At 52.1% G+C, this 57,671-nt stretch carries 58 protein-coding genes (1 of these 58 running past the window's edge); 11 read left to right on the top strand and 47 right to left on the bottom strand.

Annotation, left to right across the window (positions count from 1 at the left end; genetic code table 11):
- From J2X61_RS17635 to cymR, 13 genes are all read right to left on the bottom strand, one after another.
- On the bottom strand, nt 1-456 hold the beginning of the coding sequence (locus J2X61_RS17635; RefSeq protein ID WP_310189472.1) for a peptidase U32 family protein. 828 nt of this gene lie to the left of the window's left edge; only the first 456 of its 1,284 coding nucleotides appear in the window; its start codon is at nt 454-456; the stop codon falls past the left edge of the window.
- A 26-nt stretch (nt 457-482) separates the two neighbouring features.
- A complete protein-coding gene (locus tag J2X61_RS17630; protein WP_310189471.1) occupies nt 483-1,412 on the bottom strand; it encodes a peptidase U32 family protein in 930 nt (309 codons plus the stop codon).
- A gap of 45 nt (nt 1,413-1,457) precedes the next feature.
- The gene (gene mltG, locus J2X61_RS17625; protein ID WP_274470931.1) at nt 1,458-2,555 is read right to left on the bottom strand and encodes an endolytic transglycosylase MltG; all 1,098 of its coding nucleotides are present in this window, start codon (nt 2,553-2,555) and stop codon (nt 1,458-1,460) included.
- 116 nt (nt 2,556-2,671) lie between these two features.
- Nucleotides 2,672-2,968, bottom strand: coding sequence for a DUF1292 domain-containing protein (locus J2X61_RS17620; protein ID WP_274470631.1), 297 nt, complete (start codon nt 2,966-2,968; stop codon nt 2,672-2,674).
- Complete coding sequence (locus J2X61_RS17615; protein ID WP_274470633.1) at nt 2,965-3,273, bottom strand: DUF1292 domain-containing protein; 309 nt, start codon at nt 3,271-3,273, stop codon at nt 2,965-2,967. The genes J2X61_RS17620 and J2X61_RS17615 overlap by 4 nt, the downstream gene beginning before the upstream one ends.
- Nucleotides 3,274-3,279: 6 nt before the next feature.
- Complete coding sequence (gene ruvX, locus J2X61_RS17610) at nt 3,280-3,696, bottom strand: Holliday junction resolvase RuvX (protein ID WP_274470634.1); 417 nt, start codon at nt 3,694-3,696, stop codon at nt 3,280-3,282.
- 18 nt (nt 3,697-3,714) lie between these two features.
- Nucleotides 3,715-3,975 carry an IreB family regulatory phosphoprotein gene (locus J2X61_RS17605; protein ID WP_028555746.1) on the bottom strand — a complete coding sequence of 87 codons (261 nt, stop codon included), beginning with the start codon at nt 3,973-3,975 and terminating at the stop codon, nt 3,715-3,717.
- Between the two features lie 113 nt (nt 3,976-4,088).
- The gene (alaS, locus tag J2X61_RS17600; RefSeq protein WP_274470635.1) at nt 4,089-6,716 is read right to left on the bottom strand and encodes an alanine--tRNA ligase; all 2,628 of its coding nucleotides are present in this window, start codon (nt 6,714-6,716) and stop codon (nt 4,089-4,091) included.
- 794 nt (nt 6,717-7,510) lie between these two features.
- Nucleotides 7,511-8,581 (bottom strand): AI-2E family transporter, encoded by a 1,071-nt coding sequence (locus J2X61_RS17595; protein ID WP_274470637.1) that lies wholly within the window; start codon nt 8,579-8,581, stop codon nt 7,511-7,513.
- Between the two features lie 152 nt (nt 8,582-8,733).
- Nucleotides 8,734-8,934: a hypothetical protein gene (locus J2X61_RS17590; RefSeq protein WP_238169887.1), complete on the bottom strand. Its 201-nt coding sequence runs from the start codon at nt 8,932-8,934 to the stop codon at nt 8,734-8,736.
- 10 nt (nt 8,935-8,944) lie between these two features.
- Nucleotides 8,945-9,466: a PRC-barrel domain-containing protein gene (locus tag J2X61_RS17585; protein WP_310189463.1), complete on the bottom strand. Its 522-nt coding sequence runs from the start codon at nt 9,464-9,466 to the stop codon at nt 8,945-8,947.
- 28 nt (nt 9,467-9,494) lie between these two features.
- The gene (locus J2X61_RS17580) at nt 9,495-10,643 is read right to left on the bottom strand and encodes a cysteine desulfurase family protein (RefSeq protein WP_274470640.1); all 1,149 of its coding nucleotides are present in this window, start codon (nt 10,641-10,643) and stop codon (nt 9,495-9,497) included.
- 8 nt (nt 10,644-10,651) lie between these two features.
- Complete coding sequence (cymR, locus tag J2X61_RS17575) at nt 10,652-11,071, bottom strand: cysteine metabolism transcriptional regulator CymR (protein ID WP_274470641.1); 420 nt, start codon at nt 11,069-11,071, stop codon at nt 10,652-10,654.
- Nucleotides 11,072-11,383: 312 nt separating this feature from the next.
- Here cymR and mnmA point away from each other — a divergent pair, with 312 nt between their 5' ends.
- The 3 genes from mnmA (at nt 11,384) to J2X61_RS17560 (ending at nt 13,708) form a co-directional block, all read left to right on the top strand.
- On the top strand, nt 11,384-12,472 hold the full coding sequence (gene mnmA / locus J2X61_RS17570; RefSeq protein WP_274470642.1) for a tRNA 2-thiouridine(34) synthase MnmA: 1,089 nt from the start codon (nt 11,384-11,386) through the stop codon (nt 12,470-12,472).
- A gap of 30 nt (nt 12,473-12,502) precedes the next feature.
- Nucleotides 12,503-13,195 carry an AlkZ-related protein gene (locus J2X61_RS17565; protein ID WP_310189460.1) on the top strand — a complete coding sequence of 231 codons (693 nt, stop codon included), beginning with the start codon at nt 12,503-12,505 and terminating at the stop codon, nt 13,193-13,195.
- Nucleotides 13,196-13,327: 132 nt separating this feature from the next.
- Nucleotides 13,328-13,708 (top strand): DUF3889 domain-containing protein, encoded by a 381-nt coding sequence (locus J2X61_RS17560; RefSeq protein ID WP_274470644.1) that lies wholly within the window; start codon nt 13,328-13,330, stop codon nt 13,706-13,708.
- On the opposite strand, the gene J2X61_RS17555 is transcribed toward J2X61_RS17560, so the two are convergent.
- The 7 genes from J2X61_RS17555 to J2X61_RS17525 form a co-directional block, all read right to left on the bottom strand.
- Complete coding sequence (locus J2X61_RS17555) at nt 13,703-15,022, bottom strand: replication-associated recombination protein A (RefSeq protein WP_274470645.1); 1,320 nt, start codon at nt 15,020-15,022, stop codon at nt 13,703-13,705. The two genes, J2X61_RS17560 and J2X61_RS17555, sit on opposite strands and share 6 nt — an antisense overlap.
- Nucleotides 15,023-16,307: 1,285 nt before the next feature.
- A complete protein-coding gene (locus tag J2X61_RS17550) occupies nt 16,308-16,556 on the bottom strand; it encodes a hypothetical protein (RefSeq protein WP_310189458.1) in 249 nt (82 codons plus the stop codon).
- Nucleotides 16,557-16,558: 2 nt separating this feature from the next.
- Nucleotides 16,559-17,311 (bottom strand): tRNA threonylcarbamoyladenosine dehydratase, encoded by a 753-nt coding sequence (locus tag J2X61_RS17545; RefSeq protein WP_274470648.1) that lies wholly within the window; start codon nt 17,309-17,311, stop codon nt 16,559-16,561.
- Nucleotides 17,312-17,337: 26 nt separating this feature from the next.
- On the bottom strand, nt 17,338-19,116 hold the full coding sequence (aspS, locus tag J2X61_RS17540; RefSeq protein WP_274470649.1) for an aspartate--tRNA ligase: 1,779 nt from the start codon (nt 19,114-19,116) through the stop codon (nt 17,338-17,340).
- Between the two features lie 36 nt (nt 19,117-19,152).
- Entirely contained in the window at nt 19,153-20,418 is a 1,266-nt protein-coding gene (gene hisS, locus J2X61_RS17535; RefSeq protein ID WP_274470650.1) for a histidine--tRNA ligase, read from the bottom strand.
- Between the two features lie 116 nt (nt 20,419-20,534).
- A complete protein-coding gene (locus tag J2X61_RS17530) occupies nt 20,535-20,681 on the bottom strand; it encodes a hypothetical protein (protein ID WP_310189456.1) in 147 nt (48 codons plus the stop codon).
- Nucleotides 20,682-20,844: 163 nt separating this feature from the next.
- Nucleotides 20,845-21,150 carry a winged helix-turn-helix transcriptional regulator gene (locus tag J2X61_RS17525; RefSeq protein WP_274470651.1) on the bottom strand — a complete coding sequence of 102 codons (306 nt, stop codon included), beginning with the start codon at nt 21,148-21,150 and terminating at the stop codon, nt 20,845-20,847.
- A 122-nt stretch (nt 21,151-21,272) separates the two neighbouring features.
- Here J2X61_RS17525 and J2X61_RS17520 point away from each other — a divergent pair, with 122 nt between their 5' ends.
- Nucleotides 21,273-21,668, top strand: a complete 396-nt coding sequence (locus tag J2X61_RS17520; RefSeq protein WP_274470652.1) for a DoxX family protein — start codon at nt 21,273-21,275, stop codon at nt 21,666-21,668.
- Between the two features lie 285 nt (nt 21,669-21,953).
- A complete protein-coding gene (locus J2X61_RS17515; protein ID WP_310189454.1) occupies nt 21,954-22,274 on the top strand; it encodes a hypothetical protein in 321 nt (106 codons plus the stop codon).
- Nucleotides 22,275-22,375: 101 nt separating this feature from the next.
- On the opposite strand, the gene J2X61_RS17510 is transcribed toward J2X61_RS17515, so the two are convergent.
- From J2X61_RS17510 to J2X61_RS17465, 10 genes are all read right to left on the bottom strand, one after another.
- Nucleotides 22,376-24,322 carry an FAD-dependent oxidoreductase gene (locus tag J2X61_RS17510; RefSeq protein ID WP_310189452.1) on the bottom strand — a complete coding sequence of 649 codons (1,947 nt, stop codon included), beginning with the start codon at nt 24,320-24,322 and terminating at the stop codon, nt 22,376-22,378.
- Between the two features lie 197 nt (nt 24,323-24,519).
- The gene (locus J2X61_RS17505; RefSeq protein ID WP_274470656.1) at nt 24,520-24,693 is read right to left on the bottom strand and encodes a hypothetical protein; all 174 of its coding nucleotides are present in this window, start codon (nt 24,691-24,693) and stop codon (nt 24,520-24,522) included.
- Between the two features lie 83 nt (nt 24,694-24,776).
- Complete coding sequence (gene dtd / locus J2X61_RS17500; RefSeq protein ID WP_274470657.1) at nt 24,777-25,217, bottom strand: D-aminoacyl-tRNA deacylase; 441 nt, start codon at nt 25,215-25,217, stop codon at nt 24,777-24,779.
- A 41-nt stretch (nt 25,218-25,258) separates the two neighbouring features.
- Nucleotides 25,259-27,442, bottom strand: a complete 2,184-nt coding sequence (locus J2X61_RS17495; protein WP_274470659.1) for a RelA/SpoT family protein — start codon at nt 27,440-27,442, stop codon at nt 25,259-25,261.
- A gap of 259 nt (nt 27,443-27,701) precedes the next feature.
- Entirely contained in the window at nt 27,702-28,214 is a 513-nt protein-coding gene (locus J2X61_RS17490; RefSeq protein ID WP_274470660.1) for an adenine phosphoribosyltransferase, read from the bottom strand.
- Nucleotides 28,211-30,661 carry a single-stranded-DNA-specific exonuclease RecJ gene (gene recJ / locus J2X61_RS17485; RefSeq protein ID WP_274470661.1) on the bottom strand — a complete coding sequence of 817 codons (2,451 nt, stop codon included), beginning with the start codon at nt 30,659-30,661 and terminating at the stop codon, nt 28,211-28,213. The genes J2X61_RS17490 and recJ overlap by 4 nt, the downstream gene beginning before the upstream one ends.
- Before the next feature lie 26 nt (nt 30,662-30,687).
- On the bottom strand, nt 30,688-31,641 hold the full coding sequence (locus tag J2X61_RS17480; RefSeq protein WP_274470662.1) for a cation diffusion facilitator family transporter: 954 nt from the start codon (nt 31,639-31,641) through the stop codon (nt 30,688-30,690).
- A 66-nt stretch (nt 31,642-31,707) separates the two neighbouring features.
- Nucleotides 31,708-32,634, bottom strand: a complete 927-nt coding sequence (secF, locus tag J2X61_RS17475; protein ID WP_274470664.1) for a protein translocase subunit SecF — start codon at nt 32,632-32,634, stop codon at nt 31,708-31,710.
- Nucleotides 32,624-33,856: a protein translocase subunit SecD gene (gene secD, locus J2X61_RS17470; RefSeq protein WP_274470933.1), complete on the bottom strand. Its 1,233-nt coding sequence runs from the start codon at nt 33,854-33,856 to the stop codon at nt 32,624-32,626. The genes secF and secD overlap by 11 nt, the downstream gene beginning before the upstream one ends.
- 101 nt (nt 33,857-33,957) lie before the next feature.
- Nucleotides 33,958-34,308, bottom strand: coding sequence for a post-transcriptional regulator (locus J2X61_RS17465; RefSeq protein ID WP_310189447.1), 351 nt, complete (start codon nt 34,306-34,308; stop codon nt 33,958-33,960).
- 163 nt (nt 34,309-34,471) lie between these two features.
- Between J2X61_RS17465 and spoVB the strand changes: the two genes are divergently transcribed.
- Nucleotides 34,472-36,037, top strand: a complete 1,566-nt coding sequence (gene spoVB, locus J2X61_RS17460; RefSeq protein ID WP_274470665.1) for a stage V sporulation protein B — start codon at nt 34,472-34,474, stop codon at nt 36,035-36,037.
- Nucleotides 36,038-36,054: 17 nt separating this feature from the next.
- Here the strand turns inward: spoVB and J2X61_RS17455 are convergent, their stop codons facing one another.
- Entirely contained in the window at nt 36,055-36,741 is a 687-nt protein-coding gene (locus J2X61_RS17455) for a DUF421 domain-containing protein (RefSeq protein ID WP_310189446.1), read from the bottom strand.
- A 105-nt stretch (nt 36,742-36,846) separates the two neighbouring features.
- A complete protein-coding gene (locus J2X61_RS17450; RefSeq protein ID WP_310189443.1) occupies nt 36,847-38,187 on the bottom strand; it encodes an ArsB/NhaD family transporter in 1,341 nt (446 codons plus the stop codon).
- Between the two features lie 56 nt (nt 38,188-38,243).
- Here J2X61_RS17450 and J2X61_RS17445 point away from each other — a divergent pair, with 56 nt between their 5' ends.
- Both J2X61_RS17445 and J2X61_RS17440 read left to right on the top strand, forming a co-directional pair.
- Entirely contained in the window at nt 38,244-38,678 is a 435-nt protein-coding gene (locus tag J2X61_RS17445; RefSeq protein ID WP_310189441.1) for a TIGR04086 family membrane protein, read from the top strand.
- A 94-nt stretch (nt 38,679-38,772) separates the two neighbouring features.
- The gene (locus J2X61_RS17440) at nt 38,773-39,612 is read left to right on the top strand and encodes a phosphatase PAP2 family protein (protein ID WP_274470668.1); all 840 of its coding nucleotides are present in this window, start codon (nt 38,773-38,775) and stop codon (nt 39,610-39,612) included.
- A gap of 52 nt (nt 39,613-39,664) precedes the next feature.
- Here the strand turns inward: J2X61_RS17440 and yajC are convergent, their stop codons facing one another.
- The 8 genes from yajC to J2X61_RS17400 all read right to left on the bottom strand — a co-directional run bounded on the left by yajC (nt 39,665) and on the right by J2X61_RS17400 (nt 47,616).
- Complete coding sequence (yajC, locus tag J2X61_RS17435) at nt 39,665-39,982, bottom strand: preprotein translocase subunit YajC (protein WP_274470669.1); 318 nt, start codon at nt 39,980-39,982, stop codon at nt 39,665-39,667.
- Between the two features lie 15 nt (nt 39,983-39,997).
- Complete coding sequence (gene tgt, locus J2X61_RS17430) at nt 39,998-41,137, bottom strand: tRNA guanosine(34) transglycosylase Tgt (RefSeq protein ID WP_274470670.1); 1,140 nt, start codon at nt 41,135-41,137, stop codon at nt 39,998-40,000.
- Between the two features lie 17 nt (nt 41,138-41,154).
- Entirely contained in the window at nt 41,155-42,222 is a 1,068-nt protein-coding gene (gene queA / locus J2X61_RS17425; RefSeq protein WP_310189437.1) for a tRNA preQ1(34) S-adenosylmethionine ribosyltransferase-isomerase QueA, read from the bottom strand.
- Nucleotides 42,223-42,232: 10 nt separating this feature from the next.
- Nucleotides 42,233-44,428: a SpoIID/LytB domain-containing protein gene (locus tag J2X61_RS17420; RefSeq protein WP_310189435.1), complete on the bottom strand. Its 2,196-nt coding sequence runs from the start codon at nt 44,426-44,428 to the stop codon at nt 42,233-42,235.
- Nucleotides 44,429-44,572: 144 nt separating this feature from the next.
- Nucleotides 44,573-45,550 carry a Holliday junction branch migration DNA helicase RuvB gene (gene ruvB / locus J2X61_RS17415; RefSeq protein WP_396135465.1) on the bottom strand — a complete coding sequence of 326 codons (978 nt, stop codon included), beginning with the start codon at nt 45,548-45,550 and terminating at the stop codon, nt 44,573-44,575.
- Nucleotides 45,551-45,714: 164 nt separating this feature from the next.
- Nucleotides 45,715-46,347, bottom strand: a complete 633-nt coding sequence (gene ruvA / locus J2X61_RS17410; protein ID WP_274470675.1) for a Holliday junction branch migration protein RuvA — start codon at nt 46,345-46,347, stop codon at nt 45,715-45,717.
- Complete coding sequence (ruvC, locus tag J2X61_RS17405) at nt 46,344-46,847, bottom strand: crossover junction endodeoxyribonuclease RuvC (RefSeq protein ID WP_274470676.1); 504 nt, start codon at nt 46,845-46,847, stop codon at nt 46,344-46,346. The genes ruvA and ruvC overlap by 4 nt, the downstream gene beginning before the upstream one ends.
- A 121-nt stretch (nt 46,848-46,968) precedes the next feature.
- On the bottom strand, nt 46,969-47,616 hold the full coding sequence (locus J2X61_RS17400; RefSeq protein ID WP_310189433.1) for a BofC C-terminal domain-containing protein: 648 nt from the start codon (nt 47,614-47,616) through the stop codon (nt 46,969-46,971).
- A gap of 136 nt (nt 47,617-47,752) precedes the next feature.
- On the opposite strand from J2X61_RS17400, the gene J2X61_RS17395 reads away from it, so the two are divergent.
- A complete protein-coding gene (locus J2X61_RS17395) occupies nt 47,753-47,965 on the top strand; it encodes a hypothetical protein (protein ID WP_274470680.1) in 213 nt (70 codons plus the stop codon).
- 117 nt (nt 47,966-48,082) lie between these two features.
- Nucleotides 48,083-48,694, top strand: coding sequence for an RNA polymerase sigma factor SigW (gene sigW / locus J2X61_RS17390; protein ID WP_274470682.1), 612 nt, complete (start codon nt 48,083-48,085; stop codon nt 48,692-48,694).
- A gap of 69 nt (nt 48,695-48,763) precedes the next feature.
- Here sigW and J2X61_RS17385 read toward each other — a convergent pair whose 3' ends face one another.
- From J2X61_RS17385 to J2X61_RS17365, 5 genes are all read right to left on the bottom strand, one after another.
- Complete coding sequence (locus J2X61_RS17385) at nt 48,764-50,260, bottom strand: LysM peptidoglycan-binding domain-containing protein (protein ID WP_310189430.1); 1,497 nt, start codon at nt 50,258-50,260, stop codon at nt 48,764-48,766.
- 189 nt (nt 50,261-50,449) lie between these two features.
- The gene (gene pheA, locus J2X61_RS17380) at nt 50,450-51,313 is read right to left on the bottom strand and encodes a prephenate dehydratase (protein WP_274470685.1); all 864 of its coding nucleotides are present in this window, start codon (nt 51,311-51,313) and stop codon (nt 50,450-50,452) included.
- Nucleotides 51,310-52,287: a homoserine kinase gene (gene thrB, locus J2X61_RS17375; protein WP_274470686.1), complete on the bottom strand. Its 978-nt coding sequence runs from the start codon at nt 52,285-52,287 to the stop codon at nt 51,310-51,312. The genes pheA and thrB overlap by 4 nt, the downstream gene beginning before the upstream one ends.
- 24 nt (nt 52,288-52,311) lie before the next feature.
- On the bottom strand, nt 52,312-53,598 hold the full coding sequence (locus tag J2X61_RS17370) for a homoserine dehydrogenase (RefSeq protein ID WP_274470688.1): 1,287 nt from the start codon (nt 53,596-53,598) through the stop codon (nt 52,312-52,314).
- A gap of 30 nt (nt 53,599-53,628) precedes the next feature.
- Complete coding sequence (locus J2X61_RS17365) at nt 53,629-54,111, bottom strand: ACT domain-containing protein (RefSeq protein WP_274470689.1); 483 nt, start codon at nt 54,109-54,111, stop codon at nt 53,629-53,631.
- Between the two features lie 181 nt (nt 54,112-54,292).
- On the opposite strand from J2X61_RS17365, the gene J2X61_RS17360 reads away from it, so the two are divergent.
- Complete coding sequence (locus tag J2X61_RS17360; RefSeq protein ID WP_310189428.1) at nt 54,293-54,787, top strand: NUDIX domain-containing protein; 495 nt, start codon at nt 54,293-54,295, stop codon at nt 54,785-54,787.
- A gap of 51 nt (nt 54,788-54,838) precedes the next feature.
- On the opposite strand, the gene J2X61_RS17355 is transcribed toward J2X61_RS17360, so the two are convergent.
- Nucleotides 54,839-55,615: a C40 family peptidase gene (locus J2X61_RS17355; RefSeq protein WP_274470937.1), complete on the bottom strand. Its 777-nt coding sequence runs from the start codon at nt 55,613-55,615 to the stop codon at nt 54,839-54,841.
- 158 nt (nt 55,616-55,773) lie between these two features.
- Nucleotides 55,774-56,847, bottom strand: a complete 1,074-nt coding sequence (locus J2X61_RS17350) for an anthranilate phosphoribosyltransferase (RefSeq protein ID WP_274470691.1) — start codon at nt 56,845-56,847, stop codon at nt 55,774-55,776.
- Nucleotides 56,848-57,671: the final 824 nt, after the last annotated feature.

The following is a 57,671-nucleotide window of genomic DNA, read 5'->3' as shown; positions in this document are numbered from 1 at the left end:
CCGTTCAATCCCTTGATCTTTCCAGAATTTCACGGTCTGCCAGTTCATGACCGATTGCTGCGTGCTGACGTGAACCTCCAGCTTGGGAGCTACGCGGCGGCACGTCTCCATAATGATCGGATCCGCTGCGATGATCGCGGAGATCCCGGCCTCTTGCAGTCCGCGCAAATAATCTTCCAAGCCCTCGATATCTTCATTGTGGGCATAAATGTTCGTAGCGACGAAAACCTTCGCGCCATACCCGTTCGCGAATTCCACCGCCTCGCGCATCTCCTCCAGCGAGAAGTTATCGGCGCTCGAGCGCAAACCGTATTTCTGCCCGCCGATATAGACGGCATCCGCTCCGTAATGGATCGCAAATTTCAACTTCTCCAAATTGCCCGCAGGGGCCAATAGCTCAGGCTTATGCAGCCTTACACGCTTTCCTCTCGCTCGTTGTTCCAACGCTGTCGTCATCTCGAAAACGCACCTTCTTCCATGTATCAATATACCTGTTCTTTATAGAAAAACCCGTAGGATAGTTCGCGCTCAGGATCCTGCAATTCGGCGATAGCGTCCAGCCATTCCTGCTTGAATGTATAGCCGGCCGGATCGGCCGCATACGCGTCAATGGCCGCGCGATAGCTTCTCACAACCGTTTCATTGTAAACGGCAGATTTCAGGAGCCCTTCAATCTTCAAACTGTCGATATTTCCGTCCATCAGCTCAGGCAAATTCTCCAGCATGCAAATATCTTCCGAGCTCATGATATGCGTGCCGTTGCTGTCCTCATACACCGGATAACGCTGGTCCCGGCGTTCATGCTCAATCAGGAATAGTCCGCGCCCGATGGAGCGATCCTCCGCTGCGGCGTCATGGCCCTGATGTTCGATATAATTTTTCACTAGCTCCCGCTTGGAGTGATAAATATTCGTGATGCCGTGAACCTGAACTTCCACGCTCAGTTCCGTATTCGCTTTGAAAGCCAGCACCTGATCCATGTTCAGCTCTCTGGCCAGCACGACGCGCGATGCGCCCTGCCTGCCCCAATAATTCGCCGTCGCATAGTTGGTGGAGGTCATCTCCGCATTCCAATGCAGGGCGAACCCCTGCGGCAAGGTGCGCGCAGCCATCAGCACCGCAGGATCGCCGAAAATGACCCCGTCAGCACCAAAGGCTTGCAGCCGGCTCAAATATTCGTCAAGCCCTTCTAGCGAGGCGTTATCGAATATTTTGTTAACCGACACATAGACCTTCGCCTGCTTCTCGTGCGCCCAAGCGACGGCCTCTGCGATCTCCTCCGGCTTCATATTCCCCGGAAGGCGCATGGCGTAGCGCTCTTCGCCGACTATAACGGCATCTGCGCCCGCTTCGATTAATCGTTTCACATCTGCGATCGAGCCGCAGCTTACTACGAGTTCTGGTTTTTTCACTTGCTTACCCTACCTTCTGTCAGCTTCCTGTCCATCTTCCATCTTCTAATTCGCGGCTTTTTTGCTTTCCGCAATATTTTTCTTATGTTCCTCGAACGTCTCGGCGAACAAATGCCCTTTCGTTCCATCCTTCTTCGTTACATAGAACAAATATTTCGTCTCTTCCGGGTAGATTGCGGCTTTCATCGAAGCCAGACTGGGACTGGCGATCGGCCCCGGCGGCAAGCCCGTGTTCAAATACGTATTGTAAGGGCTTTGAATCTGCAAATCCTTCTCCAGCAATCGCTCTTTGGATTTATCGAATAAATATTGCACCGTGGCATCGATTTGCAGCGGCATGTTCTTCTTCAGCCTGTTTTGGATCACGCCGGATACGAGAGCCCGCTCTTCATCCTGCACGACCTCCCGCTCAATGAGCGAAGCGATCGTCAGCATCTGATGCACGGTCAGTCCGCGCTCCTTCAGCTTGTCCTTCCAGTCGGGAGGCAGCGTAGCCAGCTTCTTGTCCAGCTCTTGCAAGGTGCGCTCAATGAATTCCTGTTCCGTCGAACCCTTCTTGAATTCATAGGTTTCCGGGAACAAGTAGCCCTCCAGCTTGTGCTTCAGGTTTTTGTTATCGGGGATGGCTAAAGCCGTCTCGCTCTTCAAATCCGCAGGAGCATTCGCCATCTGCAGGAATACATCCTTGCTCCATGGCGTCCCCTCGCTCAATTTAGCAGCGATCTGTTCGATGGTATACCCCTCGGGAATCGTAACGCGGATAACCTCTTCCTTTACGGTTTCTCCTTTATTGAGCTTGTCAATCACCTGATCGAACGTAATCCCCGGCTTCATGCCGTACTCGCCGGCTTGAAATCTGGAGCCTTGCTTCTTCAGTTTGAGATAGTACGTAAAAATGGATGAGTTCTTAATAAGACCTTTGGCCTCAAGCTCTTTGGCAATTTGGACGGATCCGGCACCTTGCGGAATGGATACCCTCACCTCTTGCTCGGATGCTGCAACCGGCTGCATCGCATTCACGATGAACAGTCCGATCCCAGCGGCCGTCCCCACAAGAAGAAGCAGGATCAGACCTATCACGATCAGGACGATTCTGCGCGTCCTCTTCCTGGGTTCATTGCCTTCACTGCCATGATCAAGCATGTTGTTCACTATAAACCTCCTAAGTGCATAACGGCTTGCTTGCCGCGCAGCCCCTCTGCGCTAGCTCTCCAAGCAAACAAAAACGAGCGGATGCGCTCCGCTCGGTTGTTTGCTTCTTACAAGTCATCCCCATCCGGAAAAACCATCTCGTCGTAGAGCTCCGAAACGGTTTCCCATTCATCGTCGTCCTCGATGGTTTCCAGCTCGTATTGCCCGTCCGCATCCGTCGTTACCCGGAAAACCGCAACCTCGTCTTCCTTCTTCAACTGATCCGATTGCAAAACGGCATAGGTTTGACCCTCATATACGAATTCTTTAAGAAGATGATAGACCGTCGATTCGTTTTGCTCATCAAACAAAATGATATCATCCCCGTAAGCTTTACGCAATACGTCGGAAGGCGTCGTACTCATGCTTCGTCTTCCTCATCGAATTCCGCCATCAACGTGTTGAAGGTTTCTTCCACGATGTTCCATTCTTCCTCATCCTCGATCGTGAACAGCTTCAAATCTTCGCCGTCGTCATCCTCTTCGTAACGGAAGGCGTACACTTCGTCGGATTCTTCGTCTCCTCCGTCCGTAGGCACAACCATCATGTACTTCTTGTCAGAACCGTCCACTTCGAATTTCATGATAACCTCGAACTCTTCTTCGTTGCCTTCATCGTCCGGGATGTAAATGATTTCTGGTTCCTCTTCACGCAATTCTTCTTTGGACATGTCCATTCACCTCTTCATATTGGCATCCATGTACCCCTGCAGGATGATTTGCGCCGCCATTTTATCGATCACAGCCTTCCGTTTCTTACGGCTCACATCCGCTTCAAGCAGAGTGCGAGTGGCTGCTACGGTTGTCAAACGCTCATCCCACAAATGTACCGGTACACTTAGTTTTTGTTCTAATTCTTTCGAGAAAGCAATGGCCAGCTCGCCTCGAGGACCAATCGTGTTGTTCATATTCTTGGGTAGACCTACAACGATCTTGGATACATCGTACTGCTTGACGATGGCCTCCAGCCGCTCAATGTCTTCCCCAGGCTTACGCCGGTGTATGACTTCAAGCGCTTGGGCCGTCCAGCCCAATTCGTCGCTTATCGCTACGCCGATCGTTTTATCCCCATAATCCAAGCCAATCCATCTCATGCCGGTACCCATTTCCTTCTATTTGTGTTGACCCAGGTAAGCGCGAACCAATTCCTCGATCAGCTCGTCGCGTTCCCGTTTGCGAATGAGGCTCCGCGCATTATTATGCCGTGGAATATAAGCAGGATCTCCGGAAAGCAAGTACCCGACAATCTGGTTAATCGGATTATACCCTTTTTCCTGAAGAGCATCGTACACCGCCAGTAGCACATCTTTGGGGGAAGTTTCGATTTCTTCTGCTTTCACGTTGAACTTCATCGTTTTATCCATGGAACTCATCAGGAGCACCTCACTTTCCTTGTGAAACCATTTGTAAAAAATTTGAAAATTGTTCGTGTATACTGGTTTATATTCTCTATGGGTTTAAAAATTCCTGTCCCACAAAAAAATAATTATGCAAATTGGGAAAGAAGTCCTTCTACACCGGACAATGCCGCTTGCAATTTGGAAGGATCTTTGCCGCCTGCTTGCGCCATATCCGGACGGCCTCCGCCGCTTCCGCCTACGGCAGCCGCCACTTCTTTGATGATCTTGCCGGCATGGAAGCCCTTAGCCACAAGATCCGGGGTAACCGCTGCAACCAGGTTCACTTTATCGTCAGCAACTGCGCCGAGCACGATAACGGCTGAGCCCAGCTTCACTTTCATCTCATCGACGATATTGCGAAGGGAGTCCATATCCGCCGCACTCACTTGAGCGGCTAGTACCGATACGCCGGCAGCTTGCTTCACCTGATCGGCCAGCGAACCCGCTTCAATGCGGTCTAGCTTGCCGCGCAGCGACTCGTTCTCACGCGACAACTCTTTAATTTGCGACAGCGCCGCTTCCACCCGTTTCGGCACATCCTGGATGTTCGACTTCAACAAGCCGGCCGATTCCTTCAGCAGTTGCAGCTGCTGGTCCAAATACTCGTACGCGCTGCGGCCGGATACCGCTTCGATCCGGCGTACGCCTGATCCGATACCGGATTCGCTGACGATTTTGAACAGACCGATCTGCCCTGTGTTCTGAACGTGGCAGCCGCCGCAAAGCTCCAAGCTGTAATCGCCGACTTGTACAACACGAACGATATCGCCGTATTTCTCGCCGAACAGCGCCATGGCGCCCATCGCTTTCGCTTCCGCGATCGGTTTCAAGGAAATGTCCACATTCGTGTTATTCCAAATTTGACGGTTGACACGCTGCTCCACATCCTGCAATTCTTCGGCGCTGATGCTTCCGAAGTGCGAGAAGTCGAAGCGCAGCCGGTCCGGTTCGACAAGAGACCCTGCCTGGTTAACGTGAGTGCCGAGCACTTCCTTCAGCGCTTTGTGCAGCAGATGCGTCGCCGTGTGGTTCTTGATAATATCTCCGCGCTCCGCACTCGAAACGATTGCTTCTACGGTATCCCCTTTGCGGAGCACGCCGGACTCGACGACTACCTTATGAACATGCTGACCGTGAGGAGCTTTGATCACGTCTTCCACTTTCAGCGTCACTTGCTTGTTCTTGATCGTTCCGAAGTCGCTCACCTGACCGCCGCTCTCCGCATAGAAAGGTGTGCGGTCAAGAATCACTTGGCAGGTCTCGCCGACGCCGACAATGTCCACAAGCTCGTTCTCATGAACGATCGCTTCGATTTTAGCAGTAACTACCAATTCATTATAACCAACAAATTCGCTTTTAACCGTCAATTCGGACAGCGGGCCGCCCTGTACCTTCATCCCGCCTTCTTTCTGGCTGGCTGCGCGAGCACGGTCGCGCTGCTCCTGCATCGCCGCATCGAAGCCTTCGCGGTCAACGCTCAAGCCTTGCTCGGAAGCGAAATCCTCTGTCAGGTCGAACGGGAAGCCGTACGTGTCGTACAATTTGAAAGCGTCAGGTCCGCTGATTTGATTCAAGCCTGCTTGACGCGTCTTCTCCACCATTTCACCAAGAATAACCAATCCGTCGCTCAGCGTTTCGTGGAATCGCTCTTCTTCCGTACGAATCACCTTCTCGATGAATTCGCGTTTGTCCACAACTTCCGTGTAGTACACGCCCATGATTTCGCCGACGGTAGCGACCAGTTTATACAGGAACGGTTTGTCTTGGCCAAGCACCTTGCCGTAGCGTACGGCACGGCGCAGCAGACGGCGGATGACATAGCCGCGGCCTTCGTTGGAAGGCAGGACGCCATCGCCTACGGAGAAAGCAACCGTACGGATGTGATCGGCAATCACTTTGAACGCTACATCGTGTTCGTCATTCGTATGGTAGGTTACGCCGGTAAGCTCACTAGTTTTGTCAATGATCGGTTTGAACAGGTCCGTATCGAAGTTGGAATCCACGTCCTGCAGAATGGAAGCAAAGCGCTCCAAGCCTGCGCCCGTATCGATGTTTTTGTTCGGAAGCGGCGTGTAGCTGCCGTCCTTATTGTGGTTGAACTGTGTGAATACGAGGTTCCATACTTCCAAGAAACGCTCGTTCTCCCCGCCGGGCCAGCACTCCGGATCGGAAAGATCGCCGTATTTGTCCCCGCGGTCATAAAAGATTTCCGTACACGGACCGCAAGGGCCTTCCCCGATGTCCCAGAAATTGTCTTCTTTGAGCTTGTAAATACGCTCTTCCGGGATGCCGATCTGCTTATTCCATATCTCAAAAGCTTCTTCGTCGTCTTCATGCACAGTGACCGAAATCCGGTTCGGATCGAATCCGATCCACTGCGGGTCCGTCAGGAACTCCCATGCCCATGGAATAACTTCTTTCTTGAAATAATCACCGATGGAGAAGTTACCTAACATTTCGAAGAACGTATGGTGACGGCGCGTTTTGCCGACGTTCTCGATATCGTTGGTCCGAATACATTTCTGAGCGTTCGTAATCCGCGGATTCTCCGGGATTTCACGTCCATCCAAATAAGGCTTCAGAGGCGCAATCCCCGCATTAATCCAGAGCAGCGACGGATCGTTATGAGGGACGAGCGAGGAGCTCGGCTCTACCTTATGCCCCTTACTTGCGAAGAACTGCAACCATTTGGAACGAATTTCACTTGCTTTCATCTCTCTCAAGCCTCCAAGTTTCCTTATTAATGTTTGATTAACAAACAAAAAACGCCCCTGCTTGAACAGGGACGAATCATCGCGGTACCACCCTGGTTATCGCATTCGCCTCCGCGCAGCTTAAGCAGCGGAAACAAAGCAATCTCCTTGTGCGGATCTGTAACGGGTCCAACCGGTGGAGTTCATCCACACTCCGAAATCAGCGTTCAGCCATCCTAGCACCGAGAGGTCCTCTCAGCCGGAACGAGGAGCTGCTGCTCACCCGAATCGGAACCTCATCTCTGACAGTGGACTATGGCTTACTTCAATTTCATCAACGATTTCTGAAATAGATCTAGATAAGGCAAATTATAACTATATGCCGCAGCGGTGTCAATATTCACAACTGTCATGGAACCATTGCCGATGGGGAAACGTAAGAACATTACATTCTTCTACCGAAGGGCGGGAATCGGGCATGGATGTCTCCACGCTTACATTGTTAGGACTGATTGCTCCCGTTTTCGTACTAATTATCTATATCATGACCAAAACGCTCATTAAGAAAGAGATCCCGGTTTAAAAACCTAGTTGACAATCGTTCTCAGTCAGAGTATACTAAACTCATTGATAATGATTTTCATTATCGTATGTCGCTTAAAGCGAACCTTGTATACTTACTCCGTAGCCCACTCGATGGTTTACGTATGCCACACCCTTTAATATCCTCAACCCTCGTACAGAACCCCTGTAACCATGATCCCGCAAGTCATGGCTTACAGGGGTTTTGTGCGTCTTCCAGCTGCTTCGTCAGGTCACGTAGGCTGCTTATGAACATAATGCAGGAAGATATGCTGAATAATGACTTTCATGACGGCGAAGAAAGGCACGGCTAAGATCAAACCGACGATCCCCGCGACTTCTCCTCCCACCAGCAAGGCGAATATGATCACAAGCGGGTGCATATGCAGCTTTCTGCCGACAACCTGCGGTGAAATCACATTGCCCTCGAGAATTTGCACGGTCATGTTGACGAGCGCCACGAACAGCACCATTCTGAGCGAAATGGTTGAAGCCATAATAATCGCGGGCGCTGCCCCGAAGAACGGTCCCAGGTATGGGATAATGTTGAAGATCGCCACTACGCTGGCCAACAGCAGCGGGTACGGCATATCAATCAGCCAGTACCCCAAATAGGCCAGCCCGCCGATAATGACACAGACCAACAGTTGACCGCGGATATAATTGCCGAGCGCCGTATCGATGTCAAGGAGCAGCTTGACCGTTCTCTTCCGGTGCTCCTTCGGTACGATCGCCAGAGCTGTTTTCTCGATAATTTGAAAATCCTTGAGAATATAGAACGCAACGAACGGCACGATGAACGCCACGAACAGCATGGAGATCGTTGCGCCGATCTGATTCATATAGTTGGAGATCGCCATCGAAATACTGTTTTCCAGCTTCGTCAAGGAATTGTTGAACCCCGTACGGACACTATCCGGCAGCAGCTTATTTTGATTAAAACCGTCTACAAGCGACTGCGCCTTCACCGCCATCTGCGGCATGTGTTCATTTAACTCCGCAATTTGCGTCATGAACATCGGTGTCATATTCATAATGATGACTGTGAGCGATGAAATAAAGACGCTGTAAATAAGCAGCACCGCAATCGTCCTGGGAACCTTCCGTTGGTTCAACATATTGACGACCGGATTCAAAATGTACGAAATAATCACGGCGATGAAGAATGGCATCAGGATGGCTTTCAAGAACGTAAACAAGCTCAGCAGAATCGGCTTGATTTGCAGCAGCATATACAGGCAGGCCAGAGCAAGCAGCAAATAAATGAGCCCAACAAACCAGCGGTTTCTCCAAAAACGTTCCACCTGTGTTCACCTCGGTCATTCAAATAATGTTAATGCCCATACAGTATATGTACATGCTGGTCAAATTAACCTCGGTGGCGATGAAAACGGCAAAAAACGTTACCTCTCCGGCACGGCCGCGCTGGAAAAGTAACGTTTTTGGTGTATTATGGTTAATTGGCGTGTTCTTGGACCAGAGGCATTTCTTCTTCAAAAAACAAATCATCCAGAGAACTTAGCGTACCGTCTTCCTCTACTTGGTAGACGGACATCTTCTCTCCGTTCACGCTGAGTTCGATAAAGCAACCCCAGCAGTAAAATTGGTGGGAACCGATTTTTCCAATGTCTTTGGAATTACAGTTTGGACAACGCATCTTGCTCACCCTATTCTTCTTTGGATACGAAGAGTTCTTCAACTTCCTGAGCGCAATGTACGGGCACGATGATGGCATCGTCTCCCTTCGTCGCCGTCTCCGGCATCGGGAGCCATCTTCGCCCTTCTTTTAAATCAGAAATAAACCCTTCGGACAATTCATAACCTACTATTTGTTTACCCCAATCCTGGGTTAAATAAACATCTTCTACCATGCCTAATTTGTCTCCACCGACTGTGACGACAGGAAGTCCCTTGATTCGCCGGCTTCCTTCCAGAAGAGCATGACACTCTCCCGTATGCTCGAATTCGATAATGACATGTTCGTTCGGTATGGTAACGGCATCTTCTCCGGCAGCAACGACGCCATCCCACGGTACATACCGTAAGGAGGAAAACCACATCTTCGCTTCCAGGATGATCCCTCGTATATTCCACTCAGGGTCAATCAGCAAATCTTTAACTTGACCTATCTGCTTGCCGGATTCTACCGTCAGAACGGGAAGTCCGATCAAATCGTGCGCTTTGCGCAAGGTGTTTTCCCCCTAGAACCACCCGGTACTAATTAGTACGCAGCCGTTTGACAATGGTTGCAATTTTCTGGGCAGCTGTTTCAATTTGATCTTTAGAATTCCCCATTCCAAAGCTAAATCGAACGGCTGAGGAGGTAACATTTTCTGGCAGTTTCATCGCTTGCAGCACATGGGATACTTCCAGCGAGCCTGACGTACAAGCCGAGCCGCTTGCCGCGGCCACGTCCTCCAGATCAAGATTCATCAGCATCGTTTCGGTCGAGACGCCCGGGAAGCTGATATTCACAATGTGCGGAACGCGCTGCTCCGGATGCCCGTTGATGACGAAAGCCTCGCGGCCCAATTGCTGCTCCAGGGAGGCAATCAAGCTGCGGTTAAGTTTCGCGGCTTGCTCATAGAAGCTGTCCGTCATTGGCAGTATCCGCTCTACAGCCTTGGCGAAGCCGGCTATTGCCGCCACATTCTCTGTTCCCGCCCGGCGCTTGCGCTCCTGCGAGCCGCCATAGACATGCGGGACAAGCTTGGTGTTCTTGGACACGTATAAAGCGCCAATTCCGTTAGGTCCGTATATTTTGTGAGCCGATAAGCTTAGCATATCGACGGGAAGATCATGCAGATGAATGGGCAGCTTACCTAACGCCTGCACGGCATCTACATGGAAGGGGATATTCCGGCTGCGGGCCAGACGCCCGATCTGTTCAATCGGCTGAATGGTGCCGACCTCATTATTCACATACATGATGGAGATTAGAGCCGTGTCGGGACGAATAGCGGACTCAACATCTTCCATTTGAATAAGACCAGTCGGACCTACTGGCAGGTAAGTCACCTCATAACCGAGGCTCTCCAACCGTTCGCATGGATGCAGAACAGCGTGATGCTCAATGGATGAAGTGATGATGTGCTTCTTGCCTTCTCCACCTGCCTGGATGATCCCGAAGATGGCCATGTTATTGCTCTCCGTTCCACCGCTCGTGAAGATGAGCTCGGCAGGCAGACAGCCCAAGGACTTCGCCATCGCGTCACGAAACCTGTTAAGTGCTGTTCTTGTCGCTCTGCCGAAGCTATGGGTGCTGGAAGGATTGCCAAAATACGTTGTATAGTAAGGAAGCATCGCTTCCATGACTTCGGGATGCACCGGCGTCGTTGCCGCGTGATCAAGATAAATTGGATTCATAATCACCTTTAGATATAGAACATGTAGTTATCGTGCTTGCCTTGATCCTCGAAGGAGATCAAGTTCGCGAGCGTTGTTGAATCCAGCACTTCCGCAATGCTGTCGCGAATCCGGATCCAGAGATCACGCTTGGCCGGATCGTCTTCTTCCGTGAAATCGACCGGAGAGATCGGCCCTTCCAGAACGCGAATCACTTCGCCTGCTGTTACTTGATCGGCGGATTTCGAAAGGATATACCCGCCGTACGCTCCGCGAATACTCTTGACCAATCCCGCGTTACGCAATGGTGCGACCAGCTGTTCCAGATAGTGCTCGGACAGTTGATGCTTTTCCGCAATGCTTTTGAGTGAAGTAGGACCTTCACCGACTCGATTGGCCAGCTCCATCATAATAGTTAAACCATAGCGGCCTTTTGTGGAAATTTTCAAAAATTACACCTCATTTAATAACATATATGCCATCCAAGGGGCTAATTGATATGACGAAAAATTATGACGCTTACCAATGGCTATGCCCGCATTAAGACTAAGGCTCGTCCCTGTCTTGGTAAACAGCGTTTCCATTTTTAGCAAAAACATTCCTAAACATCCGTATATCATATACATGGTATCATAGATTCCTTCTTCTGTGGGGGAAAACAATGACATTCTCATGAAATATTTTAATTTTCAAGGGTTGAGATGTATAATAGTTTGTGTTTACAAAAATGTCTTACAAGATGGAAAAGAGGAACAGGAGCGATGAACAAGAAAACACGCGTTATTCTCGGCATGTCCGGGGGTGTCGACTCGTCCGTAGCCGCTTTGCTGCTGAAGGAGCAGGGCTATGAAGTGATCGGCATTTTCATGAAAAATTGGGACGATACCGACGAATTTGGCCATTGCACAGCCGAAGAAGATGCAGAGGATGTCCGCAGAGTGTGCGACCAGCTCGGCATCCCTTTCTATACAGTGAATTTCGAGAAACAATATTACGACAAGGTATTCGCCTACTTCTTGGACGAGTATACCAAAGGCCGTACGCCGAATCCGGATGTGATGTGCAACCGGGAAATCAAATTCGGGGAGCTTCTCCAGAAGGTCTTGGACCTGGGCGGCGATTATATTGCGACAGGCCACTATGCGCAGGTGAAAGAAGAGAATGGGGAGTACAAGCTTCTTCGGGGCAACGATCCCGGTAAGGATCAGACGTATTTCCTGAATGTACTGACACAGCATCAGCTGTCCAAGGCGATGTTCCCGATCGGCCATCTGCCGAAGCCGGAAGTCCGCAAGATTGCCGAGGCCGCTGGTCTCGCGACAGCCAAGAAGAAAGACAGCACCGGCATCTGCTTTATCGGCGAACGGGACTTCAAAGAATTCCTCAGCCAGTATTTACCCGCCAAACCTGGCAACATGGTCGATATTCGCAACGGCGATATCAAAGGCCGCCATGACGGCCTCATGTACTATACGCTCGGCCAAAGACAAGGGCTTGGCATCGGCGGTTCCGGCTCAGGCGAGCCATGGTTTGTCGTCGACAAAAATTTGGAAACGAACGAGCTGCTCGTCGTTCAAGGCGAACAGTATCCCGGCCTCTACTCCAAGGGATTAACGGCCACCGACGTGAACTGGATTTCACCTGTTAAGCCGCAAGGGGCCTTCACCTGTACGGCCAAATTCCGTTACCGCCAGCCCGATCAAGGCGTGACGCTTACATTTGCAGAGAACGGAACCGTGGAAGTCGTTTTCGATTCGCCGCAGAAGGCCGTTACTCCCGGACAAGCCGTCGTGTTCTATGACGGGGACGTTTGCTTGGGCGGCGGCGTCATTGATCAAGTTCACAAATAAGCACAAGGAACGCGAGGAAGGATGATTGCAATGCCCAAAGTGAATGAAGTCTCGCTGCGCGCTAACACTTACGAGGATGTTAAAGCTATCGTGAAAGAGGTTGGTATTCTGCCTCTCTCCTCTTTCATCCCCGATCATCCCTCTCTTGAATCCGTAACGACGCACGATCAGTGGCACACCGGACTCGAGACGGATCCTTGGCTATGGCGGGATCGGCTGCCAGGCGACGGACTTGCCGCTTACGGAAGGTTCTTCGCGAAGAAGCCTTTGTTGATTTCGGCCGACCTCTTTCCACTGGTCAAGAACCTGCTGGAAGACCCGTACTCCGTTGAAGAACGGTATGAGGACGGGCAGCTTCCCAAGTCGGCCGTCCAACTGTTCCAAGCCGTAGAAGCGAACGAAGGCATCGATGTTAAGGAACTGCGGGCTGTGACCGGCATGAAGGCTAAGGAGTCCAAAGCCGAATTCGACCGGGCGCTCATTGAACTGCAAAGCACAACGGATCTTGTTATTGCGGGAATCAGCGAGCGATTGAATGCCAACGGAACCAAAAACGGCTGGAATAGCGCTTGCTACATGACGGCGCTGCATTGGATGGAGCTTCACCGTTTGAAGCCGAATACGGAGCCAACGCCGGAGGCAAGAAGCCGGTTCAGAGCTTATGTGCAGGAACGATACAGTCAAGCCGCCGCTGCGTATTTAGGGAAGATATTCAAGTTATAAGGATGAAGCCTGTTCCAGGTTGGAGGAACAGGCTTTTTTATTTGAGTCCTGCGATGTGGCCAAATTTACCGTTAGCCCCGCCGTATGTCGCCAACTTACAGAGCGAACCCTATTGGCGAAAGGTGTGAGCGAATGAGTACACTCTCAACCGTATTTCTCCTTATCGGGCTAGGCTGCTGCGATGCTTCACAGGCTCAGCCAGGCATGCTGACAGGCCCCCAGCAAACCATAGCCATTCATGCCGCCAACTACCAAGAACCCGATCCCTCTTATGCCAAATGGAGCCGTCTTGCTTTCAGGGAAGCCGGCAAAGTATATACCCTGCTCGATTACAAGTACATGGGCCATTCCCATGTTGCGGCTGGCGTGGATCAACAGCAGTTCCGATTCTGGGTCAGACATCAAGGCAAGGAATTTCCGCTGATTGTTTCGATTCGGTATAACCCTGTTACAGAGAAGCTTTACAGCATTGATATGGAACAAGAAAAAAGAGGGAACCTGCCGATCCTATAGATCCGCAGGCTTCCCTCTTCTTTTGAGCTGGTTCTGCCGCATTTTCTCTTCCGTCCCTTGTTCGCTGGCGGCGAAGATGATTTCATGCTTGATTTCATCCGGCAAATACTGCTGCTGAACGAAGTGGCCGGGGTAATCATGCGGATACATATATCCTTTGTGCCCGAGCTTCTCGGCACCTTTGTAATGGGTATCCCGCAGATGAAGCGGCACATCGGCGGATCTCACACGCTCCATCAGCTGCTCCGCGCGGGAAATCGCGATCGGGATGGAATTCGACTTCGGACTTTCTACGGCGAACAAAATTGCCTGGGAAATGATGTACTTCGATTCCGGCCAGCCAATCTTATGATAAGCGTCCATGGCTGTCACGGACTGGATCATCGCCTGAGGGTTCGCCAGGCCGATGTCTTCGCTGCAGCAGACGATCAGGCGCCGCAGGAACGTCATGGGATCCATGCCGAGCTTCTCGACGGCATAGAAGAACCAGAACAGCGCGGCGTCGCTGGAGCCGCGTAAGCTCTTGTGGAAAGCGGACAAGACGTCGTATTGCGTCGACTCGTCCGCTTTCACGATCGGGCGGCGGATCGACTCCTCCGCCACCTCGAGCGTGATCCGAACCGTGCCGTCCGGTTCGGGGGAAGTCGTCAGCGCTGCCAGCTCCAGCGCGTTCAGGGAGCGGCGGATGTCGCCGACGGCCATCCGCGCGATGTGCTCCAGCGCCTCCTCGTCCACTTGGAGGCGCATGAAGCCGAGCCCCTTGACGGGGTCGGCGATGGCTCTGCGCATGGCGATCAGCGCATGCTCCGCCGTGAGGGGCTCGAGCTGAAACAGCGTCGAGCGCGACAGCAGAGCCCCGTTCACATGGTGGAACGGGTTCTCTGTGGTCGCCCCGATGAAGATGAGGATGCCCTGCTCCACGGCAGGCAGCAGCGCATCCTGCCGCGAGGTGTTGAAGCGGTGCACCTCGTCAAGGAACAAGATCGTCTTGCGGCCGTACATCGCTTTGTTGTTTTTGGCCAGCTCGATGATCTCGCGCACGTCTTTGACCGAAGCATCGACCGCATTCAGCTTCATGAACTCGCCTTGCGTGCGGTTCGCGATGATGCCGGCTAAGGTCGTTTTGCCGGTCCCCGGCGGGCCGTAGAGCAGAATCGAGCTGACTTGATCGGCTTCGATGGCTCTGCGCAGCAGCTTGCCTTTGCCGACAATCTGCTCCTGGCCGATATATTCGTCCAGCGTTGTCGGGCGCATCCGGTCTGCCAGCAGCTTCCCGGCCGGTTCTTGTGATGCGGCATATGTAAACAGGTCCATGTTGACTATCCTTTGCTTTGTAATGAAGTGATGATCGAACTTGTACCATTATAACCTGCGGGAGCTGAGCCTGTCATGTCTTACGTAGGGTCAAACCGCTTATTGCGGGGCGTGCAGGTACTGATGCGTGTCGGAAAAGTAGCTTACTGGTAATAGATTAGCGTGCAGCTATTGTGTGAGTATTAGGGTGATTGGATTGTGTAGGGTGCTATGGGGAGTAGCTATAGTGTTTCTTGCGGGAGCTGCCTTTGGCGATTAGCGTGTTTCTTGTGGGGAGCTGATAGGTTAGTGTAACTCGTAAGGCATGTGTAGATCGGTGCGACAAAGTGTTTGAGCTGACCAGAGCCGCCTTCTAACGGACACACAAGACGCTATTTTGCGTTTCTAGCCCTATTGGAAATCTAACGGACAGGAGAGCCGCTATTCGGCTGTTTTTGGAGGTTTTCGGGGCATTTTAGGCCAAATAACGGCTTCCCAGTCCGTTAGAATTTAGATTAGCCCTAAAACAGGGAAATAGCGTCCCCTGTGTCCGTTAGAACCCGTGCTCGCCCGCCTGCTTGCCACACTGCCACTCCGCCATTCTGCCATTCTGCCATTTAACCGCTTATTGCGGGGCGTGCAGGTACTGATGCGTGTCGGAAAAGTAGCTTACTGGTAATAGATTAGCGCGCAGCTATTGTGTGAGTTTTGGCGTGATTTGGATTGTGTAGGGTGCTATGGGGAGTAGCTATAGTGTTTCTTGCGGGAGCTGCCTTTGGCGATTAGTGTTTCTTGTGGGGAGCTGATAGGTTAGTGTAACTCGTAAGGCATGTGTAGATCGGTGTGACAAAGTGTTTGAGCTGTTCGTAACCAGAACCGCCTTCTAACGGACACACAAGACGCAATTTTGTGTTTCTAGCCCAATTGGAAATCTAACGGACAGGAGAGCCGCTATTCGGCTGTTTTTGGAGGTTTTCGGGGCATTTTAGGCCAAATAACGGTTTCCCAGTCCGTTAGAATTTAGATTAGCCCTAAAACAGGGAAATAGTGTCCCCTGTGTCCGTTAGAACCCGTGGCTAGCCCGCCTGCTTGCCATTCTGCCATTCAGCCACTCCGCCATTCTACCATTCTACCATTCCCTCATTCCGCCATTCTGCCATTCACCATTCTGTCCTCCCTCATTCTGCCACTCTGCCATTCACCATTCTGTCCTCCCTCATTCTGCCACTCCGTCACTCTACCATTCCGCATTCTAGCCCCCCGCATTCTGCCACCCCTGCCCTCCGCCGTTCCTTCGTTCTGTCAGTCATCTGTCTTCCTGTCTTCCTGTCTTCCTGTCTTCCTGTTTCTTCTTTCCTGCTTTCCTGCCTACCTGACTTCCTATCTTCCTGTCTTCCTGTTTCTTCTTTCCTGCTTTCCTGCCTACCTGTCTTCCTGCCTTCCTGCCTTCCTGTCTTCCTGTCTTCCTGTCTTCCTGCCTCCCTGCCCCGCCCGCATAAAGCAAAAAAAAACGGATGCCCAAGGGCATCCGCTCAGGGCATCCGTTCATCTTCAAACCTACTTCTTCAAGCCGCTCTCCAGCAAATCCTTCACAGCTTCGCTCACCATAATGAGTCCGGCTACTGGAGGAACGAACGCATTGCTCGCCGGAGGCTGCTTCGCTTTGCGAATCTCCGGGGCATTCGCCGGCACGATTTGCTGCGTGACGTCCTCACGCGGCTTCATCGGCTCCTCGGTCGAGAATACGACCTTAACGCCTTTCTTGATGCCCTCTTTGCGCAGCTTCTGCCGCACCACGCGGGCGATCGGGTCCATGCTCGTTTTGGAAATATCCGCAACTTTGAACTGCGAGGGGTCCATCTTGTTGGCGGCTCCCATGCTGGAGATGATCGGAATCTTCCGCTCCAAGCATTGTTTGATCAGATGAATTTTGTACGAAATCGTATCGCTCGCATCAAGCACATAATCGATATGATGCGCGAATACTTCCTCATACGTCTCCTCCGTATAAAACATCCGCAGCGAGATGACGTCGCATTCCGGATTAATCAGCTTGATGCGGTCGCGCATCAAATCCGCTTTCGGCTGACCGACCGTCGTCATCAGCGCATGAATCTGGCGGTTGATATTCGTGATATCAACCACGTCTTTATCGATCAGAATCAAGCGGCCGACACCGGTCCGCGCCAGCGCTTCGGCAGCGATGGAGCCGACACCGCCGATACCGAGTACCGCGACGGTGCTGTTCTTCATCACTTCCAGGCCCTCAGGGCCGATGGCAAGTTCTGTCCGAGAAAATTGATGAAGCATGGTAACACTTCCTCTTAATATGGTTCTTAGGCTTTGGCAGGCTGCTTAAGCGCTAAGCGAATCGACAGCTGCTCGAGCTGCTTGTCGTCGACAGTTCCCGGCGCATCCATCAGCAGGTCTGTCGCGCTCGCCGTTTTCGGGAATGCGATCGTTTCTCTCAAGTTGTTGCGGCCTGTAATCAGCATGACCAAACGGTCGAAACCGAAAGCGAAACCGCCGTGCGGAGGCGTTCCATATTCGAACGCTTCCAGCAAGAAGCCGAATTTCTCCCATGCTTCCTCATTGGAGAAGCCAAGCGCTGCGAACATTTTCTCTTGAACCTCACGCTTATAAATACGCATCGAACCGCCGCCCACTTCGTACCCGTTCAAGACAAGGTCGTAAGCTTGAGCGCGGATTTGGCCCGGATCCGTATCGAAGAGATGAATGTCCTCTTCGTTCGGACGCGTGAACGGATGGTGTTCCGCTACATAGCGTTTGGCTTCTTCGTCGTATCCAAGCAGCGGGAAATCAACAACCCATGCGTATTTGAATTGCGTATCGTCGATCAAACCGAGGTCGCGGCCGATTTTCAAACGCAGGTTACCGAGTACGTCCGCTACAACTTTCTTCTTGTCTGCGGAGAAGAGCAGCAAGTCGCCTTCCTCAGCGCCCAGACGCTCTGTCAAAGCGGCAATCTCCGCTTCGCTGAAAAATTTCACGATCGGCCCTTTGAACTCGCCGTCTTTCACTTGAATCCACGCCAAGCCTTTGGCCCCGTAACGCGCCGCGAATGGCAGCAGGTCGTCGATCTCTTTACGGCTCCAAGTACCGCAGCCTTTGGCGTTCAGCGCCTTCACTTGGCCCCCGCCTTTGACTACATTCGCAAATACTTGAACGCCGGAAGCTTCAACGATATCCGACACATCTTGAAGCTCCAGTCCGAAACGCAGGTCCGGCTTGTCGGAGCCGTACTTCGCCATAGCATCGGCATGCGTGATGCGTTGGAAAGGACGAGGAATTTCCACTTGCGCAGTTTCTCTCATCAAGTTAACGACAAGCTCCTCCAGAATGTCCAGAAGCTGATCCTGGGACAGGAAGGAAGTCTCGATGTCGACTTGTGTAAATTCCGGTTGGCGGTCTGCGCGAAGATCCTCATCACGGAAACAGCGTGCGATTTGGTAGTAGCGTTCAAGACCACTCACCATTAACAGCTGCTTGAAAATTTGCGGAGACTGCGGCAGCGCGAAAAACTCGCCTGGATGCACACGGCTCGGCACCAAGTAATCGCGTGCGCCTTCCGGCGTGCTTTTCGTCAAAATCGGCGTTTCGACTTCAATGAATCCTTGATCGTCCAAGAAATTACGGAACACTTTGGACGCTTTGGAGCGCAGCATCAACGTTTTTTGCATTTCCGGACGGCGCAGGTCCAGATAACGGTATTTCAAACGAACGGCCTCATCCACTTCAACACCGTCTTCAATGAAGAACGGAGGCGTTTTGGCAGCGTTCATGATTTCAATTTCAGTTACTTGCACTTCGATTTCGCCTGTAGGAATGTTTTTGTTCACTGTTTCCAGATCGCGTTCTACAACTTTCCCTTTCACGGCGAGCACATATTCATTGCGTGCACGGTCGGCAATCGCCAGTGCATCTCCAGAGAAATCAGGGTTAAAAACAATTTGGACAAGTCCGCTGCGGTCGCGAAGATCGATGAATAGAACGCCCCCTAGGTCGCGTCTTCTTTGCACCCACCCGTTTAGTGTTACAGTCTGTCCTACTTGGGCTTTCGTCAGCTGCCCGCAATGATGTGTTTTGAGCATCATAATAGTATTGCCTCCTCATAAGTAGTTATACAACATTTATTCGAATAGTGTTTTTGCGGCATTCGAGCCCAGGTCCACTAAACTCACCGTAACTTGCGAACCGGTTTCCATCTGCTTCAGCGTAATTTCGCCGCGAGCCAATTCATCGTCCCCGAGAATCGCCACATATTTCGCTTGGAGACGGTCCGCGGATTTCATTTGCGCCTTCATTTTGCGGCCTTGGTAATCTTTCTCCGCCTTAAGCCCTTGGATACGCAGCTGCTGCAGCAGCTTCGTCACTTCTTTCTCCGCCGCAGCGCCAAGTCCAATCAAGTAAACATCCAGCGGCTCCGGCTTCGGAATTTCCACGCCCTGCGCTTGGAGCACGAGAAGAATGCGCTCAAGGCCCAAGCCTAAGCCGACACCCGGTTGATCGGTCCCATGGCCGCCGATTTGTTCCACGAGGCCGTTGTAGCGTCCGCCTCCGCCAATCGTATCGATGGCGCCAATGCCGGCGGCTTTGTACTCAAACGCGGTGTGCGTGTAATAATCAAGACCGCGAACGAGACGGGGATTCACCCGGTATGGAATTTCCATTGCAGACAAATGTTCTTTCACTTGAGCGAAGTGTGTGGAACATTCTTCATCCAGGTAATCCAGAATCTCAGGTGCGCCTTCGCCGTACTTTTGATCGATTTTGCAATCAAGAATACGCATAGGGTTTCTGTCGTAACGGGACTGGCAGTCCTTGCAAAGCTTATCTTTCACCGGTGCGAAAAACTCCTGCAATTTCTCGCGGTAAACCGTTCTTACCGAAGGCGTACCGACGGAATTAATTTCGACCGTGACGTCTTTGAGACCGATTTCTTTATAGAACGTATAACCAAGAGCGATCACTTCGGCGTCCATGCTGGGATCGACGGATCCGAAAGCTTCGATGCCGAACTGGTGGAATTGGCGATATCTTCCGGCCTGCGGCTGCTCATAGCGGAACATCGGACCTACGTAATACAGCTTGGTAACATCCGGTACCCCGTAGAGCTTATTCTCGACATAAGCCCGCACGACACCTGCCGTACCTTCAGGACGCAACGAAATGCTGCGGTCTCCCTTATCCATGAAGGTATACATTTCTTTCTCCACGATGTCGGTCGTTTCGCCAACCCCTCTTGAAAACAGTTCCGTGCTTTCGAAGATCGGTGTCCGAATTTCTTTGTAATTAAATCTTTGACACAAGTCTCTCGCTTTGTTCTCCAGGTACTGCCACTTCTCGACTTCACCGGGCAGAAGGTCCTGTGTGCCTTTCGGCTTCTGAATGCTCATGTGTTCAACCTCCCTTTATCTCATCAATAACAAAAAAATCCCCCGCCCCTGACATTCGCCAGGGACGAGAGATTTGATTAACAAATTCACCCGTGGTACCACCCACATTCAGCCAATTATGCGCTCCTGCTCACAGCATGGAGGGACACAATCTGCACTTTACGGTTAACGCCCGCGAAACGCATTGCCGCTACTAGACCGATCGACGGAAGCCGATCTGCCGTTCCCAGCAAGTCCTCGGGGAGGTCTTTTCGTTCGCTCATCATTGGAAGCTCGCAGCCTGGACTTCCTTCTCTGATAATGTGGGGGCGACATACTTTATCCCTTCAACGGATCACAAAGGTATTGAATTATTGTTTATTGTAAACATTGCCAGAAGCAAAGTCAAGCATTATGCGCCTATTCGACAATTGTCTCTTGATTCATTTAATGAGAATCCGCCCATTTTTGCAACTCGTCCATCACGGGCTTAAGACCTCTTCCTTTGGCAGTCAGTTCATATTCGATACGAACCGGGGTTTCCGGGTACACATGTCGGACAATGATCTCTGCAGCCTCGAGTTCCTTGAATCTCTCTGAAAGCATCCGGTCGCTCATGCTCGGGATCAGAACGGAAATGTCTTTAAACCGCTTCGGGCCGGTCATCAAGACATGAACGATAAGTCCTGTCCATCGTTTTCCCAGAAGTTCAAAAGCATTCTCGAATTTAGGGCACAGTTGATAGTGTTCCATATAAATCATCTCCTTATAAACAATTTTAACATAGTCGCTTGACAAAAGTAAGTATTGCGTAATAATATACTAACATAAAGTAAGTAATTAAATAAAATTTATTTTAAGAGGAGTTGTTAGTGATGGCTTTAGGTCTTCTTATTATTCGTTTGGTGTTAGGTTTAACATTTGCGGCGCACGGTACGCAGAAAGTATTTGGTTGGTTCGGGGGCTACGGTCCCAAGGGCACGGGCGGCTTCTTCGAATCGATCGGCATTAAGCCCGGTGTGACGATGGCCGTTCTTGCGGGACTCGCGGAAATTGCCGGTGGCTTGCTCTTCGCCGCAGGCCTTTGGACACCGCTCGGCGCTGCCCTTATTATACTTACTATGCTGGTCGCGATCGTGAAGGTACACGGCAAAAGCTATTGGGCTTCTTCCAACGGTTATGAGTACAATTTGCTCTTGATCGCCGTTGCCCTTGGCGTAGCGCTGATTGGTGCCGGTGACTACTCCCTGGACGCTCTAATGTCAAAATAAATCGATAACCGCCGCTGATTAGCGGCGGTTTTGCTATGCAAAGAAAATAGCCTGCAGCACGTGGCGGCAGGCCTCTAGACAATATATAAATTAAAGGGGGTCGACTTTTATTATATCCCTGCTTGATTAAAGGCATATGAAAAAATGATTACAATTTCATTACAGCGATACTCCTGAATTTTCAAGCATTTTCATTTGTTTCCCCCCGTATATTCGAATTTCTCGCAACATATACATGTACAACAAGGCAAATGGCCTTGAATTTATCATCAGGAGGCTGTAACAATGACAACACAAAACGAGTTTCAAGAAGAACGGCAAGATCTAGTGGTGCTCTTCTCCGAGGAGTCCGAAGCCGAAGCCGAAGATGAAGTAGCCGACGAAGCAGCCGAAGAAGAGGCCATTGAGGATTCGGAAGCTGCTGAGGAAGCCGAAGAAGCAGAGGAAGAAGCGGAAGTCGAAGCGGAAGAAGAAGCGGATGCCGAAGAGGAAGTCGAAGCTGAGGAGGAAGCCGAAGCGGATAGTGAAGATTCTGCGGAAGAAGAAGCGGAAGAAGAAGCGGAAGAATCTGCTGAAGCCGAAGAGGATGCAGCCGAGGCAGACTGAATTTTGTAAGCGCAGTCATCAAAACTTCCACAAGCTTCGAAAAGCAAAAGAGCCTTACCGCCCATCCAATTGCGGCGTCATAAGGCTCTTATTTGTGTTCTCTAAGGCTTGCCCGTTAGACCAACCTTCAAATCTCTAATCATCATGTACGTATCTGCATTCGTTAACTTTTGTTTATCAGCAATCAGGTTCAGCGTTGCGTCTGTCAGCAGCTTGTTCGCCGCCAGCTTCGCTTGTGCATCTTTCGGCTCAGCCGCGATGCCCAATGCTTGTGTCATGGTAAAGGCCGCTTGCTCGAGTGACAATGGGAGCTTGTCCGAATTGTCCATCTTCGCAATCGCCTGCGACACGTCGCCTTTGAAAGCATCCGGTTTCATTTTGCGGGCTCCGCTCACAAGATTCACCATGCGCTTCGGATTCGCCGCGTCGTCCAAACGGAAATTGTTGTCGTACGCTCCTGATGCCAATCCGAGCATAAGCGCCGTCTTCAGCCCCTCATACGCTTTATGTTCCATAAACGGCTGAGGCTTAAGCGTAATCGGATGAATCTCCATCCCCTGCTTATTGAGCTGCTCCTGCAGCTTGGCGATCATGTCCTTCGAAGCCGACAGCTGACGGAACGTCATCTTCTCCTGCTTCGCAAACATGGCCGCGGCTCCAGCAGCTTCTCCTTCCGCCATGCCCGTAGGCATCACGCGCGCACTGCCATGAGGCAGCGTATCGTAGCTGGCCGCTCTGCCTACCACAAGCAATCCGTCTATGTTCTTAGGCACCAGACTGCGGAAAGGAACGGCGTATTGTTTCGGCTTGCAAACGACGGTACCGGAATCCGTCGGCGAAATCCGCTGAATATCAACCGGATAAGAGCCGAAGCCGATGCGGTCCCACTGGTCGGCATTCGTACACACGTCGACAATGTTAAGCCTGTATTCTCCCTGCATATGGCGCGTTTCTCTCACGTACAGCTCCGGCGCCGAGCCATCCAGCTCAAGGCTTGCAAACTCGGGGAATGTCTTCTGCATGTAAGCCAAAATGCTAGGCAGCTCTTTTTTGCCGATATCAAAAGCTTCTTGCACCGATTTCGGGTCAAAAGCGTCTACGCCAAAAATTTGCAAAGCGTTGATGAGGACCGTATTGTCATTCTGTCGCCCCATATTGAAGCCCCGCATCTTGGCCCGCTCCTTGTTCACTGGCGGGTATTTGCTCATCTCCCCGTAGCCGAACACGCTAACTTCATTCACACCAGTATCGGGATTATTATCGCCGTTCAAGCGGGTAGCCATCAGGTTCCACACCTCAGGCGTCACGTTCTTCAGTCGGAAGGCCAGCGTTACGGCCATCTTGGAATTCGGGTCGCCAATGTCCTCGTGACCGATCGTAAACGGTACGCCGGCCGCCGCGGCGAAATCACCGTCCTGTGTCGCATCGATCACAGACCCGGCTTTGACGACTTGCGTGCTGCCGTTCTCAAGCGTGATCGTTGCGCCCTGTACATTCTTCTTATCTTCGGAGAGCAGAGGCTCGATCTTTTTCGTTTTGAGCAGCAGATCGATATTCGACTCATTTCTAACCAAATCATAGAAAGCATTGGCTGCCGTATTGACGTCGAAGGAATCACCTTCAATCTTGGCGTACCATTCGGAGAAAAAGCCTTTGTTAAACACATCGTCTTTCCCCAATAGATTCTTGTTCGGGCTATAATTCATATCGATCGAATTGATCCAGCCGAGTGTCATGAGCCCGCCGAGTATTTCCCGGTTGCGGCCGTCGACAAGCAAAGTGTTCAACCCGTTGCGAGCCGCAGAAACGGCTGCCGCAACCCCTTCAGGATCGGTACCGACGACGATAACGTCATACGCATCCTTCGCCTTTTTCACCGATTTCACTTCTTCAAGCTCCTGCTTTTCCTTGCTATGTCCGCTGCTTGTATGATGTTTGTATTGATAATACAGGGATGCTGCAGCAGCCAGCACCGCTAGCAGAATCAAGGTTCCCATCAACCAAAGCCAACCTTTGGAAGTGGCGTTGTTACGATTTCCATTAGCCATTAAAACCAAAGCACCCACCTTGTCTCCTGCTTGCGCGCCGCCTTCCCTCCAGAGGTTCGCTAAGCTTCGCCAGCAGTCGATAATTTTTTCAGCTCAAAATATCACTTGTTAGTTTATCACATTTTACCGGTATATAGAAATTTTGCCGGAAACAAATAAAGCCGCGCACTGCTTGGCAGCACGCGGGCTTTATGGATTTACCGGTACGATTTTTTCGGAATGCTTTTGAGCTTCTCCTGTTCGGAGGTGAATTCGGCGCTGATCTCCACGTCGGCGAGAGCCGGGGCTTGACTGATCCGCTCAGCGATCGTGGTGTGCAGCAGCTGCTGTACTGGTGCCGTCATGATCTGTTGCTTCATGGATTGACGCATCTGGATGCTCCTAACTGCAAGAATCTACAGTTACAGTATACCCAGCAGGCAAATGAATTAATCGAAAGGGCATAAGTGCCCGCTCATTTGCTGTCGATAATCAGAGTAACGGGACCCCAGTTCGTCAAAGAAACGTCCATCATCTCGCCAAAGGCTCCGGTCTCCACCACCAGGCCTTGCGCACGCAGCAGCTCATTGAATTGATCATACAGCGGCTGTGCCACTTCCGGTCTGGCCGCCGCCATGAAATTGGGACGCTTCCCTTTGCGGCAATCGCCATACAGCGTAAATTGCGACACGGACAAGATGTGCCCGCCTGTTTCCAATACGGACAAATTCATTTTGCCGGACTCATCTTCAAAAATACGAAGGCCAGCTACTTTATCGGCTGCATATTTGGCATCCTGTTCGGTATCTTCGTGCGTAATGCCGACCAGCAGCATTAAGCCCTCGCCAATCCGGCCGACGGTTTCACCGCTCACGGTGACTTCGGCGCGCTTGCACCGCTGAACAACAACTCTCATAAGCGTCCTGAATCTCCTTACACGCGCGTGCAGCGGTCAGCTTAGCTTTGCATGATGCGCTGCACGGAATATACGTCTTTCACACGTTTGATTTTCTCGACGACGGATTGCAGATGATCGATATTTTTGATCAGGATCGTCATATGAATCGTCGCCATTTTATTTTTATCGGAACGGCCCGATACGGCCGAAATCATCGTTTTGCTTTCGGAAACGGCTTGGAGCACCTCGTTCAGGAAGCCTCGGCGGTCATGGCCCGTAATTTCAATTTCGACGTTGAAATTGGATTCCACCGCTTCCGCCCATTCGACCTCGATGACCCGTTCCTCCTCGCCCATGCTCGTCGGAATGTTCGTGCAATCCGAACGATGGACGGAGACGCCGCGACCTCTCGTAATGTAGCCGATAATGTAATCGCCCGGGACCGGATTGCAGCAGCGGGCGAAGCGCACCAGCAGGTTGTCGACGCCCTTCACCCGCACCCCGTTCGTCGGACGGCCCTTCCGCTCCGCAGCCGGCGACTTGACTTCCTTCACCTCGGTCGTAAGCTGCAGCACCTGCGCTTCTTCCGCTTCCCGGCGCAGCTTCTCCGTCAGCTTAGTGCATATCTGTGCGGCGGTAATGCCGCCGAAGCCGACAGCCGACAGCATATCTTCAATATCGTTGAAATTGTATTTCTTCGCCGCTTCGAGCAGCTTCTCATCGCTCATCAGCGTTGGCGGGTCAATGGCAAGCCGTTTGAGCTCGCGTTCGATCATGTCTTTGCCTTTCTCGACATTCTCCTCGCGCTTCTCTTTCTTGAACCACTGTTTAATTTTGCTGCGGGCATGCGAAGACTGGGCAATTTTGATCCAATCCTGGCTAGGTCCGTATGAATGCTTGGAAGTCAAGATCTCGATAATATCCCCGGTCTTCAGTTTATGATCCAATGGGACGATACGGGAGTTGACTTTAGCGCCAATCGTACGGTTGCCGACCTCGGTATGAATCCGGTAAGCGAAATCGAGCGGCACCGACCCGGCAGGAAGCTCGATGACTTCGCCTTTCGGCGTAAAGACGAAAACAAGGTCGGAGAAGAAATCCATCTTCATCGACTCCATGAATTCGGAGGCATCGCTTGTCTCTTGCTGCAGCTCCAAAATTTCGCGGAACCAGCTCATTTTGTCTTCGAAGGTGCCGGCTGGAACGATCGAGCCGCCTTCCTTATACGCCCAGTGTGCGGCGATACCGAACTCGGACGTTTTGTGCATTTCCCAAGTCCGAATCTGCACTTCCAGCGGCTCCCCCTTAGGACCTATAACCGTCGTATGGAGGGACTGGTACATATTCGGCTTGGGCATCGCGATGTAATCCTTGAACCGTCCCGGCATGGGCTTCCACAATGTATGGATAATCCCCAGAGATGCGTAGCAGTCTTTGATACCGTCGACAATTACGCGCAGCGCCATGAGATCGTAAATCTCATTGAACTGCTTGCCGCGGGAGCTCATTTTCTTATAAATGCTATAGAGATGCTTAGGTCTTCCGGAGATATCCCCCTGAATGCCCATTTCTTCCAGCTTCTCCTTAATGGAGTGGATGACGTCCTCTATATACTGCTCGCGCTCGGTTCGCTTCTTCTGCATCAGGTTAACGATCCGGTAATACTGCTGCGGATTCAAATAACGAAGGGCGATATCCTCCATCTCCCACTTGATCGTGGAGATCCCGAGTCTGTGCGCAATCGGGCAGAAAATTTCCAGCGTTTCCTCCGCGATGCGGCGCTGGCTCTCTTCGGACTGGTACTTCAACGTGCGCATATTGTGCAGACGGTCCGCTAATTTGATCAGAATGACGCGGATATCCTGCGCCATCGCGACGAACATTTTGCGGTAGTTCTCGTTCTGCTGTTCTTCTTTGGATTTGAACTTAATCCGCTCGAGCTTCGTCAAACCATCGACGAGCATCGCGCATGTTTTCCCGAATTTATCTAGTACAGTTTCTAATGAAACCGTTGTATCTTCAACGACATCATGCAGGAGTGCCGCAATGACCGAAGTGACGTCCATCTGCATGTTCACCAAAATATCTGCTACAGCGAGCGGATGCAGAATATAGGGCTCCCCCGATTTGCGCACTTGGCCATGATGGGCTTCATCCGCGAATTCATAGGCCTCCCGAATCCTCTGCAAATCATTCTCCTTCAGATAGGTGGCTGCCTTCTCCAACAGCTGCTCTATACCCATGCATCTACCCATTCCCTTTAAAGGTTGTATTTTTAAAAAAAGATCTATACTGATTTTTATTCATTATGCCTTCAAGGCAGGCTCCGCGTCAACTATTGGGCGTCAGACTTTCGACAAAAACCATCATTTCGCCATATAACCGCTTTCATTCTTTGCAAATATCTCGGTTCCATCTCCAAGATCACGGACAGCCATTATAAGAAAACGGGACTGTTCCCCGAGCCATATGCATGACTCTTGGGACAGCCCCCGCCAATTATTAATATTGAACTAAGGAAACGACGTCGATGCCATTGAATTTGTTGCGGCCTTCCAAATAGGACAACTCAATCAGGAACGCTGCTCCGACGATTTCCCCGCCAAGCTGGTTGATCAGATCGATGGAGGATTGAATCGTTCCGCCGGTTGCCAGCAGATCATCAGCAATCAGCACCTTTTGACCCGGTTTAATGGCATCTTTGTGCATCGCCAATTTGTCTTTGCCGTACTCCAGGGCATAGTCCACTTCGATCGTTTCGCCAGGCAATTTGCCGCTTTTGCGAATCGGAATAAAGCCCACGCCAAGCGCGTAAGCGAGCGGTGCGCCGATGACGAAGCCCCGTGCCTCGGGACCTGCAATCACATCGATCTGCTTCTCTTGGACCATGACTCTCAGCTGGTCGATCGCTTGTTTGTACACCTCGCCGTTTTGCAGCAAAGTCGTGATGTCCTTGAACCGGATGCCCGGTTGCGGGAAGTCGGGGATGACGCGAATGTAATCTTTGAAATTCATATGATTTCCTCCAATGTTTGGTTTACTGTATCTATATGTTCAGACATCCATTGCTCCAATTCCTTCGCGGATGAATACATAACGACGGATTCCACTTCCTGCCGCTGCATCCGGTGTTGGTACAAACGTGATGCCGTAAGATCTCTCTTGGCCGGAGACGGTTGAAGCTTAACTAAAGCCCCCTGCCTCTCGACAAATTCCAATTCTTCAAAGACGGATAATATAAAATGGATCATGGCTGGCGATAAACCGGACCGTCTGCTGAATGCGGCCAGCAGCCTTGCATCCTGCACATTGAGCTGCCCTTCTTTTTGCAAGGTGCCGTACATCATTTTGAACATATCCCGTGAAGGCAGCGTACTGCCGCTATCCGGTCCAAGCTCAGCGAATACGGGATAACAGCGCATCATGCTCTCAGCCTGCCGCAGAACGCTCTGCAAGCTGGCAAGGCTCCTAGGGAGTGTATACAGAACGACATCCTGCATACGGGCGAATTGCCATCTCCGCGCCGCTTCGTTCCCAGGCCGCAACGGCCCGCTGTCTTGAACGACCCAGTAAGGAATTGCGTCTCCGATTTGAAACGCCGTAGACGCATAAGCGCCTTCGTCCGCTTCGTCGAACAGTACGATCGCCGGCGGCGGCGGCTCGCTGCCGGCGGTGCCGGCGGCAAGCGCGCTCCGGAGCATATCCAGCTTCGCGCTGAGCTGTCCGGCTCCCCGCCAATCAAAGAGCTGCATATGCCTGATTCGCAGGTCCTGCATGACGATTTGCGGCTTGCGCACCCCGTTCCACTCGTTGATCGACAGCTCGCCGAGTACGTCGACCTTGGCCATCGGAGCGATGAATCCGGCCAGGCTTCCCTTGCCGAAGCCGACGGCTTCCACCGAGCAGCTGACCTCCTCCTTCGCTTGGGAGAGCGCGAGCTTCAAATGCTGCTTCTCCTTCCCCATGGTCCGGACTTCACTCAGCTGCAATTCCGTGAACATGAATCTAGGGGCTGGATTCCCCATACCGAATGGCGCCAGTTTATCCAGACCTTCGATACTCGCAATAGGCACCTCATGCAGGGAACAGACCGCATCGGCCTTCAGCAGCGGTATGTAATCATCCTCGGTTAATGCAGCCGCTGCCAGCTCATTCATTCTACGTGCGAAAGCGTCCAAATGTACGGCGCTCAGGCTCATCCCGGCAGCCGCTTGATGGCCGCCGTAGTGGTCCAGCCATTCTTCGCACGCCGTCAGCGCCTTATGCAGGTCGAAGCCGGCGATGGAGCGAGCCGAGCCCTTGGCCATTCCTGTTTGCGGATCTATGCTGAGAACCAAAGTCGGCCGATAGAATCGTTCCACGATTTTGGAAGCGACGATCCCGACAACACCGACGTTCCAACCTTCCTTCGCGACAACGATGACTTTATCGAGGCCCTTGGCCTGCTGCTCCTCAGCCAGTACGAATGCTTCCTTGACCATCTCTTCAACGATCAGCTGCCGTTCTTTATTCAACATATCCAATTCGAACGCAATTTGCTCCGCTTCCCGGTCATCCGAGGTCGTGAGCAGCTTCACTGCGATGTCCGCCGCTTCCAGCCGGCCGCTTGCGTTGATTCGCGGGGCAAGCGAGAAGCCGATGTGCCCGGCCGTAACTTCTTTGCGCTCAATGCCGGAAACGCCGATCAGCGAGCGAAAGCCTGCATACGCCGACTCCTGCATGCGCTGCAAGCCCATCTTGACGATCAGCCTGTTCTCTCCGGTCAGCGGCATAAGATCGGCAACCGTCCCGAGTGCGGCGAATTCCAGCAACTCTTCCGGCAGTCTATTCAGCAGCGCATGCGCCAGCTTGAGGGCTACGCCCACCCCTGCGAGATGCTTAAAGGGATACGGGCAGCCGGGCTTCTTGGGGTTAATGACCGCCAAAGCTTCCGGCAGCTGCTCAGGAGGTTCATGGTGATCCGTTACGATGACGTCGATCCCCAGCTCCTTGCAATAGGCAATTTCCTTTACGGCGCTTATGCCCGTGTCGACGGTAATTAACAGATCAACGCCTTGTTCTTTGGCCAAATCCATCGCCGGCCGGTTCAGACCATAGCCTTCGCGAATGCGGTGCGGGATATACGTATCGAACCGTGCGCCCAAGCCTCGGAGGAGATGATACATCAGCGAGGTGCTGCTTACGCCGTCTGCATCGTAATCTCCATACACCCGGATAAATTCATTGTTCTGCAGCGCTCGGCGAATGCGCTCCACAGCCGGGCGCATATCGTCAAGCAAATACGGATCGTGATAGTAGCGGATGCCGCCATGCATGAATTGCTCGGCCTCCGCCAAGGTGCGAATGTCTCGAAGAACAAGCAACCTGGCCACAAGCGGGTCGATCTGCAGCTCGCGCACGAAAGTTTCTATGAGCATCTCGTCGGCATTACCTATGCTCCATCTTGCCTTTGGTGCTAGCACGGGGTCGTGTCCTCCTTACAACTTCTTTAGTGAATAACGGAAGGCAGATCGTTAAGCTCTGCATCCGTTGCATGTTTATAGGGATAACCCGCATCATACGGCGCGACATGAACAAGCACTTCCGAAATATGATGGAATCGTTTCATCAACTGCTGCTTAACTTTTTTGGAAATTTCATGACCTTCCCAGACGGAAACACGGGGATTCACGCTGATCTTGAGTTCCACAACCACATAGTGGCCCTGTTCTCTGGCTTTCAGGTCGTCAACGGTAATGACGCCTTTGATCAACTGAACGACGGCAAGCAAATCGTCCGCATCCTCCTGCTGGAGGACGTAGTCCTTCTTCGTATGTAAAGTTTCCTTCACGAGGGCATACCCCATTCTCAGGATCATAAGAGAGATGATGATTCCAGCTATCGGATCCAGGTAATAGAAGATCGAGATATCGAGCAGATTAGCGACGCTGGCGCCAAACACCCCGATCAAAGCCACAATAGTAGAGTATATATCGGAACGGTGCGTCCTGCCATTGGCAATTATTTCCGGCGATTCGATGGCTTGGCCAAGCTTGGTTGTGTACTGAAACATGATTTCCTTCAACAACAGAGAAATGCCGATTGCAACAAGCGCATAGGTCTTGGACGTATGTGCCGCCGGCGTCCACAAGGATTTGACGGCGGAGAACCCCATCTCGATGCCCGCAATCAGAATCAACAGGGCGATGAGGACCGTTGTAACCGCAGCTCTCTGATCGAACCCGCCAGGATTCGTATCTTCCTGTGAACGTCCAGCTGATCTTAGTCGAACTAATGCAGCAGATGAACCTGCCACCCCTGCGGCTGAATGCGCCGCGTCAGCAAGCAATGCTTGACTTTGCGTCATGACACCAAGGATCCCTTTCAGACAAGCAAGCGCTGCATTGCCTGAGATCGCTACCCATACTGCCAGTTCCGTCTTCCGAAAACGCTCGTCTTTCACCGTTGACACTCCCCCTGAACGGATACAAAGGCCGCGCAACATTCACGCGGCCGGTTATTATGGTTATTACGCTGCTGCTTTCTTTTTAGAACTGCGTAGCGATTTTCTTTTCAAGAGGTACCAGAGTGAGCAAGCAATGACGATGGACGAATAAGCACCGCTTGTCAGACCGACCAGCTTCGCAAGCGCGAAGAGCTTGATGGATTCGCTACCGAAAATATACAAACAGCCTGCCGCGATCAATACGACGAGAACCGTATTAATATTCCGGGCCATCGTTTGCCAAATACTGTCGTTCACGAGATTCACCAGATCCTCGTCCGTTTTGAGCTTAGCGAACCGCAAGTTCTCGCGAATACGGTCAAAAATAACGATCTTATCGTTGATGGAATAACCGATCGTCGTCAGAACTGCGGCCAGGAACGGAAGGTTGACTTCCAGACGGAAAATCGCAAAAATCGCGATAACCATGAACGCATCGTGAAGAATGGCAATAATAGCGGCAATCGCGAATCGCCATTCAAAGCGGATGCTCACGTACACGCAAATCAGTACGCTGGCGATGGCTACGGCATAGACGGCCTTTAACAGCAATTCCTTGGCCAGCTGCGGGTCGACCGTGTTGATTTCCTTGGAAACCTCGGTGCCGTAAGCCGTTGCGAAAGCTTTCTGGATCGCATTGACGGTAGCGTCGGTCAACACATCGTCGAACCGGATCGATACGCGGTCGCTGTTGTTACCGCCGATGGTCGGATCCGCGTAGTGCGACTTCACTTCCCCGCTCGTCGTAAGGCCCTTCATAATCTCATCCACTTTGGCTTTGTCCAGCTGCTTGCCGACGACAAGATCGATATTCGTTCCGGCTTTGAAGTCGACGCCGAAATTCATTCCCGAAACCAGCATCATAACCAAACCGATAAGTAATAACGCAATGGAAATACTGAAAAAGGTTTTGCGCGTATTTACAAAATCAAACCGTTTCTTAGAGTCCACGGATTTCTGCCTCCTTCACGCCGAAATAACTTGGCTTCTTCAGCAAGTTGCCTCGAATGATCAGGTGCAGCAGCCATCTCGAGAATATGACGTTCGTTAAGATACTAATGACGATACTGAGCATGGTGATGACGGCGAACCCGCGAATCGCGCCGTTACCTACGTAATACAGAACGATACCGGCAATCAAGTTCGTGACATTCGCATCCATGATCGTACGGAAGGAGTGCTTGGAGCCCGCCTTCAAGGACGAGAGAATGCTCTTGCCTGCGCGGATCTCTTCGCGAATCCGTTCATATGTAATAATGTTCGCATCGACGGCCATACCGGCCCCGAGCACCAAAGCCGCAATACCCGGCAAGGTTAACGTTGCGTTCATGAAGTCGAAGATCGCGAGCAGCACCCAGATATAAGTAATCAGCGTGAATGCCGCTACCAGTCCAGGGGCTCTGTAGTAGAACAACATGAAAATGAAGATCAGAATGGAGGCGATGAGGCCTGCACGCGCTGTTTCATGCAAGGATGCTTGTCCCAGCGTTGCGTCCACACGCTGAATATATTTCTCGGTTAACTTCAGCGGCATGGCCCCTAAGTTAATCATTTTCGCTACTTTGGTCGCTTCCGTTACACTCGTTTGTGTTATTACTGCGGAATCGCTGTCAATCGGGAAGTTAACCGCTGCTGTAGATTGCAGTTGATCGTCCAGATAGATCGACAACGTGCTGCCTACCAGTTTCGTCGTTACTTCCTTGAATTTCTCTCTGCTTTTCATCTTGATTTCTACGATCGGCTGCTTCGTGTTCGGATCGTAGCTCAATTTGGCTGCGTTCTCGACGAAGTCCGTACCGTTCATGTAGACGGTTCCGTCCGGTCCTCTGAAAGTAAGAACAGACGGCTTGGACATCAGCGTTCTCACTTCTTCTTCATTCTCCACGCCGGCAAGCCGCACGCGGATGCGGTCCGATCCTTCCGGATAGACCTCAGGCTCAGCTACGCCCAGGGAGTCAGCCCGCTTCGCAAGACTTTCCGCCGCTTGAGTAAGCGTTTCCTTCGTTAAAGGCTGCCCAGCTGTCAAAGGCTCTGCGGTGTACAAAATTTCGAACCCGCCTTTTAAATCCAAACCAAGCTTGATTCGTTCTACAAGTCTAGGGCTTGTTGCTCCGATTGCGCCGAGAACAATAACAACCGTTAGAAAAAAGAACGAGATTCTTTTCCAATCCAGCATCTCTTGCTTGTCTCCCTTCGATACTCAATATGCCTATTATATACAGGTCTGAAAATCGAGTCAATTTAAGCCGTTTCAACAAAAAATAAGCCCTATTCTTAGAATTGGGCTCCTTTATACATACTGATCGTCATCCAGTTCATGAACTGTGTCGATTTCAGCGATAAAATGTCATTTACGATTTGATGAAGGGAAGGGACTCCCGTTTTGCGGTATCGATCGCTCACACAATCCCAAATGTCTTTGCCGGTAACATGCTCATATCCGAGCAATACGAATTCTTCAACCTTGCTTAAGCATAGGCTCTCAATCAACTCATTCAATTCCAGATCGGAAATCGTATCCTGAACCTCTTCCTCGTTCGTGGGGGCTGCTTCGCCATCCGCTTCCGCATGCTCCGGTTTGTCCTCAGGACGTTGAGGAACCACATCGTTATCTTCTCCGTTCATAGCGAGATCCTCCTAAGGTCAGTTTCATACGCAATCTTGTATTATTCGCTATACACTTTCATTTTCCTGCCGGTCTGCCGGCCCGTCCGCAAAATGTTAGCATGAGCTTGACCCGATCCCGCATATTCATAGAGTAAGACAAGTATCGGAAGAGGGTATTGCATTGACGAAGCAGTCATTTATTAGAGGTACGATGATTCTGCTAGCCGCAGGAATTTTGAACCGGCTCCTCGGTTTCATACCTAGAATTACATTGCCGCGTGTCATCGGTGCTGAAGGCATCGGCCTCTATCATATGGGATGGCCCTTCCTCTCCGTCATCCTGACGATCATTACGGGCGGGATCCCCGTGGCTATTGCCAAATTGATCGCCGAGGCCGAAGCGGAGCGCAATGAAGCGCGAATTCGGAGCATTCTGCGAATTTCTCTCGCCATTACGGCGGGACTTAGCATTTTCTTTACGATTGCCTGCATCGCGGGAGCCTCGTGGATCACTTCCCACCTCTTGACCGACTCGCGCGTTTACTACACGTTCCTCACCATGAGCCCCATGATTCCCATTATCGGCATTTCGGCCGTGTACCGCGGCTACTTCCAAGGCAGACAGAATATGATTCCTACCGCCACGTCGCAGATCATGGAAACTTTGATCCGTATCGTGATGGTGCTCGTATGCGCCTATGTGATGATCCCTTACGGTGTCGAATATGCTGCCGCGGGAGCTATGCTGGGAGTGCTGGCTGGGGAAATCGGCGGACTCGTCGTGCTCGCCATCCATTTCAAGTATGATAAGAAATCGTCCCTGCAAACGACTGTTGCCCAGATCGGCACGACGAAAACGAATGGCCGAATGGCCAATTTCCGCAGAATTATGCGCATTTCCATCCCGATTACTGGCAGCAAGCTGATCGGAGCCGGCTCTTACTTGTTCGAATCCATTCTAATCGCGCAAAGCCTTGCCATCGCCGGCATTACAACCTCGCTGGCAACCGCTCAGTACGGCGCTTTGCAAGGGATGATCATCCCGATCATCTTGCTGCCGAGCGCACTGACGATGTCGTTGTCGGTTTCGCTCGTCCCCTCCTTAAGCGAAGCGGCGGCACGCAAAGATATGAAGACGATTCATGCCCGCCTCCATCAATCGCTGAAGCTGGCTCTGGTGACCGGAGCTCCGTTCGCCGTGCTGATGTTCGTTTTGGCCGAGCCTATCTGTACGTATATGTACAACCAACCCGATGTAGGCGTGATGCTGAAAATGATGGCTCCCGTCGCTCTATTCATTTATTTTCAAGCGCCTCTGCAATCTGCCCTGCAAGCGTTGAATAAGCCAGGAGCCGCTTTAATCAACACCCTGATCGGATCGACCGTCAAGCTGATCCTTATTTACTGGCTGGCCAGCAAGCCGGAGCTTGGCATTCACGGTGCCGTTTTCGCCATCAACATCAATATCGTGTTGGTTACGCTGCTGCACTGGAACAGCGTTGTCCGCTTGTTGAAGTTCCGTATGGAAGGCAGCGATTTCGGCAAGATCGGAGCCGCCATGGTCCTCACCGGGGGTAGCATCTACTTCCTCATGTACGTACCTTGGACGAACGTGGAATGGATCCGTTTTATCACATCGGCGCTTCTCGGATTTCTCGTTTATATGATTTCCATAACGGCATTCCGGCTGATTAGCTTGAAAGATTTGAGCCGGCTCCTGCATATGGGCAAAAAGATCATCCGGTAACGGGTTATCTCGCTGCCCTATCTCTTCCGGTCGAGAAACATCCGGCCTCTATGGTCGATCGAGCAGTAAAACACTTCTTTGAAATCGCGCGCACCTTTGATTTGCAGCTGATTTTTGAGCCAGAATCGGGTCTTCCCTATTTTCTCCAAATTATCGTCCTGCACTTTGCCATCCATAATAAGCGGCAGCGGAAGCCCCTCATACCGAATCGTCCCTTTCAAGCCGTGTTCGTCGACGACCGTTTCCTGCTCTTTCTCTTTTTTCTCCATGACGCTCAATTTCCCCGAAGGCTCCAGTATGGCAAACTCCACATCCGCGACATTCATGATTTTATTTTGTCTGAGCTGAAGCATTAAATCATCCAAATTATAACGATGCTTCTTCATCTCTTCCCTGTCGATCATGCCTTGTTTGATAATAACGCTAGGTTCACCATCGAATAGAATCCGCAGGGTTCTATTTTTTAGCGTCACATAGGCAATGACGATCTGGATCAGCACCAGTGTCGCCATAGGAACAAGGCCGCTCATGAGCGGTTTGGCTGAATCTTCAAGGACGAAAACGGCGATCTCAGCAATCATGATTGAGATGACCAGATCGAACAGCGACAATTTCCCGATTTCCCGTTTCCCCATTAGGCGCAGCATGAGAAAAACGACAAAGTAGATCAGCACGGTACGTAAAAAAATGGTCAGAATATCCATGGATGCCTCCCCTGATCTAAGCTCTTGCTTGTTCTCGGAGTTCACTGGTATTCTGACCGTCGATTCACTTCATCATGCAGATTTTACGTATTCAATTGTTGGCAATTACAGCAGGAATAGCTTGAAGTAAAGGGTCGCGGCAAGGAATAGAACAAGGGAAATCGGCGCCGCGACCATGAAGTAAGTCCTGGCGTTCAGCCCTCCTCCTTCTTGCTCGGCAAGCGCTGCCGTATACATGCCGGCAATGGATCCGAACAGCGTCACCCCGCTTCCGATCGCCGTTCCTGCGATGAGGGACCACCAAAGCGGCTGGACAGAGGTTTGCGAATAACTGTGTATGTCTTGACCGATATGCTCGATCACAGGAATCATCGCGGCTATATAGGGGACGTCATCAACAACCGCAGAACCGAATCCAGTAAGCCACAGAAGCAGGATGGAAAGGAACGGCACGCTGCCTTGGGCGATTTCCAAGCCCCTGGCCGCAATGAATCCCGAGATGCCGGCGTAGGTCAATCCGCCGACCATGATGAACAGACCGAGGAAGAACAGTCCCTGCGAATCCTGCACGCCATGCCAGACCGTTCGGTAATCCCGTGTCTGAATGAGCCCAAGAAGCTGCTTATAGTTGAGAGCCAGCATGGCCACAGCTCCAATCCCCGCGATAAACGAGGCTTCCCACTCCAATAGTCCTTGAAATATGACAGCCAGCACGGTCAAACCCGTAACCAGGCAGCCGCCATAAAACAAGAACCGGTCCTCCGTTAAATAGGCGTCCGGCTGCAAACTGAGCACCTCGCGCTTGTACGTTTCCGGGATGATCATTTTCCTTCCATAGAAGAACCACAGGATCAAATAGACGATCGCCAGCAGGATGATCATAAGCGGTCCGATCCGGAGCAATATGGAGCCCGATGTCACATGCCCCCCTGCTCCGATCAGCCTGTTCGACCAATTGCCCATCAGGGTCGCGGCTCCTCCCAAATGTGCGGACAGCAGCGCTGAGATCAGAAAGGGCACTGGCGATAATTTCATCATTTTACTCGTTTTGAGCAGCAGCGGGACGATCACGGCAATGGCTGCAAAACCGTTAAATAAAGCAGCAACTGCGGCAGTGAGAACGGACAAGCTCATCAAAATGGTAAAGGGTTTTAAGCGAAACACCCGAATAATTCGGCTAGCTGAATAAGAGATAAGTCCTGTTTGTTGAAAAAGTACGGCGATGATAAACCAACTGACAAGAAATAGAAGCAAGTGCCAATTCGCGTAGGTTCCTAAAGCCTTGCCGGCCGGCACGATGCCGAGCACGATCATAAGCAGTGCTCCGCCAAGCGCGGTATACATGCGGTCCCATTTTTCAATCAAGATACATACATAAGCTGCAGCGAAAATGATAAGTGCAAGAATAGCCTGCCATAGAGCGGGTCCTTGAGAAAATTCCGTCATAAATATTCACCTTCCCTTTGAACAGTCTGTACTAATTCTATGTGCTTGGCCATACAATGATGTTAATGAAAAGAATCGAATATAGGAAAGGATTGGTGCCTGTGAACCCTATGCGATCGGTCAGTCAGGTTCGAATAACATCTCCTTTATTTTCCGGGCTTGTGTATTCATTAAGCATGATGACAATTGGGACAATAGTTACATCTTTGTTTTTGCTGCTAACGAGCACACAAGAAAGTTCCTTGCATACGCTAACTACGATCATCCATGCCGTTTCTTTGTTTATCGGAGGCTGGGTGTCGGGCAAAAGAGCCGAAACACGCGGTTGGTATCATGGGGGACTCGTCGGTATTGTGTATTTCATCCTTATTTTTTTGGTAGGCTTCCTTGCATTTGACGCTGGCTTAAACCTGCAATCCCTTCAGTTGCTGGGCATTCTTTTCGCATCTGGCGCGCTCGGCGGCGTCTTGGGTGTCAATACGAAAAAATAAGTCGTTTCCGTGAAAATATCACTATCCCCCTATGGTTGTGGTATAATACTATAGTTATATTCGCAATAATTTCCAATATTAGGGGGAAAGCACCATGAGTCCGTTTCAGTCTATGACGCATGCAACGGTCTATATAGTCATTACAGTCATTGCCTTTCTAATTGCCGCCTCACGCAAAAATCCATTCGCTATAGCCGGAAGCTTCGTTCATGAAATATTCACTTCACGCAAATATTTGCTCCACTTCGTCGCGCTGATTACGATCCTCTTTTTCAACAAGGTTGAGATGTGGGTGGAGAAAAGAATAAATTATAAAGCTGATTTTACCAAATCGATCTACAGTATCGAAGGCAACTTCGTGTCATCGATCCAACATTTCTTCCATAACGATACATTAACCATGATCAGCAGCTATTTTTATGTCGTCGTTTTCCCGTCCGTTATGATTGCTTCCATCGCACTATATACATTCAAGAAAGATTTCAAATTATTCTACGCCGTTTGTTACGCGCTAATGTTCAATTACATGATCGCGATTCCGTTCTACCTGTTCTTCCCGGTCAACGAGGTTTGGGCTTTCCACCCTTCGGTGAAGCTGCTCATCCTTGACGTGTTCCCGACCTTCGAGCAGGATTACCGGCCGCTGTCCGGACTGGATAACTGCTTCCCAAGCTTGCATACGTCGATTTCCGTATCGATGGCCGTCATAGCGGTCAAGAGCCGCAACGCTTTCTGGAAAGTGTTCGTACCGATCTCTTCCGCCTTCATCATCTTCACCATCTTCTACTTGGGCATCCATTGGTTATCCGATATGTGCGCCGGTGTCGTACTTGGTGTGGTGGCTGCCAGATTGGGACTGCGAATCGCAGAGGGGCGTCTCGTGCTTGGCGAGCAGGCGCTGCTTAAGCGGTCGTTCAAGAACAACGAACTTTAATCGTAAAGCAAATAAAAAGCGAGAGCCTGAGAAGGTTCTCGCTTTTTTGATTTTATTCCTTAGCTGCCGTCGATTGAGAAACGGAGTTGATGGCAGAACGATCGAACGTCATTTTCGTTGCGTCGTTTACACGAAGCACGCAAATATCGTCGGTGATTTCCATGATCGTGCCGTGAAGACCGCCGATGGTAACGACCTTATCCCCTTTTTTCAAGCCGCCTAGCATTTGATTGCGAGTTTTCTGTCTTTTTTGCTGTGGACGAATAAGTAAGAAGTAGAGAACTACAAACATGAGCACGAGCGGCCCGTATGTATACAAATATCCTACAGCGCCTGTATCCGCAGTTGTAGTTTCAGCCAATAGAAACATAGGTATCCTCCTTTCTTAAAATCCTCTTTCATTATCATTCAGCCCGTAGCTGGCAAAGAATTCATCGCGGAAATCCAGCAAGCGGTCTTCCTGGATGGCGGCTCTGACATCGCGCATGAGCTGAAGCAGAAAGTGAAGGTTATGAATGGTCGTCAAACGGATTCCGAACGTTTCATCCGCTTTCAACAAATGACGAATGTAAGCCCTGCTGTAATTCGTGCACGTATAGCAAGAGCATTTGGGATCCAACGGACCGAAATCGGTCGCATTCTTCGCATTGCGAATGACCAGCCTGCCTTCGCTTGTCATGCATGTCCCATTTCTGGCGATCCGGGTCGGCAGCACGCAATCGAACATATCGATTCCGCGAATGGCGCCCTCAATCAACGCATCCGGTGAGCCTACCCCCATCAGGTAACGGGGTTTGTTCGCCGGCATCAAAGGTGCTGTATAGTCTAGCACTTCGTACATCAAATGCTTAGGCTCGCCAACACTCAATCCACCAATAGCATACCCCGGGAAATCCATGGAAGTCAACTGCTCCGCGCTCATTCTGCGCAGGTCCTCGTACATGCCCCCTTGAATGATCGCGAACAATCCTTGATCTTCGGGCCGGCTATGACTCTGCAGGCAGCGCTCCGCCCAACGGGTCGTACGCTCCAGCGACTTCTTCACATAATCATACTCTGCCGGAAACGGCGGGCATTCATCGAAAGCCATCATGATATCAGAGCCCAGCGCATTCTGAATCTCCATCGCCACTTCGGGAGAAAGAAACAGCTTGTCCCCGTTGAGGTGGGATTTGAACGTCACGCCTTCTTCCGTTATTTTCCGCATGTTGCTTAAACTGAATACTTGGAAGCCGCCGCTATCCGTAAGAATCGGACGATCCCAGTTCATGAATTTGTGCAGTCCGCCCGCGGCTTTCACAATATCATGTCCGGGACGAATGAACAGATGGTACGTATTGCTCAATATAATTTGAGCGTCCATCGTTTTCAATTCCTCCGGGCTCATCGTTTTCACCGTCGCCTGAGTGCCGACCGGCATAAAAGCCGGCGTCTCGATGACACCGTGCGGGGTATGGACCCGGCCCAAACGGGCTCCGGATTGTTTACAAGTTTTAATCGGTTCGTACGTTACCGCTGCTGCCACTACATCCACTTCCTATTCTAATAAATAAACATTGCATCCCCGAAGCTGAAGAAACGATACCGCTCTTTCACCGCTTCCTCGTAGGCCCGCATGATGTGGGTTCTGCCGGCCAACGCGCTGATCAACATCAGCAAGGTCGACTTGGGCAGATGGAAATTCGTCAATAAAGCATCCACGACGCCGAAGGTGTAACCGGGATATATAAAGATGCTGGTCCATCCTTGCGACGGTTGGATTTCCGCTCCGGCTCCCGCCTGCTCACGACTCAATCCGGCAGCCGTTTCCAGCGTTCTCGCGGAAGTGGTGCCTACGGCGATGACGCGCTTGCCGCTGGCCTTGGTCTCGTTAATGGCTTGCGCCGTTTCCGGCGAGAGAATATAATACTCCGCGTGCATTTGATGCTCTTCGACGGTATCGACGGACACCGGCCGGAACGTGCCTAATCCGACATGAAGAGTGATGAAGGCGAGTCGGATCCCTTTGGCCTGCAGCTTCTGCAAATAAGGTTCCGTGAAGTGCAAGCCCGCCGTCGGCGCAGCCGCCGAGCCTTCATGCTTCGCATAAACGGTTTGATAACGTTCCCTCTCGGGCAGCTGTTCCTTGATATAAGGAGGCAGCGGCATTTCGCCCAGCTTATCCAAGATTTCGTTGAAGATGCCCTTGTAGGTGAATTGCAGGACGCGAGCGCCCATCTCGCCGACTTCCACAACCTCCGCCGTTAACAGTGGAGCGCCGGCATCTCCCTCATCTTTGCCGAAAATGGCTACGGCACCAAGCTGCATCCGCTTCCCAGGCTTAACAAGCGCCTCCCAGCGGTCTTCGCCCAGCTGCTTGAGCAGCAGGAGCTCCACCTTCGCCCCGGTGTCTTTCTTCACGCCAAAGAGCCGTGCTGGAATGACCCGCGTGTCGTTCATCACGAGTAAATCCCCGGCTTCCATGTAATCGATCAACTGCTCGAACGTACGATGGCCGATTTCTCCGGTTTCTTTGTTCAAAGTAAGCAGCCTGGACGCCGTGCGGTCAAGCAGCGGCGTCTGGGCAATCAATGATTCAGGTAGGTCAAAATCAAATGCTTGTACATCCATGAGTGTGTATTCATTCCTTAGTTATGTTGACTCCAGCGTAATAGGTCTGAAGTATTTTTTTGTAATCATACCCTTGTTCGGCAAAGCCTCTCGCGCCCCACTGGGACATGCCGAGTCCGTGTCCGAAGCCCGTGCCGCGAAACACGAACGTCTTGTTCGGGCCAGGCTGTACGCTGCCGGTTGCCGGCTTATCGGCCGGTTGATCCGCCGGTTTGGAGATTCCTCCCGTACCTAAGGCCGATAAATCCGATTTCTTCAGTGCCGTCGGTTGAGACTGGCCGCCTGAAAGCACATAGACCGAATCGCCGTCAGGCGCGTTCGTCTGTGAGCTTCCCGCTCCGACAATCGCCAGTTGGCTTGCTTCCGGGCTATTACCAGTATAACTTCCTGCTCCTTCAATTTCAAACCGTGTGCTCGGCAATCCGCCAAGCGCCGTGCGCAGCGCATCCGGATACGGCACTTTCACGACAATGCCATTCGCTTTCAGCTCCGTAACTCTGCCGGAAGGACCGCGTTTCGAAATTTCCAGCGACTGCAGCTCCCCGTTTACCACAGCCCCTGCAGCGGCTAATTTGCTTTTGATTTCTGCCGCCGTATAAGGGCCTCTGATCCAGGAATAGGCATTGGATTCTTTCTCCTGACCGAGAATGACGACTTTCTCTTTGGCCGCGAGTTGATCGATGGCCGGATTAGCCACATTATCCACATATGGCGCCAGCCGCACGTTGACTCCCGGTTCGGTGGCTTCATAATACGAAGCTCCGTCCTTGTTCTTCTGGCCGGTATCTTTCAAATATAAAGCGGAGACATACCCCGCCCGTCCGTCGGCCAATTGAACGCGGTACCACGTCGCTTTACCTTTCTCCGCGCCTTCATCCGGGCTTGGCACTGCGCGCAAATAATTGACCGGATTGCCCCAAACCTCGGAAGGATCGGCGGTCATTCCGCCGGAATTGGAAGAAAAGACAGGAGAGATAAGGCCGCTGCTATCGGAAATCACTTCATCCTTCGTAGCATCCACCGCTTGATTGCCTGCGGCAAACTCTCTCTGGACGCCATAGTAAGCTTGGTCCAGTGTCGTATCCGTCACTTGCGCGATCTCATACTTGTCCCCTTGCTTAATGGCAAACGTCCGCGCTGCAACGGCTTGAGCTTTCAACGCTTCGGCAGGCCAACCCGCGCTCAGCTCGGATCCGAGGACGCCGTATAAATAGGCTTCCATCGGTACTTCATTCACAAGCGCCAATTTGTTCTGGTATGTACTGATTTCCATGTCCCCGCGATATTTGCGGTCCGCCTTCTCTTTCACACCGATCATTTCACCCTTGGGGTGGACCAACGTTTTCTGCTGCCCGGCTCCTGCGGCGAAATGTGGAATTGGATCCGCACCGTTCGCAGATGCCGTTACATCCCCCCGGCGAATAAGATAGGCTGACTTCGTATCCGCCGCTTGCAACGGAACGCCGGGAACCGCTTGCTGGGCCGTCTGCTTCACGGCTTCCAGCTGTGCGGCAGTCGCTTCGCTGCCTACCCATACGCCGTACGCCGGCTTGCCCGCCGCATCCTCCTGCACGGCGAGATCCGCCTGAATGCCGGCACCGGCGTATACGGCCGCCTGCTGCAATGCCGCAGCCTCCGTCGGGTACGTGCCCGCGCTCAAATGGAACGGCCCTGTCATCACCGGCGGAGCCGACTTCGTCAAGGCGGCAACCGTCCCGTCTTTCAGCGCCCCGGCTGCGGCGCTTTCGGCCGCCTCCTTGGAGGCATAGCTGCCGTAGAATACTTGATAAACGGTTCGGCCTTGTTTCACACGGCTTATCACGTAGGCATCGCCTGACAGAGTAGCCAGCTTGGCATGGAGCGTTTTGGCAGCGGTATAATCGGCCGTCTCCAGCATCATTGCGCCGTACTGGTCCAGCGACATCCGAAGGGTGGTGTCCGGTGCGCTTAGCCACAGCTTCTCGGGAGCGCCTGCTGCGCTGCGCACGCTGACGTCCATTCCGCCTGCGGAGCTAAGCGTCACTACGCCTTCTAGCAATTTGTATTTGGCAGAGTCTATGAATAAAGCGACGCGAACTTCATCCAAATGTTTGATGCCCGCCGCGTAGGCAGAGGGATTAAGCCCCGGGGCAGTTGCTAACAGTAATGCGGCTGTCGTGAGCAACGCCATTGTCTTCGGGGCCAGCAGCTTTCTTATCGGTTTCATTCGACAATAGTTCCTTTCCTTATGCAGCATTCTACTAAGTTAGACTCTATCATGTTGCAGAAGTTTTGTTTAGTAGAATAATAAAATAAGGCTGCGCCCTCCGTGAAAGCGAAAGAGGAGCCCGCCGGCTCCTCCCTTACGTCTTCATGACTTCTGTTCCGGCACCGGCAAGCCCAGGTGCTGGTACGCCTGCGGCGTCACGATTCGCCCTCTCGGCGTACGCTGCAGAAACCCGATCTGCAGCAAATACGGCTCATAGACGTCCTCGATCGTCTGGCTCTCCTCGCCGATCGTGGCGGCAATCGTCTCCAGCCCGACAGGACCGCCCTGGAAGCTCTGGATGATCGCCCGCAGCATCTTATGGTCGATCTCGTCCAGACCCAGGTCGTCGATCTGGATGCGCTTCAGCGCCTCTCGGGCGATGTCGAGCGTAATGATGCCATCGCCCTTCACCTGCGCGAAATCGCGCACCCGCTTCAGCAGGCGGTTGGCGATCCGCGGCGTTCCGCGCGAGCGCATGCCGATCTCGCGCGCCGCTTCGCCGACGATGCCGACCTGCAAAATGTCGGCCGTTCGGGAGACGATGTAGGTGAGCTCCTCCACCGTATAGAACTCCAGCCGGGAGACGACGCCGAAGCGGTCGCGCAGCGGCGCAGACAGCAGGCCGACGCGCGTCGTCGCGCCGACCAGCGTGAACGCCGGCAAGTCCAGCCGCACCGAGCGGGCGCTCGGCCCCTTGCCGATGATAATGTCAAGGGCAAAATCCTCCATCGCCGGATACAGCACCTCTTCCACCGTACGGTGGAGGCGGTGAATCTCGTCGATGAAGAGCACGTCGCCCTCCTGCAAATTCGTCAGGATGGCGGCCAAATCGCCCGGGCGCTCAATCGCAGGACCGGACGTGGTCCGGATGTTCACGCCCAGCTCATTGGCGATGATGTTCGACAGCGTCGTCTTGCCCAGCCCCGGCGGTCCGTACAGCAGCACGTGATCCAGCGCTTCCTTGCGCATTTTGGCCGCTTCGATATAAATCTTGAGGTTCTCCTTCGCTTGTCTCTGGCCGATATATTCAGCCAAATAACGAGGGCGCAGGCTGTACTCAATGGCGCTGTCCTCCATCATCAAATTAGCCGATATAATCCGGTCATTCTCCATGGTGATCCTCCTCAGAGCTTTCCGCAGGAAAGCTTTCTTCGTCGATATGAACGACTTTACTTCACATCAACCTTGATAAACCGTACGTCCCTAAGGGCCGGCGTTATCGTTTATTCTAGGTAAGCAGCTGCTTAACTCATCGTATATAAAGCCTGCAGCGCATGCTTCATCAATACATCTACGGAATCCGAAGGATTGGCCTTCGGCTTCACCTGCAGCCAAGCGCGGTCGGCTTCCGCCTCCGTATAACCGAGTGTCATGAGCGCTTCCTTCGCTTCCGCCCACACCGAGCTGCCTTCCGTAATTTGGGCCGAGCCTACAACGCTTAACGCCACCGCAGCCTCAGGGCTCGAGAAGGTCACAGATCCTAATTTGTCCTTGAGGTCCAAAATAATCCGTTGAGCCGTCTTCTTGCCGATGCCGGGAAGCTTCGTTAGGAAAGCCAAATTCTCTTGGGAGATCGCCAAGATCACGGCTTCCGGCTTCCCGCCGGCGGCGAGGATGCCTAGAGCAACCTTGGGCCCGATGCCCGTCACATCCAGCAGCAGCCGGAACAAAGCTTGCTCATCGCGCGATGTAAAGCCGAACAGCAAATGCGCATCTTCACGCACATGGTAATGCGTGTACAACGTTACATCTTCATGCTCCGCATGCGGGAGGGCATACGGGTTCGGACAAAACACGCGGTAGCCCACGCCATTCACATCCAGCACCGCATACTCGCTCTCCCTTAGCGCAACTTTCCCTCGTAAGAAATCTATCATCTTTTTCTAACCTCATTTATTCTAGATTGCAAAGCAGAAGAATGCGCATGGCAAATCGCGATCGCAAGAGCATCTGCCACATCATCGGGCTTCGGCACCTGGGACAGCTTGAGCAAAATTTTGACCATTTCCTGAACCTGATGTTTCTCGGCATTCCCGTAACCGACAACCGACTGCTTCACTTGAAGCGGCGTATACTCCGCAATCGGCAGCCCCGCCTGTACGCCGGCAAGAATCATGACGCCCCGGGCTTGCCCCACGGTGAACGCCGTCGTCACGTTGCGGTTAAAAAACAGTTTCTCTATGGACATTGCGTCCGGTTTATACTTCTCTATCAATTGCGTTGTAGCGTCATAGACGTCCTTAAGCCTCTGCCCCGGATCCGTATGGGCTTGCGTCTGAATCGAGCCGTATTGGACAGGAACAAGCTTACTGCCGATCTTATCAATAAAGCCAAAGCCTACAATCGCGATCCCCGGATCAATCCCCAGAATACGCACAGCATTTCTCTCCTATCCTTCAAAAAAGCGAACATATGTAGTCATTTCTCATTATAGCAGATAACAAAAAAAAGAGATAGACTCCGGTTTCCCTTCATCTACCTCATCGTATCGAACAATTTTACGGTGTTGTCATCGCTCTTTCCGTCTCTTCCACGGCATAATCGCTGAAAGTCGATAATACGCTATTATACTCCTCCATATCAGAGATGCGAATTCCGTCCTTCAGCTGCTGCACCGTATCCGGCGGCAAGCTGCTTTCCAAGTACTTGATATTCAGTTGAAAAAACGTCCGAATCACATTGTCTTTGTCCGGCGTTCCGTTGAACAGCGAAAGATTGCTGCTGCCGTCGATGCCAAAAACGGCTTTCTCCTTGCATGCCGGAGACAAATCCTCAATATGTTCGGTAAACGTGACATTCCCGTTAGCGCCTACGCTCAGGATCCAGTCCGGATGCTTCACCTGCATGTCAAGCAGCTGCTCCGAGCTTTGGAGACCGAGCTGGATGCGCTCTTCGCCGCACACATACGACTTGAGCAAGTAGCTTTCTCTGCTGTCCGTAATCCGCTTCAGCACATCGGCAGCTTCCTTCAGACGCTGGTCGTCTTCCGGTGTCAGCGCGGCAATGACGGCCTGGGATGGGGAATTATCCGAACCCGGCAAATAATTCGTCGCATATAATATAGAGCCGGCCGCACCTGCAAGGAAGCACATTCCCAATGCCAACCGATTGCGTTTCCAGCGAAGCCTTCTTTTCCAATGTTTCAAAAATCGCTGTACATTCACGGGTATCCCCTTCATTCTCTTTTTTACCCGTATTGTTTCCATTTGCATGTGGCGCTATACATCATTTACCATAAGGAGAGAATCATCAAACAATCTAGACGGACGGTGAAGCTCTATCATGAAAGGTAGAAGACGGATTAAGCGTACGACACTCCTGATCATTGGAGCTGTCCTGCTATGGGGAGCGGTCGCCATCTGGAACGAAGTGTTGAAAATTGAAAAAGGCTCGACGATCCCGCGCTCAACATCGGCTTCACATCCACAAACCGATAAAAGTAACCAAACCTCCATAATTTCGGAAACAAATGGGAATAAATTAACGGTAAAATAGCTTAATAATTTGACTGTAGCCGCAGAAATGATATAGTCAGAAGTAGATGAAATATTCTCAATACTTATTCGGGGAATACAATATATATTTGACCTAGGCAGAGGAGGGGGAATCAACATGAATGTGGCAGAACTTCAATTAATTCAATTATCCAGACGGGGCGATCGGAATGCTTTCGTGGAATTAGTCGAATTATACCGCAACAAAATACAAAAGCTGGCTTTCCGCATGCTTCACAACAAGCCCGATTCGGAGGATATCGTTCAGGAGACTTTCATTCGCGTATATTTGAACTTAAATCATTACGACGAGAGTCAGAACTTCTCAACCTGGATTTATCGAATCGGCAAAAATGTGGCCATCGACTTGCTGCGCAAAAAGAGACCCGTTCAATCCCTGGATGCCGAGCTGAACGATCACGATGACGATTACAGCTATTACAGCAAGCTCGCAAGCACGGACCAATCGCCTGAGAGCGCTGTGCTTCAAACGGAAATTCAAGATCACATGCACACCTCCATCAATAAACTGGCTGATAAATATAAAAGTGTCATCACCCTGTATTACTTGGAGGATCTATCTCTTCAAGAAATCAGCACGAAGCTGAATTTGCCGATCACCACGGTCAAAACGCGGCTGCATCGCGGGCGTGAGCTGCTCCGCAAGAAGTGGGGCATGAATTTCGTCGTTGGCCTTATGGTCTTCTTCACCATCGGGATGGTCGCTTAAGCGACGACCTCCCTTCGCACAGATAAGCCTCCTGGTCCACGTCCGTGGAACCGGGAGGCTTTCTTCATGTTAGAAATTAATCCAAGGCATCGTTGGTCTCGCTTCTTCCTTCTCCGGAGCTAACCGGTGTTGACGCTCGATGAATGCGTGAAGGGCGTCCGTTCCCGAAGGCTTCGTTTTCTTGGACTTGCCGGAACTTTTGGCCTTCTCAGCCTTCTTGGAGCGAATGTCGATTTCGACGACCTCTTCCTTCTCCGTCTCTTGGGCAAGCTCGTGCGTATGGGCTTGCGGCATGAGCGGCGATTCGAATGGAGCCTGATAATGCGCTCCGGCATACGGAATTCCGTAAGGGCCAGGCTGGAATGCATACGGGTTATGTCCCCCTTGCCCGAGGTGATCGTAAGGGGAGCCCGGCGGGTATAAGCCTGGCATGCCTGACATGCCGTGCTGGTCACCCCATGGACTTGCTGCGTGACCGGTCGGGAAGCCCTCCGGTACAGCCATCCACGGGCTTGCTGCGTGACCGGCCGGGAAGTCTTCCGGCGCAGCCATCCACGGGCTTGCTGCGTGGCCGGCTGGGAAGCCTTCCGGTGCAGCCATCCACGGGCTTGCTGCATGACCGGTCGGGAATCCTTCCGGAACGGCCGCCCACGGCTGTCCCATGATCGACGGACCGCCGCAGCCGCAGCCTCCATCCGTTACCGGAACCGTGTGCTGATGGGACGTGAGCGGCGGGTGCTCCCACGGGTGCTGCGGAGTAGGCGAGAACGCCGGGAAAGCGGCGGCCTCATGTTGATCCGAGCCCGGATAAGCGAATACTTCCGTCGCCGTGATATGAAACTGCTTGAACGGATGAACGGCTTGCGGCTCATACGGCTGATCCAGCCCGATGACTCCAGGTTCCGCGCCATGCATCATCTCAGCCCCTGCGAAATCCGGTACAGCCGGCTCTTGGGCAGGAAGTATGGGCATGGATGGCATGGATGGCATGGATGGCATTTGCGGCATTTGCGGCATTTGCGGCATTTGCGGCATTTGCGGCATGGACGTCATTGGAGTCATAGGAGGCATCGCTTCGGGCATCGCTTCCGGCATCGCTTCCGGCATCGCCTCCTCCGCAATCGGCACAGACGGCGGCGGGCTCGCGATATCGCTCGGCTCCGCAGGCTGCGATTCCGGCATCTGATCGAACGGCATCGTCGACGGTTTCGACGGCTGCGCATCCGTATGCTCCGTTTTGGGAACGTAGACCACTTCCCCTGTCATAAGTACATTGGGATTTTTGAGCTGCGGATTCGCTTGAATCATCGCTTGGAGCGGCACGTCCCAAGCTTTGCCCAGCTTCCACAAGCTGTCTCCCTGTTGAACGATGTGCTTGTAAACAAAGTCGGAAGCAGGCGGCTCAACCGGCTTCGGCTTGGAAGGTATTTTCACCTTCATGCCGATGTCCAGCTGGTTCGGATCAGCTATTTGGGGATTAAATGCGATGAGTTGATCCAATTCAATATGATGCTTTTTGGCGAGCTCGTACAGGGTATCTCCCTTTTTGACAATATGGATTTTCAACACCTTACCTCCTTTTTTCGTTAGAAAGAACTGGCATTGGAACCTTAATCACAGTGTTTTCACATGAAAACGTGCAGCGGAAGCCAGCGGCTTATCACAATGATATTACATCTTATGCGCGATTCTAGGCTTTTGCCCCTTTCGGACAAAAAAAATCCCCCGGCCGCAGAAGGCAGGGGGATTGCTGCATTAACTTGTATAAGAATAGCTGGGATAACAGCCCAGAATACGGACCTGGCAGCCGATCGCCTCAATCTCTTGAAGGGCTGAAGGGAGCAGCACAGAGTCCAGAGAACCGGCGATATCAATATAGAAATAATAAGTGCCCAGCTTCTTCTTCGTCGGCTTAGATTCGATTTTGGACAAATTGATCCGGCGCCACGCGAACGCGGAAAGCACCTGATGCAGGGCACCCGGGAAATCTTCCGGCAGCGTAACGAGTATCGTCGTTTTCATGTCTTCCGATGATTTCAGCTCGGGCGCTTCCGCGCCGACAAGCAAGAAACGGGTCATATTGTCTTTATGATCCTGAATTTCCCGCTGCAGCATAGGGACGCCGTAGTTCGTTGATGCAATGGCCGTTCCGATCGCGGCGACCGACGGATCCTGCAAGGTGGACACAAGCCGCACGCCTTCTGCCGTAGAGCTCACCTGCTCGAACTCCGCTTCGCTCAAGTACTGCTTCATGAAACGGGAGCACTGCGCAGGTACGACATGGTGGGACAGCACCTTGCGAATATGACCGTACGGATTGGCGCCGTCGGGCGTTCCCGCGGGATTGGCATACCCGATAAGATTCATATCGATAGGGAATACCCATTCTGCGCGAATCGGGAGATCCACCTCATGAACGAGCCAGTCCACATGCAGGTGAACCGAGCCTTCAAGCGTATTCTCGATCGGAATGACACCCAGCTCCGTTTCCCCTGACGATGTAGCGTTGAAAACTTCGGAAATGAGCTTGTAAGATACGTACGTGAAATCATTGCCTAGAAAATGGCGGGTCGCTTCTTCGGAGAAAGTGCTCGGTCCGAGAATCGCAACTTTCTTCATGCCAGCACCTCTTTCTCCACGAAGGTCTGAAGATCCCCTTCCCCGTCGGCGAGCTGTGTCGTCGTCACGCCTTCGCGGCTCGGCTTCAGCCACAGCGTCTGAGCCTCGATACCTTCCTTGGCCAGCGTCTCCTTCAGGAACGCCTCCAGCTCCGCCTTACGTCCGCTTCGCGCGTCGACAAGCGCCAGCATCGTAGGTCCGGCTCCGCTAAGTGCAACGCCCAGCGCGCCGTGATGCTCGGCTTCCTCCAAGAGCTTCTCCATGCCCGGAATGAGCGCAGCGCGGTAGGGCTGATGCAGCGCGTCCTTCATGGCATGGCGGATCATCTCCAGGTTGCCTGTAGCCAGAGCGGCCACCAGCAAGGACGAATGGCTGAGGTTGAATACAGCATCCTTCATCGGCACCTGCTTCGGCATGACGCCTCTCGCCTTCTCCGTTGAAAGCTGGAATGCCGGTATCGCCACCAGCACCTCCAAATTCGCATCCGGCTCGATTCGAATCGATTCAGCCTTCTCGCCGTCCCAGAACGCTACGACAATTCCGCCGTACAAGCTGGCCCCGACGTTGTCGGGGTGCTTCTCGAGACGGCTTGCAATCTGGAACAGCTCGTACGCCGAGAGCTTGTTGCCAATCAGCGCATTGGCGCCCGCAAGCGCGCCCACGATGGCGGATGCGCTGCTGCCAAGACCGCGCGTGAGCGGAATATCGCTGTACATCGAAATCGCCAATTCAGGATGGACTACACCCGCTTCTTGAAAAACCATCTGCGCGACTTTATAGATCAAATTGGTCTTGTCCGTCGGAATCCCTTGCATTTGATCACCGATCAAGCGAATCGTCGTGTGATCCGAGATGGCCATGTCGATCCAGGCATATAAATTCAAGGCCATCCCCAGTGAGTCAAAGCCAGGACCTAAGTTAGCCGTACTTGCCGGCACCTTCACTCTTACCTTTTGCACTGCCCCATAACTCATTTCGAAATTGCGCCTCTTTTCTATTTAACCTTCTACGCGGTACACGCTCTTGATCGCGTGAATCACGTCCATGGATTCGAACTGCTTCAGCACTTTTTTCATGCTGGCCTGGTTCGCGTCGTGTGTAATAATGATGATTTCCGCCTTCGGATTATGCTGGTTCGGATGCTGGAAGACCGACTCCAAGCTGACTTCGTGCTGAGCGAAAATTTGTGTAATTTGCGCGAGCACCCCCGCTTTATCTTCAACGTGCAGTAGAATGAAGTTCTTGCAGGCGATTTGCTCGTCCGTTTTGAGCTTTTTCTCTTTGTAAGGCGCCTGCATCTTGCGGCCGTTCACGCCAAGCTTCAGGTTCCGTACGACCGCAACCAGATCCGCTACGACCGAAGTTGCCGTCGGCAGCTCACCCGCTCCGGCTCCGTAGAACATCGTCTCGCCTACCGCTTCGCCTGTCACGTATACCGCGTTGAATACGCCGTTGACGGAAGCAAGCGGATGGGAATTTTTCACCATCGTCGGCTGAACGCTGACGGAGATGTGCCCGTCATGATTTTCCGCAATACCTAGCAGCTTCACTTCGTATCCTAATTTTTTGCCGTATTGAATGTCCTCTTTGCTTACTTGGGAAATCCCTTTCGCTTCCACATCGCTGAGTGCGACATTGGCGTGGAAGCCGAGTGTGGACAGAATCGTCATCTTGCGCGCCGCATCCAAGCCTTCTACGTCCGATGTCGGATCGGCTTCCGCATAGCCCAGTGCTTGCGCCTCTTTGAGCACATCGGCGTAAGCTGCGCCTTCCTGGCTCATTTTCGTCAAAATGTAGTTCGTAGTTCCGTTCACAATACCCATGATCTTCGTGATACGATCGGAGGAGAAGCCCTCTACGAGCGTGCGAATGATCGGAATGCCGCCGGCCACGCTGGCTTCATAGAAAACGTCGCAGCCGTGTTCGGCCGCTTTCGCCAAGATTTCCGCTCCATGAAGCGCCATTAGATCTTTGTTCGCCGTCACGACATGCTTGCCGTTGCCCAGTGCCGTTAGAATATGCTCCTTGGTAGCCGCAACGCCGCCCATCACTTCAACCACGACATCGATCTCGCTGTCGCTGATCACATCCCACACGTTCTCCGTCAGCTTGTCCGCGTCCACGGAAATGTTGCGGTGTTTGGATTTATCCTGCACCAAAATTTTGGCGATCTCGATAGCTGAGCCCGTCTGACGCTGCAAATCCTCTTGATGCCCTTCAACGATACGAACGACACCTGTTCCTACTGTTCCTAATCCAAGCAATCCAACCTTGATCGGTTTCATCTTGTAATACCTCCCGAATAGTATGCTATCTTAACTGCCTTGACCTATGATCACGGCACGCTTGACTCCGTCTTGCGATTGCAGCCGGTCCAATATTTGACGAATCTCTTCCCCCATCGAAGAGGTTTCGACAGAGATGACGACGTTCGCCATGCCTTGCAGAGGTATCGTCTGATGAATCGTTAGTACATTGCCTTCCAGGTTAGCGATCAACGCGAGTACGCGGGACAGAATCCCCGACCGATGCTCCAGATCCATCGATATGGTGACGATACGCTCTCTTTCCAGCTTGCTCAGGGGATGAATCCCATCCTTATACTTGTAAAAAGCGCTGCGGCTAAGTCCGACTTGCTCAACGGCGTCGTGAATCGTCTTCACTTCGCCCCGTGCCAGCAGCTCCTTCGCCTGCACCGTCTTCAGCACACCCTCTGGCAAAATATCTTCCCGGACTAAGTAGTACCTCTCAGGACCGGTATGCTTGATCGTTTGAAAAAACTCTTTGCTATCCGGCACTACCTTTACCGTCCTCTCTAGAAAGACTATTGTTTACCTATAGAGGACATTATATCGAAACATGATCGTCGAAGCAATAGGCAAATTGGTATTCCCGCCAGCTTTTGCAGCCGCTAGGTTTCCTGTGCTAAGCTGAGTGTACTAGAAAAAGAAAGGAATCGCCAACATGATTACATTGCGAATGATATCTACGGCTCTTCTCTGGAACAGCCGGGACGAACTGCTCATGATGAAACGATCCATGACGCGTACACTTTCGCCGGGATTATGGGCGGCTATCGGCGGACATCTGGAACCCGGCGAGCTGAACAATCCGCGTGCGGCCTGTTTACGGGAAATATATGAGGAAACCGGGATCGAGCATGATGAAATTCGCGATCTGCATATGCGCTATATTTTGCTTCGACTGAATGGGTTGGAAATCCGGCAGCAATTTTTCTATATCGGGCACACCGACATCAATCCGCGCATTACAACGGCTGAAGGCGACCTGCATTGGGTTCCCCGAGAGCTGGTTCTCGAGCGTCCTCTTCCATTTATTTTCCGCTCTTTGCTTGAACATTATTTCACCGCTCCGCCTGCACCGCATCCCTGGATCGGCTCCGCCGGAATTAGCGAGGACTCCGGTCTTTCCACCATACATTGGCATCCGTTCGTCGATCCTATGCAAGTTTAGCCAAAAAAAAGCAGACTTCGATTTCTCGAAGTCTGCTTTTTTGGGTTGCTGCTAGAGGGCGCTGCCGCCATATAGGAACCGGTATTCCCAGTGACGGTTTTCGATGGAATCGATGCGCACCCCGCCGCTTTCTTTGGAATACGTAGAGAGAATTTGTCCGTTGCCTAAGTAGATCGCCACATGAGAGACCGTTTGCGTGGATTTGTTAATCCCGCTGTAGCTGGACTTGCTTGTCCCTTTGTAGGACATGAAAAACATTAAATCGCCAGGCTTCAGATTGTGCCAATCCGTTTTGGCGTTTCCGAGAGATTTGACGTAGCTGCCTTGGCCTCTGGAATCACTTGGCAGCTTCAAGCCAATGCCGTCAAGGAAAGCTTGACGGACGAAATCCGAGCAATCGAACGTACTTGTGTTATTGCGGCTGGAGCCGTACTCGTAAGGTGTTCCTAAGTACTTTTTGCCTGCGGCGATAACCTTCTGAGCCTTCTCACTGGCGGTTCCGCCGGTGCTGCTCGAACCTCCGCCTCCTGACGTTGTTGTGCCTGAGGTTTTTATGTATTTGGCATTGGTGCTGATATATCCTTCACGGCCGTCGGAAGCTCTCACTTTGTACCACCAGCTGTTTACTTTAGACAAAATGGTCACTTTCTCGCCGGTCTTTAAATATCGAATGCGGGATGCATCTGTACTTGCTCCTGTACGCAGGCTAACGGAGCTTACGATTTGACCGGTCGCTGTTGCGGCCGATGCCTCTTGGGGTGACGGGACGGTTACTGCGCCTAAAAGAAGTGCTGGGACTAGCGCTAGGGTAAGTATTTGTTTTTTCATGCGTTTCATGCTGTAAATATGCCTCCTTAGCGGTTTGCTTTTAAGTGTGTACGCTGCCGTTTATATATCTTCGGACGAGGAGGCATGGATGAGGGGGTAGGTTCGTCAAAAAGATAAAAAAGGCCGCCTTCTCCGGATTTCTCCTTTCAGGCTGGCCTTTATCCGATTAGGGAGGCAGAATCCGGCGGAGGCAAGTCTTGCCTAGTAAAGCGTTGACTCTGTTCGGCCCATCTCAGCATCACCTTCTGCGCTTCCTTTCTCTGGAGCAGCGACTCGGCAAGGTGAAAGCCTTCTTCGTAGCTGCCCACTTTATCAAACCACGTCAACCGCAGTCCCGCATTAAAAATAACATGATCTCTCTCACGCTTCAGCTCCTCCGACTGATCCCCGGCAATGATCCGGCGCAGCATCGACACTTGATCCGTTTGGTCCAGCGGCTGCAGGGGCTCGCTCACAAAGCCGAACTTCTGCGGCTCGACCAGCCTTGATTCATCCCCCCATGGCGTTACGATCCGTATCGTACTGTTCTGATAGATCGGCAGATCTTCCGAGCCTTCGATCCCGTTCACTAGGTACACGCTCTGAATTCCGGATTTCATCGTAATGGGAATCAGCGCTTCCATCGTTTTCCGCTGGTTCACGCCGATGATCATGTTCATCGATTGTACGGGATTCATCACTTTCTCGATCGTGTTGATGACGGTGCGCAAACCGATTTGTTCACGGACCGGCTTCAGCTTGCCCAGCGGCGGACACAGCTGTTCCGTGTGGAGGAAGCCGATATTCGTGTGGAATAGCATCGCTTCCCAGGCTTTGCCAGATACATTCATCGCGACTCCGAAGCTCTCGAGTATGTCTTTCATGGCTGTCCCCTGTCTCGGCGGTAGCGCATCGCCTCCATGCAGCACTTGAGGAAAGCCTACCGAAGCTAGCAATAAGGAGACCGGCAGCGTAACGGCGAAATATCGGCGTCCTTCCGTCTGGCCGGCGCAATTCAGCGAATCCTCGAAAGGCTGGTATTTCAAGGAATAGCTGCGGAACACATCGATGAATGCTCTCAGCTCTTCGTCAGCTTCGCCTTTCATACATAATGCCATCAAGAATGCGGCGCATTGCGCGTCCGTGGAATCCCCGCCGGCCATCTCATGTGCAGCCTCGACCGCTTCTTCGTACGATAAATCTCGGGCTATTCCTTGCTGGCCGGATCCTATAGCTTGAATCCATCGCTTCATTGCATCTCCCCCTTTCTCGCACGAATATATGTTAGTATAGTTAACATCACAGAAGGTTGTTTAAGGAAATCGTAATACTTTCCAGTTTATGTGTCAAGTATTATGACATTATGCTGGCGGATTTACCCAGATTACGCGAGTCAGTGACGCGTGAGGGAGCTCAACAGGCGGAGCTCAGGCGGAGCTCAGGCGGAGCTCGCCGGAAGCAGCGCCTTGCTAGGCGAGCAGTAGCAGCCCGCCTCGGTGCTGCCCTCTCGTGCCAGGCGCTGCAGATCCCTCGGCCGGCCGGCTAACGGACACAGCGGGCCTTATTCGGCGCGATACGGCCGCTCGATGATTCTAATGGACACACGCGACGCTATTTGCCCGTTTCTGCGCGATTTCGCCTCCGTAATCGGCAAATAAGGGCTCCGGTGTCCGTTAGAGTTATCACGGCCCCATTTTCGCGCGATTAGCGGCCGTGATGTCCGTTAGCTTCGGCGCGCGCGGCAAGGTGCCAGCCCGCTTCGGAGCTGCGCCCTCACCGCTGGGCTGCAGATCCCTCGGCCGGCCGGCTAACGGACACAGCGGGCCTTATTCGGCGCGATACGGCCGCTCGATAAATCCAACGGACACACGCGACGCTATTTGCCCGTTTCTGCGCGATTTCGCCTCCGAAATTGGCAAATAAGGGCTCCGGTGTCCGTTAGAGTTATCACGGCCCCATTTTCGCGCGATTAGCGGCCGTGGTGTCCGTTAGCTTCGGCGCGCGCGGCAAGGTGCCAGCCCGCTTCGGAGCTGCGCCCTCACCGCTGGGCTGCAGATCCCTCGGCCGGCCGGCTAAC

The sequence above is a fragment of the Bacillus sp. 3255 genome (genome assembly GCF_031456485.1).
Classification (GTDB): Bacteria; Bacillota; Bacilli; order Paenibacillales; family NBRC-103111; genus Paenibacillus_E.
The sequence above is the reverse complement of the archived record's forward strand: the minus strand, read 5'-3'. Positions and strand labels throughout refer to the sequence as shown.

Excerpts from the sequence above, each read along its gene's own strand:
- mltG (WP_274470931.1), bottom strand. The coding sequence starts at position 2,555 with ATGCTTGATCATGGCAGTGAAGGCAATGAACCCAGGAAGAGGACGCGC.
- J2X61_RS17620 (WP_274470631.1), bottom strand. The coding sequence starts at position 2,968 with ATGAGTACGACGCCTTCCGACGTATTGCGTAAAGCTTACGGGGATGAT.
- J2X61_RS17615 (WP_274470633.1), bottom strand. The coding sequence starts at position 3,273 with ATGTCCAAAGAAGAATTGCGTGAAGAGGAACCAGAAATCATTTACATC.
- ruvX (WP_274470634.1), bottom strand. The coding sequence starts at position 3,696 with ATGAGATGGATTGGCTTGGATTATGGGGATAAAACGATCGGCGTAGCG.
- J2X61_RS17605 (WP_028555746.1), bottom strand. The coding sequence starts at position 3,975 with ATGAGTTCCATGGATAAAACGATGAAGTTCAACGTGAAAGCAGAAGAA.
- alaS (WP_274470635.1), bottom strand. The coding sequence starts at position 6,716 with ATGAAAGCAAGTGAAATTCGTTCCAAATGGTTGCAGTTCTTCGCAAGT.
- J2X61_RS17590 (WP_238169887.1), bottom strand. The coding sequence starts at position 8,934 with ATGCGTTGTCCAAACTGTAATTCCAAAGACATTGGAAAAATCGGTTCC.
- J2X61_RS17580 (WP_274470640.1), bottom strand. The coding sequence starts at position 10,643 with ATGAATCCAATTTATCTTGATCACGCGGCAACGACGCCGGTGCATCCC.
- mnmA (WP_274470642.1), top strand. The coding sequence starts at position 11,384 with ATGAACAAGAAAACACGCGTTATTCTCGGCATGTCCGGGGGTGTCGAC.
- J2X61_RS17565 (WP_310189460.1), top strand. The coding sequence starts at position 12,503 with ATGCCCAAAGTGAATGAAGTCTCGCTGCGCGCTAACACTTACGAGGAT.
- J2X61_RS17560 (WP_274470644.1), top strand. The coding sequence starts at position 13,328 with ATGAGTACACTCTCAACCGTATTTCTCCTTATCGGGCTAGGCTGCTGC.
- J2X61_RS17555 (WP_274470645.1), bottom strand. The coding sequence starts at position 15,022 with ATGGACCTGTTTACATATGCCGCATCACAAGAACCGGCCGGGAAGCTG.
- J2X61_RS17545 (WP_274470648.1), bottom strand. The coding sequence starts at position 17,311 with ATGCTTCATCAATTTTCTCGGACAGAACTTGCCATCGGCCCTGAGGGC.
- aspS (WP_274470649.1), bottom strand. The coding sequence starts at position 19,116 with ATGATGCTCAAAACACATCATTGCGGGCAGCTGACGAAAGCCCAAGTA.
- hisS (WP_274470650.1), bottom strand. The coding sequence starts at position 20,418 with ATGAGCATTCAGAAGCCGAAAGGCACACAGGACCTTCTGCCCGGTGAA.
- J2X61_RS17530 (WP_310189456.1), bottom strand. The coding sequence starts at position 20,681 with ATGAGCGAACGAAAAGACCTCCCCGAGGACTTGCTGGGAACGGCAGAT.
- J2X61_RS17525 (WP_274470651.1), bottom strand. The coding sequence starts at position 21,150 with ATGGAACACTATCAACTGTGCCCTAAATTCGAGAATGCTTTTGAACTT.
- J2X61_RS17520 (WP_274470652.1), top strand. The coding sequence starts at position 21,273 with ATGGCTTTAGGTCTTCTTATTATTCGTTTGGTGTTAGGTTTAACATTT.
- J2X61_RS17515 (WP_310189454.1), top strand. The coding sequence starts at position 21,954 with ATGACAACACAAAACGAGTTTCAAGAAGAACGGCAAGATCTAGTGGTG.
- J2X61_RS17510 (WP_310189452.1), bottom strand. The coding sequence starts at position 24,322 with ATGGCTAATGGAAATCGTAACAACGCCACTTCCAAAGGTTGGCTTTGG.
- J2X61_RS17505 (WP_274470656.1), bottom strand. The coding sequence starts at position 24,693 with ATGCGTCAATCCATGAAGCAACAGATCATGACGGCACCAGTACAGCAG.
- dtd (WP_274470657.1), bottom strand. The coding sequence starts at position 25,217 with ATGAGAGTTGTTGTTCAGCGGTGCAAGCGCGCCGAAGTCACCGTGAGC.
- J2X61_RS17495 (WP_274470659.1), bottom strand. The coding sequence starts at position 27,442 with ATGGGTATAGAGCAGCTGTTGGAGAAGGCAGCCACCTATCTGAAGGAG.
- J2X61_RS17490 (WP_274470660.1), bottom strand. The coding sequence starts at position 28,214 with ATGAATTTCAAAGATTACATTCGCGTCATCCCCGACTTCCCGCAACCG.
- J2X61_RS17465 (WP_310189447.1), bottom strand. The coding sequence starts at position 34,308 with ATGAACGGAGAAGATAACGATGTGGTTCCTCAACGTCCTGAGGACAAA.
- J2X61_RS17455 (WP_310189446.1), bottom strand. The coding sequence starts at position 36,741 with ATGGATATTCTGACCATTTTTTTACGTACCGTGCTGATCTACTTTGTC.
- J2X61_RS17450 (WP_310189443.1), bottom strand. The coding sequence starts at position 38,187 with ATGACGGAATTTTCTCAAGGACCCGCTCTATGGCAGGCTATTCTTGCA.
- J2X61_RS17445 (WP_310189441.1), top strand. The coding sequence starts at position 38,244 with ATGATGTTAATGAAAAGAATCGAATATAGGAAAGGATTGGTGCCTGTG.
- J2X61_RS17440 (WP_274470668.1), top strand. The coding sequence starts at position 38,773 with ATGAGTCCGTTTCAGTCTATGACGCATGCAACGGTCTATATAGTCATT.
- yajC (WP_274470669.1), bottom strand. The coding sequence starts at position 39,982 with ATGTTTCTATTGGCTGAAACTACAACTGCGGATACAGGCGCTGTAGGA.
- queA (WP_310189437.1), bottom strand. The coding sequence starts at position 42,222 with ATGGATGTACAAGCATTTGATTTTGACCTACCTGAATCATTGATTGCC.
- J2X61_RS17420 (WP_310189435.1), bottom strand. The coding sequence starts at position 44,428 with ATGAAACCGATAAGAAAGCTGCTGGCCCCGAAGACAATGGCGTTGCTC.
- ruvB (WP_396135465.1), bottom strand. The coding sequence starts at position 45,550 with ATGATGGAGGACAGCGCCATTGAGTACAGCCTGCGCCCTCGTTATTTG.
- ruvA (WP_274470675.1), bottom strand. The coding sequence starts at position 46,347 with ATGATAGATTTCTTACGAGGGAAAGTTGCGCTAAGGGAGAGCGAGTAT.
- J2X61_RS17395 (WP_274470680.1), top strand. The coding sequence starts at position 47,753 with ATGAAAGGTAGAAGACGGATTAAGCGTACGACACTCCTGATCATTGGA.
- sigW (WP_274470682.1), top strand. The coding sequence starts at position 48,083 with ATGAATGTGGCAGAACTTCAATTAATTCAATTATCCAGACGGGGCGAT.
- pheA (WP_274470685.1), bottom strand. The coding sequence starts at position 51,313 with ATGAAGAAAGTTGCGATTCTCGGACCGAGCACTTTCTCCGAAGAAGCG.
- thrB (WP_274470686.1), bottom strand. The coding sequence starts at position 52,287 with ATGAGTTATGGGGCAGTGCAAAAGGTAAGAGTGAAGGTGCCGGCAAGT.
- J2X61_RS17370 (WP_274470688.1), bottom strand. The coding sequence starts at position 53,598 with ATGAAACCGATCAAGGTTGGATTGCTTGGATTAGGAACAGTAGGAACA.
- J2X61_RS17360 (WP_310189428.1), top strand. The coding sequence starts at position 54,293 with ATGATATCTACGGCTCTTCTCTGGAACAGCCGGGACGAACTGCTCATG.
- J2X61_RS17355 (WP_274470937.1), bottom strand. The coding sequence starts at position 55,615 with ATGAAAAAACAAATACTTACCCTAGCGCTAGTCCCAGCACTTCTTTTA.
- J2X61_RS17350 (WP_274470691.1), bottom strand. The coding sequence starts at position 56,847 with ATGAAGCGATGGATTCAAGCTATAGGATCCGGCCAGCAAGGAATAGCC.